The sequence below is a fragment of the Streptomyces sp. NPDC056734 genome, from assembly GCF_042790455.1.
Lineage (GTDB): Bacteria > Actinomycetota > Actinomycetes > Streptomycetales > Streptomycetaceae > Streptomyces.
In genome coordinates this window covers 265657-313405 of record NZ_JBHTZD010000009.1, presented here as the reverse complement: position 1 = coordinate 313405, position 47749 = coordinate 265657, and the positions used below count along the sequence as shown (strand labels likewise).

General features: G+C 71.5%; 42 protein-coding genes and 1 riboswitch (1 of these 43 cut by a window edge). Of the genes, 33 read left to right on the top strand and 9 right to left on the bottom strand.

Going from position 1 to position 47749, the window contains the following annotated elements:
* Nucleotides 1-1124: sensor histidine kinase (locus ACFRFC_RS16620; protein ID WP_383112625.1), on the top strand; the 1124-nt coding region annotated here is incomplete at its 5' end.
* Nucleotides 1117-1770, top strand: coding sequence for a response regulator (locus ACFRFC_RS16615; RefSeq protein WP_382685452.1), 654 nt, complete (start codon nucleotides 1117-1119; stop codon nucleotides 1768-1770). The genes ACFRFC_RS16620 and ACFRFC_RS16615, both read left to right, overlap by 8 nt.
* Before the next feature lie 58 nt (nucleotides 1771-1828).
* Here ACFRFC_RS16615 and glgX read toward each other — a convergent pair whose 3' ends face one another.
* Nucleotides 1829-4090, bottom strand: coding sequence for a glycogen debranching protein GlgX (gene glgX / locus ACFRFC_RS16610; protein ID WP_382685450.1), 2262 nt, complete (start codon nucleotides 4088-4090; stop codon nucleotides 1829-1831).
* Nucleotides 4091-4244: 154 nt separating this feature from the next.
* Between glgX and ACFRFC_RS16605 the strand changes: the two genes are divergently transcribed.
* The 5 genes from ACFRFC_RS16605 (at nucleotide 4245) to ACFRFC_RS16585 (ending at nucleotide 9358) form a co-directional block, all read left to right on the top strand.
* Nucleotides 4245-5486, top strand: coding sequence for an Ig-like domain-containing protein (locus ACFRFC_RS16605; RefSeq protein ID WP_382685448.1), 1242 nt, complete (start codon nucleotides 4245-4247; stop codon nucleotides 5484-5486).
* A gap of 197 nt (nucleotides 5487-5683) precedes the next feature.
* Nucleotides 5684-6958: an Ig-like domain-containing protein gene (locus ACFRFC_RS16600; RefSeq protein ID WP_382685445.1), complete on the top strand. Its 1275-nt coding sequence runs from the start codon at nucleotides 5684-5686 to the stop codon at nucleotides 6956-6958.
* Nucleotides 6959-7052: 94 nt separating this feature from the next.
* The gene (locus ACFRFC_RS16595) at nucleotides 7053-7820 is read left to right on the top strand and encodes an enoyl-CoA hydratase/isomerase family protein (protein WP_382685442.1); all 768 of its coding nucleotides are present in this window, start codon (nucleotides 7053-7055) and stop codon (nucleotides 7818-7820) included.
* A 271-nt stretch (nucleotides 7821-8091) separates the two neighbouring features.
* Complete coding sequence (locus ACFRFC_RS16590; RefSeq protein ID WP_382685440.1) at nucleotides 8092-8595, top strand: ATP-binding protein; 504 nt, start codon at nucleotides 8092-8094, stop codon at nucleotides 8593-8595.
* Nucleotides 8596-8701: 106 nt separating this feature from the next.
* Complete coding sequence (locus ACFRFC_RS16585; RefSeq protein WP_382685438.1) at nucleotides 8702-9358, top strand: ADP-ribosyltransferase; 657 nt, start codon at nucleotides 8702-8704, stop codon at nucleotides 9356-9358.
* A 4-nt stretch (nucleotides 9359-9362) separates the two neighbouring features.
* Here ACFRFC_RS16585 and ACFRFC_RS16580 read toward each other — a convergent pair whose 3' ends face one another.
* Entirely contained in the window at nucleotides 9363-10010 is a 648-nt protein-coding gene (locus ACFRFC_RS16580; RefSeq protein WP_382685436.1) for a GNAT family N-acetyltransferase, read from the bottom strand.
* 72 nt (nucleotides 10011-10082) lie between these two features.
* Here ACFRFC_RS16580 and ACFRFC_RS16575 point away from each other — a divergent pair, with 72 nt between their 5' ends.
* The 3 genes from ACFRFC_RS16575 (at nucleotide 10083) to ACFRFC_RS16565 (ending at nucleotide 11852) form a co-directional block, all read left to right on the top strand.
* Nucleotides 10083-11057, top strand: coding sequence for a MerR family transcriptional regulator (locus ACFRFC_RS16575; RefSeq protein ID WP_382685435.1), 975 nt, complete (start codon nucleotides 10083-10085; stop codon nucleotides 11055-11057).
* A gap of 46 nt (nucleotides 11058-11103) precedes the next feature.
* Nucleotides 11104-11316, top strand: coding sequence for an EF-hand domain-containing protein (locus ACFRFC_RS16570; protein WP_382685432.1), 213 nt, complete (start codon nucleotides 11104-11106; stop codon nucleotides 11314-11316).
* Nucleotides 11317-11402: 86 nt separating this feature from the next.
* Nucleotides 11403-11852, top strand: a complete 450-nt coding sequence (locus tag ACFRFC_RS16565; protein WP_382685429.1) for a hypothetical protein — start codon at nucleotides 11403-11405, stop codon at nucleotides 11850-11852.
* 6 nt (nucleotides 11853-11858) lie between these two features.
* Here the strand turns inward: ACFRFC_RS16565 and ACFRFC_RS16560 are convergent, their stop codons facing one another.
* From ACFRFC_RS16560 to gcvT, 5 genes are all read right to left on the bottom strand, one after another.
* Nucleotides 11859-12413, bottom strand: a complete 555-nt coding sequence (locus ACFRFC_RS16560) for a glycoside hydrolase family 25 protein (protein WP_382685427.1) — start codon at nucleotides 12411-12413, stop codon at nucleotides 11859-11861.
* 95 nt (nucleotides 12414-12508) lie between these two features.
* Complete coding sequence (locus ACFRFC_RS16555; RefSeq protein WP_382685425.1) at nucleotides 12509-13876, bottom strand: L-serine ammonia-lyase; 1368 nt, start codon at nucleotides 13874-13876, stop codon at nucleotides 12509-12511.
* 56 nt (nucleotides 13877-13932) lie between these two features.
* Nucleotides 13933-15213 (bottom strand): serine hydroxymethyltransferase, encoded by a 1281-nt coding sequence (gene glyA, locus ACFRFC_RS16550; RefSeq protein WP_382685423.1) that lies wholly within the window; start codon nucleotides 15211-15213, stop codon nucleotides 13933-13935.
* Between the two features lie 15 nt (nucleotides 15214-15228).
* Entirely contained in the window at nucleotides 15229-15609 is a 381-nt protein-coding gene (gene gcvH / locus ACFRFC_RS16545) for a glycine cleavage system protein GcvH (RefSeq protein WP_382685421.1), read from the bottom strand.
* Nucleotides 15610-15742: 133 nt separating this feature from the next.
* A complete protein-coding gene (gene gcvT, locus ACFRFC_RS16540; protein WP_382685419.1) occupies nucleotides 15743-16861 on the bottom strand; it encodes a glycine cleavage system aminomethyltransferase GcvT in 1119 nt (372 codons plus the stop codon).
* A 185-nt stretch (nucleotides 16862-17046) separates the two neighbouring features.
* Nucleotides 17047-17139: riboswitch (glycine riboswitch) on the bottom strand.
* Nucleotides 17140-17386: 247 nt separating this feature from the next.
* Here gcvT and ACFRFC_RS16535 point away from each other — a divergent pair.
* From ACFRFC_RS16535 to ACFRFC_RS16485, 11 genes are all read left to right on the top strand, one after another.
* Nucleotides 17387-18055, top strand: coding sequence for an AAA family ATPase (locus ACFRFC_RS16535; RefSeq protein ID WP_382685416.1), 669 nt, complete (start codon nucleotides 17387-17389; stop codon nucleotides 18053-18055).
* Between the two features lie 838 nt (nucleotides 18056-18893).
* Nucleotides 18894-19685, top strand: coding sequence for an enhanced serine sensitivity protein SseB (locus ACFRFC_RS16530; protein ID WP_382685413.1), 792 nt, complete (start codon nucleotides 18894-18896; stop codon nucleotides 19683-19685).
* Between the two features lie 125 nt (nucleotides 19686-19810).
* The gene (locus tag ACFRFC_RS16525; protein ID WP_382685411.1) at nucleotides 19811-20602 is read left to right on the top strand and encodes an enhanced serine sensitivity protein SseB C-terminal domain-containing protein; all 792 of its coding nucleotides are present in this window, start codon (nucleotides 19811-19813) and stop codon (nucleotides 20600-20602) included.
* A 433-nt stretch (nucleotides 20603-21035) separates the two neighbouring features.
* Nucleotides 21036-22034 (top strand): ABC transporter permease, encoded by a 999-nt coding sequence (locus ACFRFC_RS16520; RefSeq protein ID WP_382685409.1) that lies wholly within the window; start codon nucleotides 21036-21038, stop codon nucleotides 22032-22034.
* Between the two features lie 40 nt (nucleotides 22035-22074).
* Nucleotides 22075-23853: an ABC transporter substrate-binding protein gene (locus ACFRFC_RS16515; RefSeq protein ID WP_382685408.1), complete on the top strand. Its 1779-nt coding sequence runs from the start codon at nucleotides 22075-22077 to the stop codon at nucleotides 23851-23853.
* Between the two features lie 69 nt (nucleotides 23854-23922).
* The gene (locus ACFRFC_RS16510) at nucleotides 23923-24930 is read left to right on the top strand and encodes an ABC transporter permease (RefSeq protein WP_382685405.1); all 1008 of its coding nucleotides are present in this window, start codon (nucleotides 23923-23925) and stop codon (nucleotides 24928-24930) included.
* Entirely contained in the window at nucleotides 24927-26090 is a 1164-nt protein-coding gene (locus ACFRFC_RS16505) for an ABC transporter ATP-binding protein (protein WP_382685403.1), read from the top strand. Before ACFRFC_RS16510 ends, ACFRFC_RS16505 begins: the two co-directional genes overlap by 4 nt.
* A 92-nt stretch (nucleotides 26091-26182) precedes the next feature.
* Nucleotides 26183-27397, top strand: coding sequence for an ABC transporter ATP-binding protein (locus tag ACFRFC_RS16500; RefSeq protein WP_382685771.1), 1215 nt, complete (start codon nucleotides 26183-26185; stop codon nucleotides 27395-27397).
* Nucleotides 27398-27460: 63 nt separating this feature from the next.
* The gene (locus ACFRFC_RS16495; RefSeq protein ID WP_382685400.1) at nucleotides 27461-28126 is read left to right on the top strand and encodes a trimeric intracellular cation channel family protein; all 666 of its coding nucleotides are present in this window, start codon (nucleotides 27461-27463) and stop codon (nucleotides 28124-28126) included.
* Between the two features lie 145 nt (nucleotides 28127-28271).
* Nucleotides 28272-29117 carry a thioesterase family protein gene (locus ACFRFC_RS16490; protein WP_382685398.1) on the top strand — a complete coding sequence of 282 codons (846 nt, stop codon included), beginning with the start codon at nucleotides 28272-28274 and terminating at the stop codon, nucleotides 29115-29117.
* Nucleotides 29118-29473: 356 nt separating this feature from the next.
* Nucleotides 29474-30643: a cysteine desulfurase family protein gene (locus ACFRFC_RS16485; RefSeq protein WP_382685396.1), complete on the top strand. Its 1170-nt coding sequence runs from the start codon at nucleotides 29474-29476 to the stop codon at nucleotides 30641-30643.
* Between the two features lie 141 nt (nucleotides 30644-30784).
* On the opposite strand, the gene ACFRFC_RS16480 is transcribed toward ACFRFC_RS16485, so the two are convergent.
* Nucleotides 30785-31498 (bottom strand): N-acetylmuramoyl-L-alanine amidase, encoded by a 714-nt coding sequence (locus ACFRFC_RS16480; RefSeq protein ID WP_382685393.1) that lies wholly within the window; start codon nucleotides 31496-31498, stop codon nucleotides 30785-30787.
* Nucleotides 31499-31558: 60 nt separating this feature from the next.
* On the opposite strand from ACFRFC_RS16480, the gene mnmA reads away from it, so the two are divergent.
* Entirely contained in the window at nucleotides 31559-32689 is a 1131-nt protein-coding gene (gene mnmA, locus ACFRFC_RS16475; protein ID WP_382685391.1) for a tRNA 2-thiouridine(34) synthase MnmA, read from the top strand.
* Between the two features lie 43 nt (nucleotides 32690-32732).
* Here mnmA and ACFRFC_RS16470 read toward each other — a convergent pair whose 3' ends face one another.
* Nucleotides 32733-33065 (bottom strand): DUF427 domain-containing protein, encoded by a 333-nt coding sequence (locus tag ACFRFC_RS16470; RefSeq protein ID WP_382685388.1) that lies wholly within the window; start codon nucleotides 33063-33065, stop codon nucleotides 32733-32735.
* A gap of 51 nt (nucleotides 33066-33116) precedes the next feature.
* On the opposite strand from ACFRFC_RS16470, the gene ACFRFC_RS16465 reads away from it, so the two are divergent.
* The 11 genes from ACFRFC_RS16465 to ACFRFC_RS16415 all read left to right on the top strand — a co-directional run.
* The gene (locus ACFRFC_RS16465; protein WP_382685386.1) at nucleotides 33117-33656 is read left to right on the top strand and encodes a TIGR00730 family Rossman fold protein; all 540 of its coding nucleotides are present in this window, start codon (nucleotides 33117-33119) and stop codon (nucleotides 33654-33656) included.
* Nucleotides 33657-33687: 31 nt separating this feature from the next.
* The gene (locus ACFRFC_RS16460; protein WP_382685383.1) at nucleotides 33688-34377 is read left to right on the top strand and encodes an SDR family oxidoreductase; all 690 of its coding nucleotides are present in this window, start codon (nucleotides 33688-33690) and stop codon (nucleotides 34375-34377) included.
* Nucleotides 34378-34614: 237 nt separating this feature from the next.
* The gene (locus ACFRFC_RS16455; protein ID WP_382685381.1) at nucleotides 34615-35637 is read left to right on the top strand and encodes a methionine synthase; all 1023 of its coding nucleotides are present in this window, start codon (nucleotides 34615-34617) and stop codon (nucleotides 35635-35637) included.
* Nucleotides 35638-35652: 15 nt separating this feature from the next.
* Complete coding sequence (ligA, locus tag ACFRFC_RS16450; protein ID WP_382685379.1) at nucleotides 35653-37863, top strand: NAD-dependent DNA ligase LigA; 2211 nt, start codon at nucleotides 35653-35655, stop codon at nucleotides 37861-37863.
* Nucleotides 37864-38162: 299 nt separating this feature from the next.
* Nucleotides 38163-40379 carry a putative bifunctional diguanylate cyclase/phosphodiesterase gene (locus ACFRFC_RS16445; protein WP_382685376.1) on the top strand — a complete coding sequence of 739 codons (2217 nt, stop codon included), beginning with the start codon at nucleotides 38163-38165 and terminating at the stop codon, nucleotides 40377-40379.
* An 893-nt stretch (nucleotides 40380-41272) separates the two neighbouring features.
* Nucleotides 41273-41569, top strand: coding sequence for an Asp-tRNA(Asn)/Glu-tRNA(Gln) amidotransferase subunit GatC (gene gatC / locus ACFRFC_RS16440; RefSeq protein WP_382685373.1), 297 nt, complete (start codon nucleotides 41273-41275; stop codon nucleotides 41567-41569).
* A gap of 5 nt (nucleotides 41570-41574) precedes the next feature.
* Nucleotides 41575-43077, top strand: a complete 1503-nt coding sequence (gene gatA / locus ACFRFC_RS16435) for an Asp-tRNA(Asn)/Glu-tRNA(Gln) amidotransferase subunit GatA (protein ID WP_382685370.1) — start codon at nucleotides 41575-41577, stop codon at nucleotides 43075-43077.
* Nucleotides 43074-43316 (top strand): hypothetical protein, encoded by a 243-nt coding sequence (locus ACFRFC_RS16430; protein WP_362758508.1) that lies wholly within the window; start codon nucleotides 43074-43076, stop codon nucleotides 43314-43316. Before gatA ends, ACFRFC_RS16430 begins: the two co-directional genes overlap by 4 nt.
* 15 nt (nucleotides 43317-43331) lie before the next feature.
* A complete protein-coding gene (gene gatB / locus ACFRFC_RS16425; RefSeq protein WP_382685367.1) occupies nucleotides 43332-44846 on the top strand; it encodes an Asp-tRNA(Asn)/Glu-tRNA(Gln) amidotransferase subunit GatB in 1515 nt (504 codons plus the stop codon).
* Nucleotides 44847-45065: 219 nt separating this feature from the next.
* Nucleotides 45066-47366, top strand: coding sequence for an MMPL family transporter (locus ACFRFC_RS16420; protein ID WP_382685364.1), 2301 nt, complete (start codon nucleotides 45066-45068; stop codon nucleotides 47364-47366).
* Nucleotides 47344-47749: the 5' portion of a GNAT family N-acetyltransferase gene (locus tag ACFRFC_RS16415; protein ID WP_382685362.1), read on the top strand. It continues 170 nt past the right edge of the window; the window shows 406 of its 576 coding nt (coding positions 1-406); its start codon is at nucleotides 47344-47346; its stop codon lies beyond the right edge, outside the window. The genes ACFRFC_RS16420 and ACFRFC_RS16415 overlap by 23 nt, the downstream gene beginning before the upstream one ends.

Here is a 47749-nt window from a genome sequence, read left to right as displayed (position 1 = left end):
TGGTGCTCACCGCCGTCGTGCTCCAGGAGTCCTTCGACCGGGCCCGGCTGCGCGCCGAGCGGGCCGGGCGGCCGATCGTGCCGTCCCCGCTCGGCGCGGCCTTCTTCCTGGTCCGCTGGGTCGTCATCGCCGCCCTGATCTATCTGAACCCGTGCTTCGGGTTCGCCGCGGCGGCCGGCTTCTTCGACGTCGGCGAGCTGATCAAGGGCCACCGCGCCCAGTGGTGGGGCGTGTTCCTCACCGGCGTCGCCATCTCCGTCTCCCAGGCCGGCGGGCTGCCCCTGCGCGACCTCAGCCATGCCGTGGTGCTCGCCGGACTGATCACCGCCAACACCGCGCTGTACCTGGTGATCGCGCACTTCTCCGCCAAGGACGAGGAACGCGCCCGGGAACGCGCCGCCACCATCGCCGAACTGGAACGCACCAACACCGCCCTCCAGAGCGCCCTGGACGAGAACAAGGCGCTGCACGCCCAGCTGCTGGTACAGGCCCGGGAGGCCGGGGTCGCCGATGAGCGGCGCCGCCTCGCCGCCGAGATCCACGACACCATCGCCCAGGGCCTGACCGGCATCATCGCCCAGCTCCAGGTCGTCGCGGGCACCCCCGACCCGGAGCTCGCCCGGGTCCATCTGGCGCGCGCCGCCGACCTGGCCCGGCACAGCCTCGGCGAGGCCCGCCGCTCGGTGCACAACCTCGCCCCGGTGGCGCTGGACAGCGACGGACTGCCCGAGGCGCTGAAGAAGACGGTCGCCGACTGGGGCGAACGCACCGGGGTGCGGGCCGCTCTCACCGTCACCGGCACCGCCGAGCAGCTGCACGACGAGCTGTCCGCGACCCTGCTGCGGATCGCCCAGGAGGCCCTGTCCAACGCCGCCCGGCACGCGGCGGCCACCCGCGTCGGCGTCACGCTCTCCTTCATGGGCGACGAGGTGGTCCTCGACATCCGCGACGACGGCCGCGGCTTCGACCCGGCCGCGCTGCCCGCCCGTACCCGCACCGGCGGCTTCGGCCTCGACGGCATGCGCGCCCGCGCCGCCCGCATGGCCGGCTCCCTCGCCGTGGAGTCCGAGCCGGGGGGCGGCACGGCCCTGTCGGCTCGCGTACCGTTGGTCCGCCATGAGTAGCCGCGTTGACGCCCCCGAGATCACCCTCCTCGTCGTGGACGACCATCCCGTCGTACGGGACGGGCTGCGCGGCATGTTCGACTCCGCCCCCGGCTTCACCGTCCTCGGCGAGGCCGCCGACGGGGTACGCGCCGTCGAGCAGGCCCTCGCCCTGGACCCGGACGTGATCCTCATGGACCTGCGGATGCCGGGCGGCGGAGGCGTCGCCGCCATCGCCGAGCTGACCCGGCGCGGCGCCCGCGCCAAGATCCTGGTCCTCACCACCTACGACACCGACTCCGACACGCTGCCCGCGATCGAGGCGGGCGCCACCGGCTACCTCCTCAAGGACGCGCCCCGCGACGAGCTGTTCACCGCCGTCCGCGCCGCCGCCCAGGGCCGTACGGTGCTGTCCCCGGCCGTGGCCTCCCGGCTGGTCTGTGCCGTCCGCACCCCCGGGGCCGGGGGCAAGGAGCCGCTGTCCGCCCGTGAGCGCGAGGTGCTCGCCCTGGTCGCCAAGGGCACCCCCAACCGCGAGATCGCCCGCACCCTCTTCATCAGCGAGGCCACGGTCAAGACCCACCTCACCCACCTCTACGCCAAGCTGGGCGTCAAGGACCGCGCGGCAGCGGTGGCCGTCGCCTACGACCGGGGCATCCTCGGCTGACGCGGACCCACGTCACCCCACCCCACATCACCTCACTCCACGCCCGCCCCACCCCACGTCACCCCACCACCCGCAGCAACAGCACCGCCCGCCCCGGCACCGTCACCGCCACCCCCGCCGGACGCACCACCCCGGGCCCCGCACCCTGCCCCTCCTCCTCGTCCTCCTCGTCCTCCACGGACGTATCGACGACCACCTCGTACGCCCGCGCCCACGGCGCCCCCGGCAGCACGAACTCCACCGGCTCCGCCCCGGCGTGCAGCACCGCGAGGAAGCTGTCGTCGACGATCGGCGCCCCGCTCTCGTCCCGGCCCGGTATGTCCCGCCCGGACAGATACATGCCGAGGGTCGCGGCGGGCGCGTACCAGTCGCCCTCGGTCATCTCCGTGCCCCGCGCGGTGAACCAGGCCAGATCCCGCAGCCCGTCCGCCGAATGCGCCCGCCCGGAGAAGAACGCCCGGCGGCGCAGCACCGGATGCCGGTGGCGCAGCGCGATCAGCCGCGCGGTCAGCGCGTACAGCTCCCGCCAGCCCGGCTCCGACAGGAGCCCCCAGTCCAGCCAGCCGACCGCGTTGTCCTGGCAATAGGCGTTGTTGTTGCCGCCCTGGGTGCGCCCCATCTCGTCGCCCGCGACCAGCATCGGCACGCCCGTCGACAGCAGCAGCGTGGTCAGCAGATTGCGCAGCTGGCGGCGGCGCAGCGCGCCCACCTCCGCGTCGTCGCTCTCGCCCTCGGCGCCGCAGTTGAAGGACCGGTTGTCGTCGGTGCCGTCCCGGCCGCCCTCGCCGTTGTCCTCGTTGCGCTTGTGCTCGTACGACACCAGGTCGCGCAGCGTGAAACCGTCGTGCGCGGTGACGAAGTTGACGGAGGCGTAGGGCCGCCGCCCGCCCCACGCGTACAGGTCGCTGGACCCGGAAAGGCGGTAGCCCATCTCCCGGACGTCCGGCAGCGCGTGCCGCCAGAAGTCCCGGACGGTGTCGCGGTAGCGGTCGTTCCACTCGGTCCACAGCGGCGGGAAAGCGCCCACCTGGTAGCCGCCGGAGCCCACGTCCCACGGCTCGGCGATCAGCTTCACCCGGCGCAGCACCGGGTCCTGGGCGATCACCGCGAGGAAGGGGGAGAGCATGTCGACGTCGTGCATCGAGCGGGCGAGTGCCGCCGCGAGGTCGAAGCGGAAGCCGTCGACGCCCATCTCGGTGACCCAGTAGCGCAGCGAGTCGGTGATCAGCCGCAGGACGTGCGGCTGGACGACATGCAGGGTGTTGCCGCAGCCGGTGTAGTCGGTGTAGCGCCGGGCGTCGCTCTGCAACCGGTAGTAGCCGCGGTTGTCGATGCCCTTCAGGGAGAGGGTGGGGCCCAGCTCGCCCCCCTCGGCGGTGTGGTTGTAGACCACGTCCAGGATCACCTCGATCCCGGCCGCGTGCAGCGCCCGGACCATCCGCTTGAACTCGCCGACCTGCTGCCCGGCGGTGCCGGTGGCCGCGTAGCCCGCGTGCGGGGCGAAATAGCCGATGGAGTTGTAGCCCCAGTAGTTCCTCAGGCCCCGGCGCAGCAGATGGTCCTCGTGCGCGAACTGATGCACCGGCAGCAGCTCCACCGCCGTGACGCCCAGATTCACCAGGTGTTCTATCGCGGTGGGGTGGGCGAGTCCGGCGTAGGTCCCGCGCAGTTCCCCAGGGACGCCGGGGTGCAGTTTGGTGAAGCCGCGCACATGCAGTTCGTAGATCACCGAGTCCGCCCACGGCGTCTTCGGCCGCCGGTCGTCCGCCCAGTCGTCGTCATCGTGGACGACGACCCCCTTCGGGACGTACGGCGCCGAGTCCCGTTCGTCGCGGACGGTGTCGGCGGCCTGCTGCTGGGGCCAGTCCCGGACATGCCCGTACACCTCCGGCGGCAGCGCGAAGTCGCCGTCCACCGCGCGGGCGTACGGGTCGAGCAGCAGCTTCGCCGGGTTCCAGCGGGCGCCGGTCCACGGGTCCCAGCGGCCGTGCACCCGGTACCCGTAACGCTGTCCGGGCAGCACGCCCGGTACGAAGCCGTGCCAGATCTCGTGCGTCAGCTCGGTCAGCCGGGCCCGGGTCTCCCGGCCCCGCTCGTCGAACAGACACAGCTCGACGGCCTCCGCCCCGCCCGCCCACAGCGCGAAGTTGGTGCCCGCCACCCCGTCGGCACCGACCCGGAACCGGGCGCCCAGCGGCGTCGGGGCGCCCGGCCGCACCGGCACCTCCGGCGGCCGGGGCCGGACACCGGGTACGGCCGGCCGTTCCCGCGCGGCGGCGTCCTGCTCCGCCACCGCCTCCTGCTCGGCTGCGCTGGACACCTCGGCGCCTCCCGCGGCTCATGGCACGACGCGGTCGGCCGGGGTCCCGGCGTCCCGACCGGGCCTGCCCGTCATGTCGTCCTCCCCCTGTTCTGCCCAGAGCGTGCCTCGCACTCACGTTTCCCCGGGGCGGGCATGGTCGTTGTGCACTTTCGTGAAGCACGCACACGGGCGCGCGCGGCGCGCGGCGGCCGCTCTGGCCGCCCTACTGACCTGGGCCGCACTGCTGGCGGCGGTGGCCGGCTGCACCGCGAGCGGTATCGCGGTGGACGAGATGCTCGGCGGACCACCCGCCCCCAAGGACATCATCCGCATCACCCCCGACGACCACCAGAAGGACGTACGCCCCGGCTCCCCGCTCTTCGTCCGGGTGCCGGACGGCCGGCTGGAGTCGGTACGGGTCGTCAGATCCCAGGACGCGCAGGACAGCGAGGTCCCCGGCCGGTTCTCGGCCGACGGCCGGACCTGGACGGCCGACGACCCCCGGCTCGCGCTGGCCGCGCGGTACACGGTCCACGCGGTGGCCCTGGACGAGGACGGCCGGCGCCTCTCCCGGCACACCGGCTTCACCACCCACGTCCCCGCCGAGCGGTTCCTCGCGTACGTCACCCCCGAGCACCGCGCCACCGTCGGCACCGGCATGATCGTCTCCCTGGACTTCAACCGCGAGATCACCCACCGCGCGGCCGTCGAACGGGCCGTACGGATCACCGCGGACCCGCCGGTCGACATCCGCCCGCACTGGTTCGGCGCCGACCGCCTGGACTTCCGCCCCGAGCGCTACTGGACCCCCGGCACCCGCGTCACCGTCGACCTGCGGCTGCGCGACCTCGAGGGCGCGCCCGGCGTGTACGGGCTCCAGCACAAGACGGTCACCTTCACCGTCGGCCGCAGCCAGGTCTCCCTCGTGGACGCCGCCGCCCACACCATGCAGGTCCGCCGCGACGGCGAACTCCTCGCCACCGTGCCGGTCACCGCGGGCAGCGACAAGGCCCCCACGTACAACGGCAGGATGGTCGTCACCGAGATGTTCGAGGTGACCCGGATGAACGGCGCCAGCGTCGGTTTCAAGAAGGCCGACGGCAAGAGCGAGTACGACATCCCGGACGTGCCGCACGCCATGCGGCTGACCGAGTCCGGCACCTTTCTGCACGGCAACTACTGGAAGGACGGGTCGGTGTTCGGCACCAGCAACATCAGTCACGGCTGTATCGGGCTGCGCGATGTGAAGGGCGGCGGCGGGGACACCCCGGCGGGCTGGTTCTTCGACCGCAGCCTCGTCGGCGATGTGATCGAGGTGGTCGGCAGCAAGGACCGCACGGTGGCCGCCGACAACGGGCTCGGCGGCTGGAACCTGGACTGGAAGCGGTGGACGGCGGGCAGCGCGGTGAAGTGAGCGGCCGGGGCAGGGGCCCCTTGAAGTGGCCCGCCGGGCGGCCGGGGCCGACGGGCCGCCCGGTCGCCGGGAGTTGGGACGGAACGGTGACACACGGGCCCGGTCGCCCCTCCTGACCGGGCGGTTAACATGCGCCATGCGCGCGTGGGACGCGCCGGCTGCGGGCCCGGCGAAGGCCCGGGAGGGGGAGAGAGAACGTGACAGCGGGACCGATATCGGGGGCGTCGGTTGCGACGCGCGGGGCGCGCGGGGCGCGCGCAGGCCGTGGGCGCGGGCGGCTCGGGGCACTGTTCGCGGGGGCCGTCCTGCTGGCGGTGACCGCCTGCGGCGGCGGATCGGAGCCGGATCCGGGACCGGGCACCGACGAGGGCAAGGGCAGCGGCAAGGACTCCACGGCGGCACAGAGCAAGGAGTCGCAGGCGGTCGTCTCGATCGCCCCGAAGGACGGCACCGGGTCGGTGGACACCAGCGGGGACCTCGAAGTCACCGCGGCGAAGGGCAAGCTCACCGAGGTCGTCGTCCAGGACGGCGACGGTACGAAGGTCGACGGGACGATCTCCGCCGACGGCACCGCCTGGACACCGGCCCGGCATCTCGCCGCGTCCACCACCTACCAGGTGCGCGCCACCGCCCAGGACACCGAGGGCCGCGCCGCCACCCAGGAGTCGAGCTTCACCACCCTGACCCCCAAAAACACCTTCCTCGGCACGTTCACCCCCGAGGACGGCTCGACGGTCGGCGTCGGGATGCCGTTCTCGATCCGCTTCGACCGGGGCATCACCAACCCGGCGGACGTCGAGAAGGCCATCGAGATCACCACCGAACCGGCCGTCGACGTCCAGGGCCACTGGTTCGGCGACGACCGCCTCGACTTCCGGCCCGAGACGTACTGGAAGGCCGGCACCGAGGTCACCGTCCGGCTCGGCCTCGACGGCGTCGAGGGCCGCCCAGGCGTCTACGGCGAGCAGGCCAAGACCGTCTCCTTCACCATCGGCCGCGACCAGGTCACCGTGGTCGACGCCGAGAACCTCACCATGAAGGTCATGCGCGACGGCAAGGTCGTCAAGACCCTCCCCATCACCACCGGCGCCCCCGGCTACGAGACCTGGAACGGCAAGATGGTCATCAGCGAGAAGCTGAAGGAGACCCGGATGGACGGCGCCACGGTCGGCTACGAGGGCGAGTACGACATCCCGGACGTGCCCCACGCCATGCGCCTGAGCGACTCCGGCACCTTCATCCACGGCAACTACTGGGCCGGCGACGCCTTCGGCAACCGCAACGCCAGCCACGGCTGCATCGGGCTGCGCGATGTCCAGGGCGCCTGGGACGAGAAGGCGCCGGGCGCCTGGTTCTTCGACAACTCCCTGCTCGGTGACGTGGTCGAGGTGAAGAACTCCGACGACGCCACGATCGCCCCCGACAACGGCCTCAACGGCTGGAACATGTCGTGGGCGGACTGGACGGCGTAGCCCCCCGCCCGGACCGGTGCGACCGGACCCGACCCGGACCCGGTGTGACCGACCGCACCGAGGTCCGGACGTTAGGCGCCGTTAACCTGCTGCCATGACCGTCACTCTCGAAGTCGCCGAAGGCGTCGGCACGCTCCGGCTCGACCGTCCGCCGATGAACGCGCTGGATGTCGCCACCCAGGACCGGCTCAAGGAACTCGCCGAGGAGGTCACCGCCCGCGAGGACGTCCGCGCGGTGGTGATCCACGGCGGCGAGAAGGTGTTCGCGGCCGGAGCGGACATCAAGGAGATGGAGAACATGGACCACACCGCGATGGTCCTGCGCTCCCGCGACCTCCAGGACGCCTTCACGGCCATCGCCCGCATCCCCAAGCCGGTGGTGGCCGCCGTGACCGGGTACGCGCTGGGCGGCGGCTGCGAACTGGCCCTGTGCGCGGACTACCGGATCGCCGCCGACAACGCCAGGCTCGGCCAGCCGGAGATCCTGCTCGGCCTGATCCCCGGCGCGGGCGGCACCCAGCGCCTCGCCCGGCTGATCGGCCCCTCCCGGGCCAAGGACCTGATCTTCACCGGCCGTCAGGTCAAGGCCGCCGAGGCGCTCACCCTCGGCCTGGTGGACCGGGTGGTGCCCGCCGACGAGGTCTACCCGCAGGCGTACGCCTGGGCCGCCAGGCTCGCCAAGGGCCCGGCGCTGGCACTGCGCGCGGCGAAGGAGTCGGTGGACGCGGGGCTGGACAGCGGCATCGAGACCGGGCTCGCGGTGGAGCGCACCTGGTTCGCCGGGCTGTTCGCCACCGAGGACCGCGAGCGGGGCATGCGCAGCTTCGTCGCGGACGGCCCCGGCAAGGCGAAGTTCCTCTGAACACACCCGGCGGGGCTTGCAATTGACACGATGTCTGATTCCGGGTCCCTCGATGGGGCGGTTGTGACAGCCTTGAGACAGCCTTGAACCTGCCGTCGAGGGAGACCGTCTGTTGCCATCTTCCGAGCCGTCTCCGCAGGTCAGAGGGGCTGCCAGCGGGCCCGAACTGCCGCTGGCATATGCTGATCGAAACCATCGGAATGGTTGGTTCCGGGGGGCGTATTCCACCGGAACGGCCCCGCGCGGGCCACTTGGCGGCCATGATGGGTCCATGGCGGGGCTGGACGGCATCGAACAGCCGCGGGGACACGGCCGTGCGACCGCGGCGCGCTGGTCGCCCGCGGTCGAGGACGAACGGGCGCTCAAGGCGCTGGAGTTGTTCGGGAACCCCACGGAGGCGGAGGTCGCCCTCCCCTCCCGCCCCGAGTCCGCCGCCACCGCCCGCCGCCTCGCCCAGGTCGTCGCCCTGCGTGAATGGGGCTGCACCCCCAAACTCACCGAGGACGCGGTCCTGCTGGTCTCCGAACTCGTCGGCAACGCCGTCCGGCACACCGGCGCCCGCGTCTTCGGACTGCGGATGCGCCGCCGCCGGGGCTGGATCCGGGTCGAGGTCCGCGACCCCTCACGCGGGCTGCCCTGTCTGATGCCGGTTCAGGAGCTGGACATCAGCGGCCGGGGCCTGTTCCTCGTCGACAAGCTCGCCGACCGCTGGGGCGTGGATCTGCTGCCCCGCGGCAAGACCACCTGGTTCGAGATGCGGGTCGCCGACCGCTGAAGCAGGCGGGGCCCATCCCCTTTGCGGACCACGGCAGTTGGGCAACACGCCGTCGTACGGGTGACGGTCCCCCCGGCGCCCCGGGCGAGCCGGGATCGTACCGCCCATGATCACTACGAAACTGCGGCGCCGCTGCGTCGCCGCCGTCCTGTCCCTGTCCGCCGTGCTCGCCACCAGCGCCGCGACCACCGCCCCCGCCGACACCACGAAGGCGGCCCCCGCGCGGGCCGTGGCGGCGCGGGCCGTGGCCGCGCCCGCCGTCGCGGGGGTGCCCGCCGAGTGTCCCGTGCAGTTCGAGGACCGGCTGAAGGCCGCCGCGGACCGCCGCGCCGACGTGGACCGGATCACCCCCGAGCCGGTGTGGCGCACCAGCTGCGGCACGCTCTACCGCAGCGACGGCCGCGGCCCGTCGGTCGTCTTCGAACAGGGCTTCCACCCGAAGGACGTCGTGGGCGGCCAGTACGACATCGAGCAGTACGTCCTGGTCAACCAGCCCTCGCCGTACGTGTCCACCACCTACGACCACGACCTCTACAAGAACTGGTGGAAGTCCGGCTACAACTACTACATCGACGCCCCCGGCGGCGTCGACGTGAACAAGACCATCGGCGACACCCACAAGTGGGCCGATCAGGTGGAGGTGGCCTTCCCCGGCGGGATCGACCGGAAGTACATCATCGGGGTGTGCCCGGTGGACAAGGCGACCAAGACCGAGAACATGAGCGGCTGCGAGAGCAACCCGCACTTCGAGCCCTGGCACTGAGCACTCACCCTCCGGCGGTGAACAGGGCCTCCGAGCCCACCGCACGGTAACCGGCCGCCTGGAACGCCCGCAGACTGCGGGCGTTCCCCGCCGAGATCTGCGCCCACACCGGCTCGCCCCCGGCCAGCTGCCGCGCCGCCGTCGCCAGCCGCCGCCCCAGCCCCCGCCGCCGTACCCCCGCCTCCACCTCCACCGCCGCCTCCAGGCGCCCGCCGACCCCGCGGCCCAGCACCAGCAACCCGCCCTCGGGCGCCGTCCACACCCGGAGCGCGTCGCGGCGCAGCAGGGAGCCGACGACCCGCGGATGGGTGGGATCGCCGATCTCCCGCAGCGCGAGGACGGGCTTGCCCGGCAGCGGCCCGGCGACGGTCAGGACGTCGATGGTGTCGGTGCGGCGGCCCGTACGGGCCATGAAGGCGGCCAGGAAGAAGGGGTGCATGGTCGCCGCGAGCGGGTCGGCGGGCGTCGCGGCCAGCGTGTCGTACACCCAGGCGGGGTCCTCGTCCGTGAAGACCACCGAGTGCGCGGTGAAGGCCAGCACCCCGGCGTCGCGCGGGCTGTCCTGGGGCACGACGGTGGTGGTGCCGTCGGGCGGCGGGAAGGCCCCTCTGGCCGCGGCGTCCAGAATGTCCCGCAGCCTCGGCCTCTCCACAGCGCCCGCCTCTCCCGCTCCCCTGCCCGCTCCCTTGAGTCTCCACCCACTGGAAGGCCCACACTCACACACATGATCGACCACGGCACCGGACTTTTCCCCATCGGCACCCTGGCCCGCGCCACCGGACTGTCCGTACGCACCATCCGCTACTGGTCCGACGAGGGCGTCCTGCACCCCGCGGGCCGCTCCCCGGGCGGCTACCGCCTCTACGACGCCGAGTCCGTGGCCCGCCTGGAACTGATCCGCACCCTGCGCGAACTGGGCCTCGGCCTTCAGGACGTACGCCGGGTGCTGGACGGCGAGGCCACGGTCGCGGATGTGGCGGCGGCGCATGTGGTGGCGCTGGACGCGCGGATCAGGGCGCTGAAGGTGACCCGTGCGGTGCTGTCGACCGTGGCGAGGCGCGGAGCGAGCGCGGAGGAGATGACCTTGATGAACAAATTGGCGCGGCTGTCGGCCGCCGAACGGGCGCGGATTCTTGAAGAGTTCGTGGAGGAGATGTTCCACGGCCTGGACACCGCCGACCCGGTGATCCGGGAGCGGATGCGCACCATGGCCGTGGACCTGCCGGACGAGCCGACGCCGGACCAGGTGGACGCGTGGGTGGAGCTGGCGGAACTGCTCCAGGACCCGGAGTTCCGGACGCGGATGCGACAGGCGGCGGAGTTCAACGCGGCCGGGCGGGAGGAACGGGAGGCCCCTGCCGGGGCGTCGATGTGGTTCGCCCGGCGCCTGGTCCAGCTCGGCGCGCAGGCCCGCGCGCGGGGCGTCGCCCCCGAGTCACCGGAGGCGGAGAAGATCTTGCGAGAACTGCTGGGCGTGCAGGACGCGGGCGGCGCTGATGACGCGGACGACTCGGGCGGCTCTTTGGGCGGGGACATCGACTGGACCGCCGTACTGGAACGCCTGGAGGCGATGACCGACGACCGGTTGGCCCGCTACCGGGAGTTGCTGGCCCGGGTGAAGGGTGGTGGGCCCGCCGCCGCGCATCGGGCGGAGTTCGGCTGGGTGGTCGCCGCCGTGCGGCACCGGGCCGACCGATAATCTGACCTTTGCACATACGGCAGAGGTACGACGAAGGGGCGGATCGGTGGCTGACATCGAGGAAGCGCGCAAGGAGTTCGAGCGGATCGACACGAACGGTGACGGCCAGATCACCGCGGCCGAGCTGAAGACCGCTCTGGCGCAGGGGGGCGACTGGAATGTCACCGAGGCGGTCGCCGAGGCGATCATCGCGAGCCGCGACCTCAACGCGGACAAGCTCCTGTCGTTCGACGAGTTCTGGGCGCACCTGAACAAGTGACAAGGATGGGGGGAGGGCGTCCGCACGGACGCCCTCCCCCCTTTTCTCGCTACCGTCCGCGCCGCCCCTGGGGGGAGGATCGGGCCATGACCACCAGCCGGTACTCCTTCGTGGACGAGCACGCGACGATCATCGCGGCACCCCCGGACGCGGTGTGGCGGGCGCTGACCGAAGCGGTGCAGGACGCCTACGGCAGCGGCTTCGCGACCCGCTACGCCCGCCTGATCGGCTGCGACCCGGCGACCGCCACCGGCCCCCGCCCGCCGGCCGAGGGCGCCACCCTTCCGGGCTTCCGCGTGCTGACGGCCGACCCGCCCACCACGCTGGCCCTGGCGGGCACCCACCGCTTCTCCTCCTACACCCTGACCTTCCACCTCACCCCCCTCACCCCGCACCGCTCCCGACTGCGCGCCGAGACCCGGGCGACCTTCCCCGGCACCCGGGGCGGGCTCTACCGCAGCCTGGTCATCGGCACCAGCATCCACGCGTACCTGATGCGCTGGCTGCTGGCGGGGGTGGGGCGGCGGGTGGGGTGAGGCCGGTCAGACGGCGGCCCAGTCCTTGAGGGCGGTCCTGGAGGAGAAATCGCCGACGTTCTTGTCGAGCGGGGTGTCGGTGTACTGGTGGAAGCGCCACTTGGCCTCGATACGGGGCTCGCCCGCCGTCACATAGTCGGCGATCCACAGGCCGTCGCCCGCGTAGGAGGTGGTATCGATGGTCAGCCAGAAATTGCGGTTGCAGTAAAGAATGACCCTGTTGTTCGGGCGCAGTGCCTTCACCTTCTTGATGAAGGTGTCCTTCTCGGTGTTCGAGGCGTGGGTGCCGTCGCCCGTGTTCTCCCAGTCGACGGCGAGGATGTCGCCGGGCTGGTCGGGGGCCTTGGCGACGAAGTGCTCGGCCTGGGCGGTGAGGTTGCCGGGCCACAGGAAGTGGTAGAAGCCGACGACCAGGCCCGCGTCACGGCCGTGTTTGGTCTGGTCGGTGAGTTTGGGGTTGACGTAGGTGCGGCCCTCCGTCGCCTTGACGAAGACGAAGGACAGACCGGCGGTGTCATAGGTCGACGACTGGTAGGAACTGACGTCGATGCCATTGAGCACGGGGGACTCCCTGATGGTTCGTGGGGGGAGAGAAGGGGAGTTGACGTTGTCACAGGGCCCTTGCCCGGGATCGGCGGCGCTGACCCGGGCGCTCGTCAGCACTCGATGATGTTGACCGCGAGCCCCCCGCGCGCCGTCTCCTTGTACTTCACCGACATGTCGGCGCCCGTGTCCTTCATCGTCTTGATGACCTTGTCCAGGGACACCTTGTGGCTGCCGTCGCCGCGCATCGCCATCCGGGCCGCCGTGACCGCCTTCACCGCGGCCATGCCGTTGCGCTCGATGCACGGGATCTGGACCAGGCCGCCGACCGGGTCGCAGGTCAGGCCCAGATTGTGTTCCATGCCGATCTCGGCGGCGTTCTCCACCTGCTCCGGGGAACCGCCCAGCACCTCGGCGAGCGCGCCGGCCGCCATCGAGCACGCGGAGCCCACCTCGCCCTGGCAGCCGACCTCGGCGCCGGAGATCGACGCGTTCTCCTTGAACAGCATGCCGATCGCGCCCGCGGCGAGCAGGAAGCGGACCACGCCGTCCTCGTCGGCGCCCGGCACGAAGTCCAGGTAGTAGTGCAGGACCGCCGGGATGATGCCGGCGGCGCCGTTCGTGGGGGCGGTCACCACCCGGCCGCCGGCCGCGTTCTCCTCGTTCACCGCCATCGCGTACAGCGTGAGCCACTCCATGGCCAGCGCCTTGGCGTCGCCCTCGGAGCGCAGCTTGCGGGCGGTGGTCGCGGCCCGGCGGCGCACCTTCAGGCCACCCGGCAGGATGCCCTCGCGGGACATGCCGCGCGCCACGCACGCCCGCATCACCCGCCAGATGTCGAGGAGGCCCGCGCGGATCTCGTCCTCGGTGCGCCAGGCGCGCTCGTTCTCCAGCATGAGGGCGGAGATCGACAGGCCGGTCTCCCTCGTCAGGCGCAGCAGCTCGTCGCCCGTGCGGAAGGGATACTTCAGGACCGTGTCGTCGAGCTTGATGCGGTCGGCGCCGACCGCGTCCTCGTCGACCACGAAGCCGCCGCCGACCGAGTAGTACGTCTTCGTCAGCAGCTCGGTACCACTCGCGTCGTACGCCCACAGCGTCATGCCGTTGGCGTGGTACGGGAGGGCCTTGCGGCGGTGCAGCTTGAGATCGGCGGCGAGGTCGAAGGCGATCTCGTGCTCGCCGAGCAGTTTCAGCCGTCCGCCGGCCTTGACGGACTCCACCCGTTCGTCGGCCGTCTCCACGTCCACCGTGCGGGGCGAGTCGCCCGCCAGGCCGAGCAGCACCGCCTTGGGGGTGCCGTGGCCGTGGCCGGTCGCGCCGAGGGAGCCGTACAGCTCGCAGCGCACGCGGGCGACGGCGGGCAGCACGTCCTCGTTGCGCAGGCGGCGCGCGAACATGCGCGCGGCGCGCAGCGGGCCGACCGTGTGGGAGCTGGACGGGCCGATGCCGATCGAGAACAGGTCGAACACCGAGATGGCCACGGGAACTCCTCCTGAGGGGGTGGGGGCACACATCGTCGGATGCCCCCACCGGGGAACTACTGGTCGAGAGTGGGATACAGCGGGTGCTTGTCGGCCAGGGCGGTGACCCGGGCCCGGAGCGCCTGAGCGGTGTCCTCCGGGAAGGGGGACGGTGCCGTGAGCGCCCGCGCGATCACGTCCGCGACCTCGGTGAAGTCCTCGGCCGTGAAGCCGCGGGTGGCCAGGGCCGGGGTGCCGATGCGCAGGCCCGAGGTCACCATCGGCGGACGCGGGTCGTTCGGTACGGCGTTGCGGTTGACCGTGATGCCGACCTCGTGGAGCCGGTCCTCGGCCTGCTGCCCGTCCAGCTCGGACGCGCGCAGATCGACCAGGACCAGATGCACGTCCGTGCCGCCGGACGCCACGGCCACCCCGGCCGCGCGGGCGTCGTCCGCGAGCAGCCGCTCGGCGAGGATGCGCGCGCCGTCCACCGTACGCCGCTGGCGCTCCTTGAACTCCTCGCCCGCCGCCACCTTGAACGAGACGGCCTTGGCCGCGATCACATGCTCCAGCGGGCCGCCCTGGAAGCCGGGGAAGACCGCGGAGTTCAGCTTCTTCGCGAACTCCTTGGAACGGGCCAGGATGATCCCGCCGCGCGGACCGCCCAGCGTCTTGTGCGTGGTGGAGGTGACGACATCGGCGTACGGCACCGGGTTGGCGTGCAGCCCCGCCGCGACCAGCCCCGCGAAGTGCGCCATGTCGACCCAGAGGTACGCCCCGCTCTCGTCGGCGATCCGGCGGAACTCGGCGAAGTCCAGCTCGCGCGGGTACGCCGACCAGCCCGCGATGATCACCTTCGGGCGGTGTTCCTTGGCGAGCCGCTCGACCTCGGCCATGTCGACCAGTCCGGCGTCGTCCACGTGGTAGGCGACGACGTCGAACTGCTTGCCGGAGAAGTTCAGCCGCATGCCGTGGGTGAGGTGGCCGCCGTGCGCCAGGTCCAGGCCGAGGATGGTGTCCCCGGGCTGGGCGATGGCGAACAGCGCGGCCTGGTTGGCGGAGGCGCCGGAGTGCGGCTGCACATTGGCGTACTCGGCGCCGAACAGCTCCTTGACCCGGTCGATGGCGAGCTGCTCGGTGACATCGACGTACTCGCAGCCGCCGTAGTAGCGGCGGCCCGGGTAGCCCTCGGCGTACTTGTTGGTCAGGACCGAGCCCTGGGCCTCCATGACCGCGACCGGGGCGAAGTTCTCCGAGGCGATCATCTCCAGCGTGGACTGCTGGCGGCGCAGCTCGGCGTCGACGGCGGCGGCGACCTCGGGGTCGAGCTGATGCAGGGGGGTGTTCAGTGCGGACATCGGGTGTACGACTCCTCAGCCGGCGGAAAAGGCGGTGTACTCGTCGGCGGAGAGCAGTTCGGCGGGCTCGTCCGTGACCTTGACCTTGAACAGCCAGCCGCCCTCGAAGGGGGCCGAGTTCACCAGCGCCGGATCGTCCACCACGTCCTGGTTGAACTCGACGACCTCACCGGTCACCGGCGAGTACAGGTCGGAGACCGACTTGGTGGACTCCAGCTCGCCACAGGTGTCCCCGGCGGTGACCGCGGTACCGGCCTCGGGGAGCTGGGCGTAGACGACATCGCCGAGCGCGTTGGCCGCGAACTCGGTGATGCCGACCGTGGCCACGCCGTTCTCGTCGGCGGCCGACAGCCACTCGTGTTCCTTGCTGTAACGCAGTTCCTTGGGGTTGCTCATGTCCTGAATTCTCCTGTACGCGAGGGAGCGCTGATGAAGGGGGGACGGCTGACACCGCCGGTGACCAGTGGGAACACGCCGGTCACGCCGGTCACGGAGATCACTGGGGACCACCGCGACCGGCGTGGCGCCGCTACTTCCGGCACTTGTGGAACGGCAGCGCCACGACCTCGTACGGCTCGTGGCTGCCGCGGATGTCCACGCCGACCCCCGCCGTGCCGGGCGCGGCGTGCGCGGCGTCGACGTAGGCCATGGCGATCGGCCTGCCCAGGGTGGGGGAGGGGGCGCCGGAGGTGACCTCGCCGACCGTCTCGCCGTCCGCGACCACCGCGTAGCCGGCGCGCGGCACCCGGCGGCCCTCGGCGATCAGCCCGACCAGGACGCGCGGCGGGTCGGCCGCGGCCTTCTCCGCCGCCGCGGCGAGCGCCTCGCGCCCGACGAAATCGCCGTCCTTGTCGAACTTCACGACCCGGCCGAGCCCGGCGTCGAAGGGGGTGAGCGCGGCGCTCAGCTCATGCCCGTACAGCGGCATGCCCGCCTCCAGGCGCAGGGTGTCCCGGCAGGACAGCCCGCACGGCACCAGGCCCGCCGGGGCGCCGGCCTCGGTCAGCGCCTGCCATACGGCGACCGCGTGCCCGGGCTTCACGAACAGCTCGAACCCGTCCTCGCCGGTGTAGCCGGTACGGGCGATCAGCGCCGGGACCCCGGCGACCGTGCCGGGCAGCCCGGCGTAGTACTTCAGGCCGTCGAGATCGGCGTCGGTGAGCGACTTGAGGATGCCGGGGGACTCGGGGCCCTGGACGGCGAGCAGCGCGTAGGCGTCCCGGTCGTCACGGACCTCGGCGTCGAAACCGGCGGCCCGCTCGGTGAGGGCGTCCAGGACGACCTGGGCGTTGGAGGCGTTGGCGACGACCAGATACTCGGCCTCCGCCAGCCGGTAGACGATCAGGTCGTCCAGGATGCCGCCGTCGGCGCGGCAGATCATGGTGTAGCGGGCCCGGCCGGCCCCGACGGCGGCGAGGTTGCCGACCAGCGCGAAGTTCAGCAGCGCGGCGGCCTGCGGGCCGGTGACGGTGATCTCGCCCATGTGGGAGAGGTCGAACAGCCCGGCCCGGGTGCGCACGGCGAGATGCTCGTCACGTTCGGAGCCGTAGCGCAGGGGCATGTCCCAGCCCGCGAAGTCGGTCATCGTCGCGCCGAGCGAGCGATGGAGGGCGTCGAGTGCGGTATGCCGGAGCGCGGCACTGCTCATCGGTCGGTCTCCCAAGGCAAGGGGGAATACAGGGTGGGGTGAGGAAGGTTCTTCTGGTTCTTCCTCATTCCTCCCCATCTGTCATCGGAACCTGAGAGGTTCGCCATGACCGTCGACGAGCGCGTCGGCGATCACGGTTTGCACCTTGGGTGGAGCCACCACGGCGGCTCGCTTTTCAGATGTGCCTCGCCCGCGCGGTACGGGGCCTGAGAGATTCAAGGGAGGGACTTGCTCCTTCGGCGCCCCGGTGACACCGGGGACTCTCCCGCGCGGATTCAAGCGGCCGGTATGCAGTTGGCGCCGTCATCATTGCACGCATCCGGGTGCGACGGCAGGGGGAGGTTTGACGGGCCATGCCCAGTGGGCACGCAGAGTGGGCACGGAGATCGGCGGCGCACGGCGACGGCTCTCTGTGGCAGGGCTGTTGCACGATGCGCACGGAAAGACGAAACACCGCGAATTACCTTCTCTTTACACTCGACGGGGAGGGAATCTCGTGAACCGCCCCAGGGGAGGACGATCACGGTGAACAGGACCACGGCGTACGCGACCACCACGGGCGCCGCGCTGCCCGAGCAGCCGACGGCCCCGGCCCGGGAGGCGTGCGGGCCGCTGCCGTCCCCCGTCCTGCGCGACCTGCGCGACCGGGCCGGCCACAGCCCTCACGCTTTGCTCTTCGGCCCCCGCGACCTGGTCGTGGTCACCGGCCTGCCCGGCAGCGGCAAGTCCACCCTGATGCGGCGCACGGTGAAAACGCTCCGCATCGACTCCCAGGACACCCGCGACCGCTGGGACCAGCGCACCCCGCGCTTCCTGCCCTACACCGCCTACCGCCCCCTCGTCCGCCTCGCCCACTACGCCGGACTGCGCCGCGCCCTGCGCAGCGGCGAGGGCGTCGTCGTGCACGACTGCGGGACCCAGGCGTGGGTGCGCGCCTGGCTGGCCCGCGAGGCCCGCCGCCGCGGCGGCAGCCTGCACATCCTGCTGCTCGACGTCACCCCGGAGCAGGCCCTCCAGGGCCAGCGCGAACGCGGCCGCGGCGTCTCCCGCTACGCCTTCCGCCGCCACCGCGGCGTCGCCTCCCGCCTCCTGCGCCGCATCCAGAAGGGCCACCTCCCCCACGCCTGCGGCTCAGCGGTCCTCCTGGACCGCGACGCGGCGAACACCCTGCGCCGGATCGGGTTCACGGGGTAGGGCGTCCGGGGTGGCGGGGCCCGGCCCTGCCCCCGTCCCAGGACCCGGCAGCTCCGGCGGCGTCAAGTGCCGCCCACCGGGGCCGGGGACGAGCACATCCGGCGGCAGCTGCCGCGCGTTCCCCTCCGGGCCGGAAGGCGCCGCGGCAGGCGCTGCCGCCGCGGCCTCGGGTCCACGGCGGCCTCGGGTCCACGGCGGCCCCGGGTCCACGGCGGCCCCGGGTCACGGCGGCCCCGGGTCACGACGGCCTCGGGTCCACGGCGATCCCGGGTCCATGGCGGCCCAGGGCCACGGCGGCCCGGGTCCACGGCGGTCCGGTACGGGGGGTTCCGCTCCGGGGGGTTCCGCTCCGGGCCCTGGCCCTGCGGCTCCGGCGGCCCGCACCGTCCGACTCGGCCAGGACGACAGACGCCCGACGTCAAGTACCGCCTGCCACGGGCCTGGGCCCCGGACCTCACCCTGGGCCGTGTCCCGGCCCATACCTCGCCCTCGGTCGTGTCCCGGTCCCGGACTTCGCTCTCTGCCGCGCCCCGGCCCCGGACCTTGCCTCCGCCGTGCCCTGGCCCGGACCTCGCTCTGGGGCGTGTACCGGTCCCGGGCGGGCGCCTCTGAGTGTGCCCCGGCTCCGACCTCGCCTTCCGCCGTGCCTCGGCCAGCCCCCCGCCCCCGGTCGTGCCCCGGCCCCGCGCCCGCCCCCCGTTCGCGCCCGTCCAGGCCCCCGCCCCCCGTCGCGCCCCGGCGAGGATCCCCCCGGTCCGGCCCCGCCCCGGCCCCGCAACCGTTAGCCTTTCCACGCACAGATCGCAGTGGTATGTGGTACTCGGCAGGCGGTAGGCAGATGGACTTCCCGGCGGATCTTCCCGCGGACTTTCCGGCACAGGCGCACCCCCATCCGCATGGTGGCTGGCCCGGCAATGAGCTGGAGGAGGTGCTCTCCGCCGCTCTCGGGGTGCCGTCGGCCGGAGGGCGGATCGTCGAGGTGCTCGGCCGCAGCTTCCTGTGGGTGCCGCTGCCCAACGGCGGCGGTCCGCGCAGCGGGCCCCTCGACCTGCCCACCACGGAGATCGACGGCCAGGCGTACGTCCCGGTGTTCAGCTCCGAGGAACAGTTCCGCCAGGTCGTCGGGCACCACATGGCGTACACCATCGCGCCCGCCGTGGAGTTCGCGCGCGGGCTGCCGCCGCAGGCCGGGATCGTGATCAACCCCGGGGGAGTGGTGGGCATCCCGCTGCCGCCGCCCGCCGTCGCGGAGCTGTGCCGGGCGGGGCGCAGTGCGCTGGACGGCCCGGCGAACGGCGGCCGGGTGCGGCTGTTCGAACCCGACTGGCAGGACGACCCGGTGGACTTCCTGGCCGCCGCGTCCGCCGAATTCGCCGCCCTCGGTGTCGTCCTGACGGCCCGCCGCTGCCTCGCCGCCATCGAGACCGCCGACCCGGTGCTGTTCATCGGCGTCGAACTCACCCAGCGCGACGGCGACCTCAGGGCGCTGCCGCTGGCCGCCCTGGAGCGCGCGGTGACCGGCGCGGCGCCCAAGTGGCCGGTCAATCTGGTCCTGTTGGACGTGACCCAGGACCCGGTGGGCGAGTGGATGCGCGAAACCGTCCGCCCGTTCTACACACAGGGCCACTGAACCGGGGCCGCCGGAACCCGCGCCCGCGCAGCCGCATCGACCCCCGATCCGGCAGGCCCACGTAAGCTAGTGTCGCGGTCGAAAAAAGGGCGTTGCAAGCAGGCCACGAAGGGGCGGGGAAGACAGTGAGCGCGAGCGGCACCGCCGCAACCGGCCAGGTCGAGCACGCCCTGCGGCAGGTGACGCCGGGCCGCTACGACAGTTACGAGGCGCTGCTGCACGCCCTGGCGACCCCGGCCGCGGGCCAGATCTGGATGCTGCTCTGGCACGGCCAGGCCGGCTCCCCCGACGCCCAGTACGGGAACATGGAGGTGGAGGGCCACGCGTACGCCCCCTGTGTGACCTCCGCCCAGGAGCTGTCGGCGAGCGGCTGGAACCGTTCGTACGAAGTGGTCGGCGCCCTCGATGTGGCCCGCACCCTCTACCCCGACCACTACGGCCTGTGGCTCAACCCGCACGCACCCGGCGGGGGCGTCGGCATCCCGTGGCTGGATCTGCGCCGGATCGCCACCGGCCTGGACCGCCAGCCCGCCGGACCGCTGCGGCTGGCCGAGCCGGCCGTCGAGGTCCCCCAGTTCTACGCGCTGCTGGCGCAGAACGCCCACCGCACCCCCGCGCTGCGCTCACTGCGCCGCGCCTGGGTGCAGCCGGCGCTCGGAGCGCCGTATCTCGCCATCGGTCTTGAGGTGTACGAGACCTCGCCGACCGCCGTCGACGCGGTGCGCGCGATGATGCAGCAGTCGATCGGCGCCTGCCCGGACGGGCTGCCGGTGTCGACGGTGGCCATGTCGGACGAGTACTGCCCGGTCGCGATGTGGATGCGGGCCAACGCCCGCCCGTTCTACGACCGTGAGGCCCACGCGCCGGCCCAGGCGCCCGGGGTGGGCTACGGGTACCCCGCGCCGGGGGCGTACTGACGCTCGCGGTGGCCTGAACCCCGTCACTCCACACCACCTCAATCCCGGCGAATGTCCTGATTCACCCCCGTCACGCACCCTTGGGGCGCCCCGACGCCCGGTCACGCTACGCGGGTTGACAACCGCCGGGGGCCGAGGGTGAGAATCCGCATGCCGTGGCCGGGTGATCGGATAACGGATTGCCAGGCGCAGTATCACGGTTGCGCATACTTTCCCCGGCAGACCTGGCGGGTGATCGCGAAGACGTTGAAGACTCCCGACCCAGGTACCGGGCTACAGCGCGCGGACAGGTTCGGCGCGGGCAATGTCGACAAGTCGTGTGAACCGCCGGAGCGCGGGCCCCATCCGGGTCCGTACCGGCCGCAAGTGAACCAAATCCGCACACAGCGGCAGGCGTAGGCCGGTCACCACCGGCGAGAGGGGTCAGGTCACTGTGACCGCACCGATCGACATCACGGGTACGGCGGCCGAGGCGCAGCCGGAAGCCGTGCTCTCGGGAGTGGACAAGGCACAGATCGAAGGCCGCTCCCTGGGGCAGATCGCCTGGACGCGTTTCAAGAAGGACAGAGTCGCCGTCGCGGGCGGTGCCATCGTTGTCCTGCTGGTGCTGATCGCGGCGCTGTCCCGCCCCATCCAGGCGCTCTTCGGCCTGGACCCGAACGCCCTGAACCAGGACCTCATCGACCCCAACACCTCCCTGCCGCTGGGCAGTTTCGGCGGGATGAGCCTCGATCACCCGCTCGGTGTCGAGCCCAAGTTCGGGCGGGACATCGCCACCCGGATCCTGGAGGGCTCCTGGGTCTCCCTGGTCGTCGCCTTCGGCGCCACCATCCTGTCCAACACCCTCGGCACGGTCCTCGGCGTGGTCGCCGGCTACTACGGCGGCCGGGTCGACACGATCATCAGCCGGCTGATGGACACCTTCCTCGCCTTCCCGCTGCTGCTGTTCGCCATCGCCATCTCGGCGAACCTCCAGGGCGGCGCGTTCGGCCTGGAAGGGCTGCCGCTGCACATCGGCGTACTGATCTTTGTGATCGGCTTCTTCAACTGGCCCTATCTGGGGCGTATCGTCCGCGGCCAGACCCTCGCCCTGCGCGAGCGCGAGTTCGTCGACGCGTCCCGGGGCATGGGCGCCCGGGGGCCGTACATCCTCTTCCGGGAACTGCTCCCGAACCTGGTCGGCCCGATCATCGTCTACTCGACGCTGCTCATCCCGACCAACATCCTCTTCGAGGCCAGCCTGAGCTTCCTCGGTGTCGGTATCCAGCCCCCGCAGGCGTCGTGGGGCGGCATGCTCAACCAGGCGGTCAGCTACTACCAGGTCGATCCCCAGTACATGATCGTGCCCGGTCTCGCCATCTTCATCACCGTCCTGGCGTTCAACCTGCTCGGCGACGGTCTCCGTGACGCTCTCGACCCACGCAGCCGCTGATCCGCGGCCTCACCGGGAGCGCAGCCAAGTTTTTCCGACAATGGAGGGGAAGCAGACCATCATGAGAAGGTCAGCACTGGCCGCGGTCGCGGCCATAGGCTCCGTGAGCCTGGTGCTCGCGGGATGCAGCAAGGCCGACGACGGCGGTGGCGACGACGGCAGCAACACGCCGGCCGCCGGCGCCGACGCCGCGACCAAGGACGTCGTCAACGCCTCCACGCAGCAGGGCGGAACGGTCACCTACGAGTACGCGGACGTGCCGGACTCGTTCGACCCCGGCAACACGTACTACGCGTACATGTACAACTTCAGCCGGCTCTACGCCCGCCCGCTGATGACCTTCCAGCCGGGCGCCGGCGAGAAGGGCAACGAGCTGGTCCCGGACCTGGCCGAGAGCCCCGGTGTGCCCAGCGACGGCGGCAAGACCTGGACGTACAAGCTGCGCTCGGGCCTGGAGTACGAGGACGGCACGGCGATCACGTCCGAGGACGTCAAGTACGCCGTCGAGCGCTCCAACTTCGCCCGTGACGTGCTCTCCCTCGGCCCCAACTACTTCCAGCAGTTCCTGGAGGGCGGCGAGGACTACAAGGGCCCCTACAAGGACACCAGCGCCGAGGGGCTCGCGTCGATCGAGACGCCGGACGACACCACCATCGTCTTCCATCTCAACCGCGCCTTCCAGGAGTTCGACTACCTGGTGGCCACCCCGCAGACGGCTCCGGTGCCGCAGGCCAAGGACACCGGCATCGACTACGTCAAGGACATCGTGTCCTCCGGCTCGTACAAGTTCGAGACCTATGAGGAGGGCAAGCAGGTCACCCTGGTCCGTAACGAGAACTGGGACGCGGCGACCGACCCGCTGCGCAAGCAGTACCCGGACAAGATCGTCGTGAATCTGAAGGTCAACCCGGAGACCATCGACCAGGACGTCATGGCCGGCGAGGCCATCGACCTCGGCGGGACCGGCGTCCAGGCCGCCACCCAGGCGAAGATCGTCAATGACGAGGACCTCAAGGCCAGCACCGACAACACCTACGGTGGCCGGCTGGTCTACATGGCGATCAACACCGAGCTGGCCCCGTTCGACAACGTCGCCTGCCGCAAGGCCGTCGAGTACGCCATCGACAAGGTCTCGGTGCAGACCGCCAACGGCGGCCCGATCCGCGGTGACATCGCCACCACCGTCCTGCCGCCCGACATCCCCGGCTACGCCGAGTCGGACATCTACGCCACCACGGACAGCAAGGGCGATGTCGACAAGGCCAAGGAGCAGCTGACGGCCTGCGGCGAGGAGACCATCACCACCAACATCACCGCGCGCAGCGACCGTCCGCAGGAGATCGACGCGGCGACCGCGATCATCGACTCGCTGAAGAAGGTCGGCATCGACGCCACCCTCAAGCAGTACCCGTCGGGCAAGTACTTCACCGACTACGCGGGTGTGCCGGAGTTCGACAAGGAGCAGAACGTCGGCCTGATGATGATGCAGTGGGGTGCCGACTGGCCGTCCGGCTACGGCTTCCTCCAGCAGATCCTGCACGGTGACGCGATCGGCGCGTCCGGCAACACCAACCTCTCGCAGCTCGACAACGCGGACGTGAACGCGCTGCTGGAGGAGTCGATCGCGACCGAGGACCCGACCGCGCGCACCGACATGTACGCGCAGATCGACCAGAAGACGATGGAAGAGGCGGCACTCGTCCCGCTGACCTACTTCAAGGTTCTGCTGTTCCGCCCGGCGAACTTCACCAACCTGGTGTCCTCGGCGGCCTTCAGCGGTCAGTACGACTACCTCAACATCGGCACGACCAAGAAGTAGCCCCGGAAGGCAGGTGAAGGCATTGGTGCCCGCGGGCCTCGCGGCCCGCGGGCACCGGCGCCGGTCCCCGTGATCTCGTACATCCTCCGCCGGACGATCGCCGCGGTGATCCTGCTGCTGGTCGTCACCGCGGTCACCTTCGGCATCTTCTTTCTGCTGCCGCGGATGGCCGGCCAGACCGTCGACCAGCTGGCCCAGCAGTACATCGGGAAGAACCCGACGCCCGAGGACATCGCCGCGGTCAAGCGCAATCTCGGACTGGACCAGCCCGTCTACGTCCAGTTCTGGCACTTCATCAAGGGGATTGTGGTGGGCGCCACCTACGACCTCGGCCCCACCACGGCGCGCTGTGAGGCGCCGTGCTTCGGCTACTCCTTCAAGACGCATGTCGAGGTCTGGCCGCAGCTCACCTCCCGCCTGCCCGTGACGATCTCACTGGCGGCCGGTGCCGCGGTGCTGTGGCTGCTGTCCGGGGTGACGGCGGGTGTGGTCTCCGCCCTCAAGCCGGGCTCGTTCCTCGACCGCACCTTCATGGGTATCGCCCTGGCCGGGGTGTCGCTGCCCATGTTCTTCACCGGCAACCTGGCCCTGCTGCTGTTCACCTTCGAGTTCCCGATCTTCGGACGCACCTATGTGCCGTTCACCGAGAACCCCTCCCAATGGGCCAACACCCTCTTCCCCGCCTGGTGCTCCCTCGCCCTGCTCTACTCGGCCATCTACGCGCGGCTCACCCGCTCGGGGATGCTGGAGACCATGAACGAGGATTTCATCCGCACGGCACGAGCGAAGGGCCTGCGCGAACGCAAGGTCGTGCTGCGGCACGGGCTGCGCGCCGCGCTCACCCCGATCATCACCGTGTTCGGCATGGACGTCGGCCTGCTGCTCGGCGGCGCGCTGATCACCGAGACGGTGTTCTCGCTGCACGGCATCGGTGAGTACGCCGTCCAGTCGATCCAGGACAACGACCTGCCCCCGATCCTCGGCGTCACCCTGTTCGCCGCCTTCTTCGTCGTGATCGCAAATCTCCTGGTGGACCTGCTGTACGCCGCCGCCGACCCGCGGGTGAGGCTCTCGTGACCGAACTGTCCAAGACCGGCGCCACGACGGGTGCCGAGGCCGGTGCCAAGACCGGTGCCAAGACCAGTGGCGCGACCGGCGCCGCGACCGGGGAGACCGTCCCCGCCGACACCTCCGCGAGCACCTCCCGGGCCTTCCTGGAGGTCCGCGATCTCAAGGTGCACTTCCCCACTCACGACGGTGTGGTCAAGTCCGTCGACGGGCTCAGCTTCACCCTGGAGAAGGGCAGGACCCTCTCCATCGTGGGCGAGTCCGGCTCCGGCAAGTCCGTCACCTCGCTGGCGATCATGGGACTGCACCGGCTCGGCGCCCGCGGCAAGAACGTCCGGATGTCCGGCGAGATCTGGCTCGACGGCAAGGAACTCGTCGCCGCCGACCCCGACGAGGTCCGCCGGCTGCGCGGCCGCGAGATGGCGATGATCTTCCAGGATCCGCTCTCCGCGATGCACCCCTACTACACGGTCGGCAGCCAGATCGTGGAGGCGTACCGCGTCCACCACGCCGTCAGCAAGAAGATCGCCCGCAAGCGGGCCGTCGAGATGCTCGACCGGGTCGGCATCCCCGAGCCCGCCAAGCGCGTCGACGGCTACCCGCACGAGTTCTCCGGTGGCATGCGCCAGCGCGCGATGATCGCGATGGCGCTGGTCAACAACCCCGAACTGCTCATCGCCGACGAGCCCACCACCGCCCTCGACGTCACCGTCCAGGCGCAGATCCTCGACCTCATCCGCGACCTCCAGAAGGAGTTCGGCTCCGCGGTCGTCCTGATCACCCATGACCTGGGGGTGGTCGCCGAGATCGCCGATGACGTCCTGGTGATGTACGGCGGCCGGTGCGTGGAGCGCGGCGGCGTCCAGGAGATCTTCGAACGCCCCCAGCACCCGTACACCTGGGGTCTGCTGGGCTCGATGCCCCGCATCGACCGGGAGACCTCCGACCGGCTCGTCCCGGTCAAGGGCCAGCCGCCGAGCCTGATCAACGTCCCCTCGGGCTGCGCCTTCCACCCCCGCTGCCCGTACGCGGACGTGCCCAAGGGCGAGGTCACCCGTACCGTGCGCCCCGAATTGCAGCAGGTCGGCGGCGGACACTGGTCCGCCTGCCACCTCTCGACCGAGGACCGTACGCGGATCTGGACCGAAGAGATTGCGCCGAAGCTGTGAGTGACACGACGAACGAACCGACGGGCGTCACGGATGCGAACTCCGTCGTGGACGCGGCGGAGGTCACCGGGGACGCCCTGACCGAGCCGGGCGTGGGGTCCAGGATCCCGCGTCAGGCCGAGCCGTCCGGTGGGCGCGAGGTGATCCTCAGGGTCGAGGGCCTCCAGAAGCACTTCCCGATCCACAAGGGGCTGCTCCGGCGGCAGGTCGGGGCCGTCAAGGCGGTCGACGGCCTCGACTTCGAGGTGCGCCGGGGCGAGACCCTCGGCGTGGTCGGCGAGTCCGGCTGCGGCAAGTCGACCATGGGCCGGGTCATCACCCGGCTCCAGGACCCGACCGGCGGCCGGATCGAGTTCGAGGGCACGGACATCACCTCCCTGAACCCGGCCGGGATGCGCCCGCTGCGCCGCGACATCCAGATGATCTTCCAGGACCCGTACGGCTCCCTCAACCCGCGGCACACCATCGGCGGGATCGTCTCGGCGCCGTTCCGGCTCCAGGGCGTGGAGCCCGAGGGCGGGGTCAAGAAGGAGGTCCAGCGGCTCCTGGAACTGGTCGGCCTGAGCCCCGAGCACTACAACCGCTACCCGCACGAATTCTCCGGCGGCCAGCGCCAGCGCATCGGCATCGCCCGCGCGCTCGCCCTCAAGCCGAAGCTGGTCGTCGCGGACGAGCCGGTCTCCGCGCTGGACGTGTCCATCCAGGCGCAGGTAGTGAACCTGATGGCCGACCTCCAGGCGGAACTCGGCCTGACCTATGTGATCATCGCGCACGACCTCTCGGTCGTCCGGCATGTCTCGGACCGGATCGCGGTGATGTACCTCGGCAAGATCGTCGAGCTGGCCGACCGGGTCTCGCTCTACCAGGCGCCGATGCACCCGTACACCAAGGCCCTGATGTCGGCGGTGCCGGTCCCGGACCCGTCCCGACGCGGTGTCAGGAGCGAACGCATCCTGCTGCGCGGCGACGTCCCCTCGCCGATCTCGCCGCCGAGCGGCTGCCGTTTCCACACCCGGTGCTGGAAGGCGACGGAGATCTGCACGGCCAAGGAACCGCCGCTCATCGAGTTGCGCCCCGGTCAGCAGGTGGCCTGCCACCACCCGGAGAACTTCGCGGACCAGGCCCCGCAGGACACGGTCCTGCTGACCGCCGCGAAGAGGGCGGCGGAGCTGGTGGCGGACGAGGTACTGGCGGAGTCGGCGGGGACGAGTACGGCGGCTACGGGGGCGGCGGACGCGGGGGGTTCCGAGGATTCGGCGACGGCCACCCCGAAGTCCCCAGCATCCTCGGCGTCCGACGAGAAGTAGGCCACACCCGGCCCCTGCCTTGTTTCGCAAGGTGGGGGTCGAGTGGTGGGTAAGAATGGAAGGGTGCTCGAACCGTTCTACAGCCCTTCCGTCCAGCACACGCTCGACCTGATCGGCATCTTCGTCTTCGCGATCTCCGGCGCCCTGCTGGCGGTCCGCAAGAACTTCGACATCTTCGGCATCGTCGTCCTCGCCGAGGTCACCGCGCTCGGCGGCGGCCTGTTCCGGGACCTGGTGATCGGCGCGGTGCCGCCGACCGCCTTCACGGACGTGGGCTACTTCGTCACCCCGATGTTCGCCGCCCTGCTGGTGATCTTCCTCCACCCCCAGGTGGAGCGCATCCAGACCGGCGTGAACGTGTTCGACGCGGCGGGCCTCGGCCTGTTCTGCGTGACGGGCACGATCAAGGCGTACGAGTACGGACTCGGCCTGCACGCGGCGGCGGCCCTCGGCCTCGCGACCGCCGTCGGCGGCGGTGTCCTGCGGGACGTCCTGGCGAACGAGGTCCCCTCACTGCTGCGCTGGGACCGCGATCTGTACGCCGTCCCCGCGATCGTCGGCGCCCTGCTGGTGGTGGCCTGTATCCACTACGCCGTCCTGACCCCGCTGACCAGCGGACTCGCGGCGCTGACGGCGTTCGTGCTGCGGCTGCTGGCGATGCGCTACCACTGGCGGGCGCCACGGGCGTGGAACCGCCGGTCGACCGTGCGGGAGGGGGAGGGGGCGTGAGTGTGGGGTGTGGTCTTTGACGTAGAGCGGGCTGGGCCTGGCGAGGGCGTGGCGAGGGTCTGGCGAGCGCGTGGCGAGGGCCATGCGGCAATGGCCCGGCGGTCAAAGCTACCGCTTAGTATGCGACTGTTGTACGGTTACCGGCATGGCACAGGCATCCCGGGCGACCATCGGCGACAGCGAGTTCGACCGCGACACGGCGGTGACCAGGCGTTCCGAGGGCGTCTACGACCTCGACCTCTCCGCCGGCTGGACGATCAGCAACGCCGTCAACGGCGGCTATCTGCTGGCCGCCCTGGGCCGTGCCCTCGCGGACGCCCTGCCGCACCCCGACCCGTTCACCGTCTCCGCGCACTATCTGACGGCCTCGCAGCCGGGCCCCGCCGTGATCCGCACGGAGCTGATCCGCTCCGGCCGCACCCTCTCCACCGGCCAGGCGTCCCTCTTCCAGTACGACGACCAGGGCCGCGAGATCGAACGGATCCGGGCCCTGGCCTCCTACGGCGACCTCGACGGACTCCCGGACGACGTCCGTACGTCGGCGAAGCCGCCCGTGATCCCGCCGGTCGAGCAGTGCTTCGGCCCCCAGGACGCGCCCTCGCCGCTGCCGGGCAAGGCGGCGATCACCGACCGCCTGATGATCAAGCTGGACCCGTCGACGCTGGGGTGGGTGCTGGGGCAGCCGTCCGGCAAGGGGGAGATGCGCGCCTGGTTCGGTCTGGCCGACGGCCGGGCCCCTGACCCGCTGTCCCTGCTGCTGGCGGTGGACGCCCTCCCGCCGACCGCCTTCGAACTGGGCATCAAGGGCTGGGTCCCCACGGTCGAGCTGACCGTCCACGTCCGCTGCCGCCCCGCCCCCGGCCCGCTGCGGGTGTCCCTCACCACCCGCAATCTGGCCGGCGGCTTCCTGGAGGAGGACGCCGAGGTCTGGGACAGCGCGGACCGGCTGGTGGCACAGTCGCGGCAGCTGGCGCGGGTACGGACGGGCTGAATCACGGGGCTCACCCTCGGTGATCGGGCTCACCCTCGGTGATGCCGGCCGGCCGCGAGCGGATCGCCTCGCGCACCGGGCGTACCTCGCCGTGCTGTCAGCGCGCGGCGGAAACGTATGTGAGCCGGTTGTTCGGCGACGTGACAGGCGATCAGATCGACCGTCCCGAGGATGCGTTCCTCGCCGTCGCGGGCCTGTGCCACCGCCACCCGGCTGCTGGGCCTGCCGGACGCCGAGGGGGTGACTCATGCCGTGCGGTCGACAACTGTTCTCCGGAATCGCCCGGGGGTGTGGCGGGCGGGACCCGTCGGCCCCCTCGTCGTGGGCCCGCCCCCGCGCCGTAGAATCGGCACACCATGGCTTATCTCGACCACGCCGCGACCACTCCGATGCTCCCGGAGGCGGCAGAGGCACTCACCGCCCAGCTGGGCATCACGGGCAATGCCTCTTCCCTCCACGCGTCCGGCCGCGCGGCCCGGCGTACGGTCGAGGAATCCCGGGAGGCCCTCGCGGAGGCGCTCGGCGCCCGCCCCAGCGAGGTCGTCCTCACCTCGGGCGGCACCGAGGCCGACAATCTCGCCGTGAAGGGCCTGTACTGGGCCCGCCGCGACGCCGACCCGGCCCGCACCCGGGTCCTCGCCAGCCCCGTCGAGCATCACGCCGTCCTCGACGCCGTGCACTGGCTCGGCGAACACGAGGGAGCGACCGTCGAATACCTCCCGGTCGACGCCTACGGGCGGGTGCACCCGGGCGCGCTGCGTGAGGCCATCGCCCGCAACCCGGACGATGTCGCCCTCGCCACGGTCATGTGGGCCAACAACGAGATCGGCACGGTGCTGCCGGTCCGGGAACTCGCCGACGTGGCCGCCGAGTTCGGCATCCCGCTGCACTCCGACGCCGTGCAGGCGTTCGGGCAGGTCCCCGTCGACTTCGCCGGGTCCGGACTCGCCGCGATGACCGTCTCCGGGCACAAGATCGGCGGGCCGTACGGCATCGGCGCGCTGCTGCTCGGCCGGGAGTACACCCCCGTACCCGTGCTGCACGGCGGTGGCCAGGAGCGGCATGTGCGCTCCGGCACGCTCGATGTGCCCGCGGTCGCCTCCTTCGCCGTCGCCGGGCGGCTGGCCACCGGGCATCGGGAGTGGTTCGCCCGCGAGATCGGCGCGCTGCGGGACCAGTTGGTCGACGCGGTGCGCACCGCTGTGCCCGACGCGATCCTCGGGGGGGATCCGGCGCCGGGGGGGCGGCTGCCGGCCAACGCGCATTTCACCTTTCCGGGGTGTGAGGGGGACTCGTTGCTCCTGCTGCTGGACGCTCAGGGGATCCAGTGCTCCACCGGGTCCGCCTGTACGGCGGGGGTGGCGCAGCCCAGCCATGTGCTGCTGGCCACGGGGGTGGATGCGGAGCTGGCTCGGGGGACGCTGCGGTTCTCTCTCGGGCATACGTCCACGGGGGCGGATGTGGAGGCTGTGGCGAAGGCGATCGGGCCGGCGGTGGAGCGGGCTCGGGCGGCGGGGCTGAGTTGAGGTAGTGGGGGCAGGTGGGGGGTGGGTGGTGCCGGTGGTGGGGTCTCTGCCGCGCCGTTGTGGCTGGTCGCGCAGTTCCCCGCGCCCCTAAGGGGGTGGCGCGCAAAGCGTTTCCCGGTGCGGCCCGCCGACGATCGGTGCTCAGGGCGTCTGCGCAGGTGTCGGTGTCAGTGTCGCTGTGACGGCGTTTCTCACCAGGGTCAGGTAGTGGTCCCAGTCCCAGTGGGGGCCCGGGTCCGTGTGGTCCGTGCCCGGGACCTCCACGTGGCCGATGATGTGCTCGCGGTCGACGGGTATGTCGTAGCGGCGGCATATACCGGCGGTCAGGAGCGCGGACGCCTCGTACATCGCGTCCGTGAGGTCCTCCGGGCGGTCCACGAAGCCCTCGTGCTCGATGCCGACACTGCGTTCGTTGTAGTCCCGGTTGCCCGCGTGGTAGGCCACGTCCAGCTCGCGGATCATCTGGGTGATCTCGCCCTCCTGGCTCACGATGTAGTGCGCCGCCGCGCCGTGCCCCGGGTCCTGGAAGACCTGCACCGCGCTCGCGTAGCTGCCCTGGGTGACATGGACGATCACCATGTCCACCGCGTAGTCACCGGGGCGGTCCGCGCGCCGCCAGTTCGCCGGGGACGCCGCCACCCAGCGTGCCCCCTGGAAGTCCACCGCCCCCTCCACCCGAGGCTTGTCCACCCCAGGCACCTGCCACCACAGGCGCGACAACTGGTCGTGCGCCACCCACGCCCCCGCGCCGACCGCCACCGCCGCACCGCCGATGATCAGTGACCGCCGGCCGATCCCCCCGCCGGAGCCGGGAGCCCTTGTCTCCTCCGCGCGCTCCTCCATGTGCTCCCTCATGTGATCGAGAACGGATACTCGCGGGCCCTGGTTCCCGCGCCCCCTTACCCTTGAGGGGTTATGACTGACACCTCGCTGCGCTCCCGTCCCCTTCGCGTCCTCGCCGCCATGTCCGGCGGTGTCGATTCCGCCGTCGCCGCCGCCCGTGCCGCCGAAGCGGGGCACGACGTGACCGGCGTCCATCTCGCGCTCTCCGCGAACCCGCAGTCCTTCCGCACGGGCGCGCGGGGCTGCTGCACCATCGAGGACTCCCGGGACGCCCGCCGCGCGGCGGACGTCATCGGCATCCCGTTCTACGTGTGGGACCTCGCCGACCGCTTCCGTGAGGACGTGGTCGAGGACTTCATCGCCGAGTACGAGGCGGGCCGTACGCCCAATCCGTGCCTGCGCTGCAATGAGAAGATCAAGTTCGCGGCGCTGCTCGACAAGGCCCTCGCCCTCGGCTTCGACGCGGTGTGCACCGGCCACTACGCCCAGGTGATCGTCAACGCCGACGGCAGCCGCGAACTGCACCGCGCCTCGGACCTGGCCAAGGACCAGTCGTACGTCCTCGGGGTGCTGGACGACCGGCAGCTCGCGCACGCGCTGTTCCCGCTCGGCGACACCGTCACCACCAAGGACGAGATCCGCGCGGAGGCCGAGCGGCGCGGCCTCGCCGTCGCCAAGAAGCCCGACTCGCACGACATCTGCTTCATCGCCGACGGCGACACCCAGGGCTTCCTCGCCGGCCGCCTCGGCAAGGCCGAGGGTGACATCGTGGACGAGTCCGGCAACCGCCTCGGCACCCACGAGGGCGCCTACGGCTTCACCATCGGCCAGCGCAAGGGCCTGCGCCTGGGCACCCCGGCCCCCGACGGCAAGCCGCGCTACGTCCTGGACATCTCCCCGGTCGACAACACCGTCACGGTCGGCCCGGCCGCCGCCCTCGACGTCACCGGCCTCACCGCCGTCCGCCCCCGCTGGTGCGGCGCGCCCCCCGCCGGCCCCGGCACCTACACGGCCCAGCTCCGCGCCCACGGCGGCGAGACCGAGGTCCGCGCGGAGGTCGTGGACGGCGAGGAGCTGCGGGTCCGCTTCGCCGAGCCCGTGCGCGGGGTGGCCCCCGGCCAGGCGATCGTGCTGTACGACGGCACGCGCGTGGTGGGCTCGGCGACGATCGCGGCCACCACGCGCGCGACGGCGGCGGTCTGATCTACGGGTCTGGGCTACGGGGTCTGGTCTGCGGGGGTCTGGTCTACGGGGTCTGATCCAGCTCGACCCGGTAGAAGCACAGGTGGTCCTTGATCCGCGCCACGTCGGTCTTGGGCTCGGGGTACGACCACACCAGATCGGGAGCGTCCGGCAGCGACCAGTAGGACGCCGTGCCCTTGAAGGGGCAGTAGCTGTGGGTGTCGGAGGATGTGAGCAGGTCGAGGCGTACGTCCTCGGCCGGGATGTAGTAGCGCGGGGGACAGCCGGTCTCGTTCAGTACGAGGGCCCGGTCGGTCTCGGCGAGCACCTGGTCGCCGTGCACCGCCCGTACCCGCTGGTCGCTGGGCTCGATGGTGATCGTGTGTCCGTCGGTCATACCGGGGAAAGCGCGTGACGGGCCCCGGTTCTTCCCCCGTACGGTGTGCGCATGAACATCTGTGTCTTCCTCTCCGCCGCCGACCTCGCCGACCGCTACACCCGCCCCGCGCGCCAGTTCGCGGAACTGATGGGCAAGGGCGGGCACACGCTGGTGTGGGGCGGTTCGGACACCGGCCTGATGAAGGTCGTCGCCGACGGGGTTCAGGAGACCGGCGGGCGCCTGGTGGGGGTCTCGGTGGAGTTCCTGGCGGCCAGGGCGCGGGCCGGCGCGGACGAGATGGTGATCGCGCGGGACCTCGCCGAGCGCAAGAAGCTGCTCCTGGACAAGGCGGACGCGGTGGTGGTCATGGTCGGCGGCACCGGCACCCTCGACGAGGCCACCGAGATCCTGGAGCTGAAGAAGCACCGGCACACCGACAAGCCGGTCGTCCTGCTCAACACCGCCGGTTTCTACGACGGGCTGAAGGAGCAGTTCCGGCGCATGGAGGACGAAGGATTCCTGCCGGTTCCCCTGACGGAGCTGGTGTTCTTCGCCCAGGAGCCGGTGGGGGCGCTGGCGTACCTGGAGGAGAGCCAGGGGGTCGTCTGACACCCCCTCGCCGTGATGCGAGCATGGCGGCATGGCTACACATGTGATCACCGGGGCCGGTTCCGGTATCGGCGCGGCCGTCGCCCGGCGGCTGCACGCGCGCGGGGACGCTGTCGTGCTGCACGCGCGCGACGCGGCTCGCGCCAAGCAGCTCGCGGCGGCGTTCCCGGGCGCCCGGACCCTGGTCGGTGACCTCGCCGAGCCCTCTCGGCTCAGTTGGGCGTTCTCCCACCAGTCGCTGCCCGACCGGGTGGACTCCCTTCTGCACATCGCCGGAGTGATCGACCTCGGAGCGGTCGGTGACCTCACGCCGAAGACCTGGCGCCACCAGCTCGACGTCAACCTCGTCGCGCCCGCCGAGCTGACCCGCCTCTTCCTGCCCCAGCTGCGGGCCGCCCGCGGCCATGTCCTCTTCGTCAACTCCGGCGCGGGGCTGCGGGCCGCCGCCGACTGGTCCGCGTACGCCGCCTCCAAGCACGGCCTGAAGGCCCTCGCCGACTCCCTGCGCCACGAGGAGCACGGGAACGGGGTGCGGGTCACCTCGGTGTACCCCGGCCGCACGGCGACGCCCATGCAGGCCCGCACCCATCAGCAGGAGGGCAGGGAGTACGACCCCACCGCCTGGATCGACCCCGAGTCGGTCGCGACGACGATAGTGACGGCACTGGACCTGCCGAGGGACGCGGAGATGAACGACGTGACGATCCGGCCGGGGCGGTGAGGGGGGTGTTTCGGGGGTGTGACTTCTTGTCCGGCCGAGACGGGGGGTGGTGGGCTGGTCGCGCGGTTCGCCGCGCCCTTGGGGGGACTTCTTGTCCGACCGAGACGGGTGGGTGGGCATAGGTCCGGGGGTCTGGGGGCGGAGCCCCCAGGGGGGTGCCCGGGACGCGGGGGAGTCGGATCGGGCCGGTGAGAGCGGGGGGCGGTCGCTGCCCGGAGGGTTACGTACGCTTCGGGGGTGAGCGACAACACTCCCCGCTACGGCGGAGCAACCGGCGTCGGTTCGATGCCCGGCGGTGACGCCCGAGAGGCCGCCAAGACCGTCACCGGTACCTTCGAGGACTTCCCGTACCTTCCCGAGCTGCCCGCCCGAGGCCCCGGCGCGGACATGATCGGCCGCACCGCAGGACTCCTGGTCGAGCTGTACGCGCGCGTGGAGCCCAGCGGCTGGCGCCTCGGTGACCGGCCCGGACGGGACACCAGGCGGGCCCGCTCCTGGCTCGGCGAGGACCTGGACGCGCTGGAGGAGTGCACGCAGGACCACCGGGGCCCGCTCAAGGTCCAGGCGGTCGGCCCCTGGACCCTCGCCGCCGCACTGGAGCTGCGCAACGGCGAGGCGGTCCTCTCCGACCCCGGCGCCTGCCGCGACCTCGCCGCCTCCCTCACCGAGGGCCTGCGGCTGCATCTGGCGGAGATCCAGCGCCGTATCCCCGGCGCCCGGCTGGTGCTCCAGCTCGACGAGCCGTCGCTCACCCCGGTGCTGCGCGGGCACGTGCGGTCCGCCAGCGGCTACCGGACCCACCGGTCGGTCGACCGGCAGGTCGTGGAGGCCACCTTGCGCGACGTGATCGGGGCGCACCCCGACGGCCATGATCGCCCGGCCGGCTCGGTCGTCGTCCACTCCTGCGCGCCGGACGTCCCCTTCGCGCTGCTGCGCCGGGCCGGGGTGACGGGCGTCTCCTTCGACTTCTCGCTGCTCACCGAGCGTGACGACGAGGTGATCGGTGAGGCCGTGGAGGCCGGGACCCGGCTGTTCACGGGTGTCGTGCCGGGCACGGACGGCCCATTGTCAGACCCTGCCGGTAGCGTCATGGGTGTCAGGACGCTGTGGCGCAGGCTGGGGCTGCATCCGGGGCTGCTCGCGGATGCCGTCACGGTCACGCCGACGTGCGGTCTCGCGGGCGCTTCCCCCGAGTACGCGCGCAAGGCCCTCGCCCACTGCGTCCAGGCGGCGAGATCCCTCGCGGACAACCCAGAGTAACGGGAGGACCAAACGGTGGCCGGCGACAAGCAAGCGGAGACGACGGCGGTGCCCGCCGAGGCACGCGATCAGCACGCCCAGCTCTCGGAGCAGGTCGAGGAGCACCGCTTCCGGTACTACGTGAACGACGCCCCCGTCGTCAGCGACGCGGAGTTCGACCGACTCCTGAAGACCCTGGAGGCGCTGGAGGAGCGGTACCCGGAGCTGCGTACGCCCGACTCCCCGACCCAGCAGGTCGCGGGGTCCTACGAGACGGAGTTCACGACCGTCGAGCACCGCGAGCGGATGCTGTCGCTCGACAACACCTTCAACGACGAGGAGCTGGCCGCCTGGGCGGACCGCATCGCGCGCGAGCTGGGCGAGCAGGAGTACCACTTCCTGTGCGAGCTGAAGGTCGACGGCCTCGCGGTCAATCTCACCTACGAGCACGGCAGGCTCACCCGCGCGGCGACCCGCGGCGACGGCCGCGAGGGCGAGGACATCACCCCCAACGTCCGTACGATCGCCGACATCCCGGACCGGCTGCACGGCGAGCGGGTTCCCGACCTCGTGGAGATCCGCGGTGAGGTCTACTTTCCGATGGACGGGTTCGCGGCGCTCAACGCCCGTCTGGTGGAGGCCGGTGACAAGCCGTTCGCCAACCCGCGCAACGCGGCGGCCGGTTCGCTGCGCCAGAAGGACCCGCGCGTCACCGCGACCCGCCCGCTGCACATGGTGGTGCACGGCATCGGCGCCCTCGCGGGCTTCGACGGCCTCAGCCGGCTCTCGGAGGCGTACGCCCTGCTCAAGACCTGGGGCCTGCCCACCTCCCCGCACAACAGGGCGGTCGACGACCTCGACGCCGTACGGGCGTTCATCTCCCACTACGGCGAGAACCGCCACTCGGTGGAGCATGAGATCGACGGTGTGGTCGTCAAGCTGGACGAGATCCGGCTCCAGGGGCGGCTCGGCTCCACGGCCCGCGCGCCGCGCTGGGCGATCGCGTACAAGTACGCGCCGGAGGAGGTCAACACCAAGCTGCTCAACATCCGGGTGGGTGTCGGCCGTACCGGCCGGGTCACGCCGTACGCGCAGGTGGAGCCGGTGACGGTGGCCGGTTCCGAGGTCGAGTTCGCCACCCTGCACAACCAGGAGGTGGTCAAGGCCAAGGGGGTGCTCATCGGGGACACGGTGGTGCTGCGCAAGGCCGGTGATGTGATCCCGGAGATCCTCGGCCCGGTGGCCGATCTGCGCGACGGCAGCGAGCGCGAGTTCGTGATGCCCGCCGAGTGCCCCGAGTGCGCTACGCCGCTGCGGCCGATGAAGGAGGGCGACATCGACCTGCGCTGTCCGAACGCGCGAGGGTGCCCGGCACAGTTGCGGGAGCGGCTGTTCTACCTCGCGGGCCGCAAGTCACTGGACATCGAGCACTTCGGCTATGTCGCGGCCGCCGCCCTCACCAAGCCGCTGGAGCCGGCGGATCCGCCGCTGGCCGACGAGGGCGATCTGTTCGACCTGACCGTGGAGCAGCTGCTGCCCATCAAGGCGTATGTCCTGGACCAGGACAGCGGGCTGCCCAAGCGGGACCCGAAGACCGGCGAGGAGAAGATCGCCACGGTCTTCGCCAACCAGCAGGGCGAGGCGAAGAAGAACGCGCTCGCGATGCTGGAGAACATCGCCGCCGCCAAGGAGCGTCCCCTGGCCCGGCTCCTGACCGGGCTGTCGATCCGTCATGTCGGCCCGGTGGCCGCCGCGGCTCTCGCACGTGAGTTCGGCTCGATCGAGAGAATCGAGCTGGCGAGTGAGAAGGAGCTGGCGGACACCAATGGTGTGGGCGAGATCATCGCCGCCTCGCTCAAGGAGTGGTTCGCCGAGGACTGGCACCGGGAGATCCTGCGCAAGTGGAAGGCCGCGGGGGTCCGGATGGAGGAGGAGCGCTCCGCCGAGGACGAGGGCCCGCGTCCGCTGGAGGGGCTCACGGTGGTGGTGACCGGCACCCTGGAGCACCACACAAGGGACGGCGCCAAGGAGGAACTCCAGCGGCGTGGAGCAAAGGTGACCGGTTCGGTTTCGAAGAAGACGGCATTCGTCGTCGTAGGGGACAATCCGGGGTCGAAGTACGACAAGGCGATGCAGCTGAAGGTGCCGGTGCTGGACGAGGACGGGTTCGCCATCCTGCTCGAACAAGGGCCCGAGGCCGCGTCGGAAGCCGCGCTTCCGGTCGAGGAGGCGCCGAGCGACGGCTGAGGGACGGGCGGAGACGGGCGCGCCGAGGCCACGAAAGAGCGGTCGAAGGCCACCCGTTCGGCGCATATCAGATGCATAAGGGCGGCCGGGGCGCATTCGGGCAACCGTCGACGACCGCTGCCCGAGGAAGCCTTCCGCGGCCTACTGTTGAGATGTGCGCCTGCCGTGCCCAGCCGCGGTCGGGGCAGTCCCCGTGCTGTTCAGGAGCCGGGGAAAGAGCTTTTCGACGCGGTGCCGTGGGTGGATGTCGGGCATCGGGCCGCGTGGCGTGGGCACCGCCGGCCGTGAGAGGGACGGGAATGGAACCGACCGAGAGCGCCGCCCGGGAGTCATGGCTGCGCCGACTGGCCGGCGTCTGGCGAGGGGGCCTGACGGCGCTGTCCCGCACCGGCGCACCGGGACGGGAGGGGGCGCGAACTCCGGCTGGTGCGCCGCCGGTCACCGTGCCGCTGCCCGCCCTGCACAGCGCCACCCTGGCCGACGGCCACGGCGACGGTGAACGGCACCAGTCCTGGCCCGCGTTGCCCGCCGCGGTCGTCGGCGCGGCGGCCTTCGCCCTCGGCGCCGGTTTCTACCGGGCCTTCACCACCCACCAGGCGCTGTTCCCGTCCGGCGCGGTCGGCTGGTCGCTGGCCGTGCTGACCGGGATCGTCGTCGGCCATCTGGTGCTGCTCGGCCGCGCCCGCTGGAGCGGCGGCACCGGCTCCGGCGCCGCCCTCACCCTCGCCGTACTGCTGCTGTACGGCTGGCTGCCCGCCGGCCTGGTCAGCCTCACCGTGGTCGTGCTCGTCGGCATAGCCCGGCACCACCGCTGGCGCCAGGGCGTGCTCAACGGCGCGGTCGACATCCTCGGCATCGGCGCCGCCGCCCTGCTGCGGTCCTTCTTCGGCCCGGTGCCCTCGGTGGAGCGGCCCTGGCTGCCCGAGACCTGGACCCTCTACACCGCCACCGACGTGATCCTGGTCGCGCTCGCCTATCTCGCCGTCACCCGCGCCCTGCTGTGGTACCTGCACACCCCGCGGGCCGGCAAACTGCCCACCGTCGCCCGCACCACCCTGATCAGACACGGCCTGGTGGCCCTCGCGCTGCTCGGGATCGCGCCGCTGATCTGTGTCATCGCCATCGCCAAGCCGATCCTGCTGCCGCTGTTCGCGATGCCCCTCATCGCCCTCGACTCCACGCTGTGGATGGCCCGCGCCCGCGCCGAGGAGCAACTGCGCGACCCGCTCACCGGGCTGCCCAATCGGCAGTGGCTGCTGGAGCGGATCTGGACCGCGCTGGACGACGCCGAACGCATCGGCGCCCGCGCCGCCCTGATGCTGATCGACCTCGACCGGTTCCGTTCGGTCAATGACACGCTCGGGCATCTCGCCGGGGACCGGCTGCTGCTCCAGACCGCCGACCGGGTGCGCAAGGCGCTGCCGCGCGGGGCGGAGGTCGCGCGGCTCGGCGGTGACGAGTTCGCCGTCCTGCTGCCGGTCGCCGACTCGACGACGTCCGCGACCCGGATCGCCCGTTCCATCGTCGCCGAACTCAGCTCCCCGCTCGACCTCGACGGACTCACCCTGGTCCTGGAGGCCAGCGCCGGGGTCGCCGTCTTCCCCGATCACGCGCTCGACGCCGAGGGGCTGCTGCGGCGCGCGGATGTCGCGATGTACCAGGCGAAGCGGGACCGTACGGGCGTGGAGGTCTACGAGTCCAAGCGGGACTCCAACACCCCGGACCGGCTCGGGCTGCTGGCCGATCTGCGGCGCGCGCTGGACGCCCACGAGGTGCGGCTCCACTACCAGCCCAAGGTGCGCTTCGACGGCGAGGTCGCGGGGCTGGAGGCGCTCGTGCGGTGGGTGCATCCGGAGCGCGGGAAGGTGCCGCCGGACGAGTTCATCGCCATCGCGGAGTCCTCGGGGCTGATGCCGCAGCTGACGGAGTACGTGCTGGACACCGCGCTCGCGCAGGTCGCGCGGTGGCGGGCGCAGGGGCTGTTCGTGCCGGTCGCGGTGAATGTCTCGCCGCGCGATGTGCACACGCCGGGCTTCGCCGGGTCCGTCGCCGCGCGCCTCGCCCGGCACGGGGTGCCCGCGGGGGCGCTCCAGCTGGAGATCACCGAGCATGTGCTCCTGGAGGATCCGCAGCGGGCCGCGGACACCCTCGCCGGGCTGACCGGGCACGGGGTGAAGATGTCGCTGGACGATTTCGGTACGGGGTACTCGTCGCTGGTGCATCTGCGGCGGCTGCCGGTGAGCGAGCTGAAGATCGACCGGTCGTTCGTGGCGCGGCTCGCGGTGGACACCGAGGACGCGGAGATCGTGCGGTGCACGGTGGATCTCGCGCATTCGCTGGGGCTGCTGGTCGTCGCGGAGGGGGTGGAGGACGACGAGACGTGGGAGCGGCTGCGGGATCTCGGGTGTGATGCGGTGCAGGGGTGGCTCGTCGCTGCGGCGATGCCGCCGGAGGAGATGACGGCGTGGTTGCGGGCTCGGGGGGCCCAGCGGGAGCCTGCGGCGCTTCCGGAGTGATTTTCCCACCCCGCCCGCCCGTTTCCACCCAGATCACCGGTGACCGTCGCCCGTGGGGCCCACCCGCCGTCGGCGGCCACCCGTCAGCGGGCCGCTTCGCGTCCGCCCCCGGCGGGCCCCCGGCCCGGCCGTGGGCGCCCGCCCCGGCTGGCCCTTCGGCGCCGGCTATAGACGGCCGCCCTGGTCGGTCCTTCGGCGTCGTTGTGGATGTCCGCCCTGGTCGGTCCTTCGGGGCCGGACATGGATGTCCGCCCCGGTCGGCCTTCGGCCTCGTCCGCAGGCCCGACCTGGGCGACCTGGCCCGGCTGCCCAGCACACGCCCCCTGCCGGGGCGGCCTCGCTCGGCTGCCTAGCACACGCCCCCTGCCGGGGCGGCCTCGCTCGGCTGCCTAGCAGAGGCCCTCAGCCGCGCGGCTCCGCCCGGCCGCCCAGCACCGGCCCCCCCGCCGAACGATTCCGCCCGGCTGCCCGCCGCAGGTCGGTTCGTGTTTGCCCCGGTACCTGTTCAGGTCCCGAGTCCGCGCCCTGGCGGTCCCTCGGCCCCGCCTCGGGCACCCCGCCCGCCCCGGCGCCCGCCCCACCCGGGCGATTCGCGTCCGCCCCGGCGGCTCCCGGCACCGGGCCGGTTCGCGCCCGCCCGGTGCCCCCGCGGCCCACGCCGACAGCAGTCCCCACCCCCACCACAGGAAGCCCCGGACCCTGCACCCCCACCTCCAGGCACCCCCACCCCACATACCTCAACCTCACCCCCAACCCCCTCCACACGCCCCCACCCCACGCACCCCAACCCCCTACACGCACCCCCCATCCCCCAACCGTTTAACAGCCCCCCACCCCCTCCCCCTAGGATTGAGGCCAAACCGCACACATTCACTCACCCTGAGGATCGCTGCATGCCTGGCATCACGCGCGAGGAGGTCGCCCACCTCGCACGGCTGGCGCGTCTGGAGCTGAAGGGCGAAGAGCTAGACCACTTCGCCGGTCAGCTGGACGACATCATCGGCGCGGTCGCCCGCGTCAGTGAGGTCGCCGACCAAGACGTACCGCCGACCTCCCATCCGCTGCCGCTGACCAACGTCATGCGGCCGGACGAGGTCCGTCCCTCGCTCACCCCCGCGCAGGCGCTCTCCGGCGCCCCGGCCCAGGAGCAGCAGCGTTTCAAGGTGCCGCAGATCCTGGGAGAGGAGTGACCGCCATGACGGACCAGAACAGCATCATCAGGCTCACCGCGGCCGGCATCGCCGCGAAGATCGCCTCCGGCGAGCTGACCGCCGTCGAGGTCACCGAGGCCCATCTGGCCCGGATCGAGGCCGTCGACGAGAAGGTGCACGCCTTCCTGCACGTCGACCGCGAGGGCGCCCTCGCCCAGGCCCGTGCAGTCGACGAGAAGCGGGCGCGCGGCGAGCGGCTCGGCCCGCTCGCCGGGGTTCCGCTCGCGCTCAAGGACATCTTCACCACGGAGGGGATTCCCACCACCGTCGGGTCGAAGATCCTGGAAGGGTGGATCCCGCCCTACGACGCCACCGTCACCCGGCGGCTCAAGGCCGCCGACGTGGTCATTCTCGGCAAGACCAACATGGACGAGTTCGCCATGGGGTCGAGCACCGAGAACAGCGCCTACGGGCCGACCGGCAATCCCTGGGATCTGACGAAGATTCCCGGCGGTTCCGGAGGCGGGTCCTCCGCCGCGCTCGCCGCCTACCAGGCCCCCCTCGCCATCGGCACCGACACCGGCGGCTCCATCCGCCAGCCGGCCGCCGTCACCGGCACGGTCGGCGTCAAGCCCACCTACGGGGCGGTGTCCCGGTACGGCATGGTCGCCTTCTCCTCGTCCCTGGACCAGGGCGGCCCCTGCGCCCGTACGGTGCTCGACGCGGCGCTGCTGCACGAGGTGATCGCCGGGCACGACCCGCTGGACTCCACCTCCATCGACGCCCCCGTCCCCCCCGTGGTCGAGGCCGCCCGCAACGGCAGCGTCGCCGGGATGCGCGTCGGCGTCGTCAAGCAGTTCCGGGGAGAGGGCTACCAGGCCGGGGTCATCCAGCGGTTCGACGAGTCGGTCGAGCTGCTCAAGGGGCTCGGCGCCGAGATCGTAGAACTGGACTGTCCGTCCTTCGACCTCGCCCTCTCCGCGTACTACCTGATCGCGCCCTCCGAGTGCTCCTCCAACCTCGCCCGCTTCGACGGCCTGCGCTACGGCCGCCGTACGGGCGACGACGGCACCCACTCGGCGGAGGAGGTCACCTCGCTCACCCGCGAGGCCGGCTTCGGCCCCGAGGTCAAGCGCCGGATCATGCTCGGCACCTACGCGCTGTCCAGCGGCTACTACGACGCCTACTACGGCAGCGCCCAGAAGGTCCGTACGCTGATCACCCGCGACTTCGAGAAGGCGTTCGAGCAGGTCGACGTGATCGTCTCGCCGACCACCCCGACCACCGCCTTCGCGATCGGTGAGCGCGCCGACGACCCGATGGCGATGTATCTCGCCGATCTGTGCACCATCCCCACCAACCTGGCGGGCAACGCGGCCATGTCGCTGCCCTGCGGACTCGCCCCCGAGGACAACCTCCCGGTGGGTCTCCAGATCATCGCCCCGGCGACCAAGGACGACCGGCTGTACAAGGTCGGCGCCGCCGTCGAGGCCGCGTTCGTGGAAAAGTGGGGGCATCCACTGCTGGAGGAGGCACCGTCGCTGTGAGCAACGCACTGTCGAAGGCCAAGGGCTTCAAGAAGTCCAAGTCCGGTACGTACCTGTCCATGGCCACCACCGCGTTCGGCGCGGTCGGTGTCGCCAAGCAGATCAAGAAGGCCCGCGCCGAGCATGACAACCTACGGCTGATCGACGCCACCGTGTCCGCCGTCGCGATCGTCACCGGCCTCGCCATCCTCTACCGCGAGCTGAAGCGGCTGGGCGACGACGATGTCCTGCTGGGCTGAGAGGGAAGTTTCACCGTGACCACCACGACCGACCTGGAGTCGTACGAGGACGCGCTGGCGTCCTACGACCCCGTCATGGGCCTTGAGGTCCATGTCGAACTCGGCACCAAGACCAAGATGTTCTGCGGGTGTTCGACCACCCTCGGTGCCGACCCCAACGCACAGACCTGCCCCACCTGCCTCGGCCTGCCCGGCGCGCTCCCCGTCGTCAACGCGATCGGCGTCGAGTCCGCCATCAGGATCGGCCTCGCGCTGAACTGCGAGATCGCCGAGTGGTGCCGCTTCGCCCGGAAGAACTACTTCTATCCGGACATGCCGAAGAACTTCCAGACCTCCCAGTACGACGAGCCGATCGCCTTCAACGGCTACCTCGACGTACAGCTGGAGGACGGCGAGACCTTCCGCGTGGACATCGAGCGCGCCCACATGGAGGAGGACACCGGCAAGTCGACCCACGTCGGCGGCGCCACCGGCCGTATCCACGGCGCCTCGCACTCCCTCCTCGACTACAACCGCGCGGGCATCCCGCTCATCGAGATCGTCACCAAGCCGATCGTCGGGGCCGGCGAGCGCGCCCCCGAGGTCGCTCGGGCCTACGTCCGTGAGCTGCGCGAACTCATCCGCGCGCTCGGCGTCTCCGAGGCCCGCATGGAGATGGGCCAGATGCGCTGCGACGTCAACCTGTCGCTGATGCCCAAGGACGCCGAGAAGTTCGGCACCCGCTCGGAGACCAAGAACGTCAACTCGCTGCGGTCCGTCGAGCGCGCGGCCCGTTTCGAGATCCAGCGCCACGCGGCCGTACTGAACTCCGGCGGCACCATCGTCCAGGAGACCCGGCACTTCCACGAGGACACCGGCTCCACCACCTCCGGCCGCATCAAGGAGGAGGCCGAGGACTACCGGTACTTCCCCGAGCCCGACCTGGTCCCGGTGGCCCCCTCGCGCGCGTGGGTCGAGGAGATCCGCGCGAGCCTGCCCGAACTGCCGCTGGTGCGCCGCAACCGGCTGCGCGAGGACTGGGGCGTCTCCGCCACCGACATGCAGGCGATCCTCAACGCGGGCGCGCTGGAGCTGATCGTCGCCACCATCGAGGCCGGCGCCGACTCCGCGTCCGCCCGCAAGTGGTGGATGGGCGAACTGGCCCGCAGCGCCAACGAGTCCGGTACGTCCCTGGAGGAGCTGGCCATCACCCCGGCCCAGGTCGCCCGGCTGAGCGCCCTGGTCGACGACGGCTCCCTCAATGACAAGCTGGCCCGCCAGGTCATCGAGGGCGTCCTCGCGGGCGAGGGCACCCCGGACGAGGTGGTCGACCAGCGCGGCCTGAAGGTCGTCTCCGACGAGGGCGCCCTGGGCACCGCCGTGGACGACGCGATCGCCGGCAACCCGGCCATCGCCGACAAGATCCGCGGCGGCAAGGTGGCCGCCGCCGGTGCCCTGGTCGGCGCCGTCATGAAGGCCACCCGCGGCCAGGCCGACGCGGCCCGCGTCAAGGAACTGATCCTTCAGCGGCTCGGGGTCGGCGAGAGCTGAGGACGGGACAAGCGCCGAGGGGCCGCACCCAGCCAGGTGCGGCCCCTTCCTCGTGAGTAATCCCCTTCCTTGTGAGTAAACCCACGAACAGGGCAAACGATCATTTCTCCCTGCGAGAGTGGACGGTGATTGCTCATCCGTTCTTTGCGGGCCGTTCAGCACCTGGACGACTGTTCCCGGTCAAAGATCCGTAGACATCCCCCCACTGGGAGCAGTTACGTGGCAGCCCTCGCACGCTGGTGTGTACGGCACCGCCTCGTCGCCGTGCTGCTGTGGCTCCTGGCCTTCGGCGCCATGACCGCGGCAGCCGCCGTCACCGGCTCCTCGTACTCGAACGACTACGAGGTCCCGGGCACCGAGTCCGGCCGCGCCACCCAGCTCCTGCAACAGGGGTTCCCCGACCTCGGCGGCGAGGACGCCACCGTCGTCTGGCACACCGCCTCCGGCAGCGTCCGCGCCGCCGACGTCCAGCAGACCATGACCCGCGCCCTGGACCACCTCGCCGAGGTGCCGTCCGTCGCCGCCGTCAGCGGGCCCTACGACGACCAGGGCGCCGACCGGATCAGCGCCGACGGCCGTACGGCCTACGCCACCATCACCTTCGAGGGCCCGGCCGCCGACCTCGGCGAGGCGCCCGTGCGGGCCGTGCTGGACACCGCGTCGGCGGCGGCGACCGACGGACTCCAGGTGGAGGTCGGCGGCACCGCGATCGGCGGGACCCCGACGTCCGGCGGGCATCTCGCGGAGATCGTCGGGGTCGCCGTCGCCGCCGTGGTGCTGTTCCTCGCCTTCGGCTCGCTCGCCGCCTCGCTGCTGCCCATCGCCACCGCCCTGGTCAGCGTCGGCACCGCGTACGCCGGGATCGTGCTGCTCGGGCACGCCATGACCGTCGCCGACTTCGCCCCCATGCTCGGCATGCTGATCGGGCTCGGCGTCGGCATCGACTACGCCCTGTTCATCGTCACCCGGCACCGGCGCGGACTGAAACGCGGGCTGAGCGTCACCGAGGCCGCGACCAACGCCGTCGCGACCACCGGACGGGCCGTGGTGTTCGCGGGTGCGACGGTCTGTATCGCGCTGCTCGGCATGCTGATCCTGCGGCTGAGCTTCCTCAACGGCGTCGCCGTCGCCGCCTCGCTGACCGTGCTGCTCACCGTCGCCGCCTGCGTCACCCTGCTGCCCGCCCTGCTGTCGCTGACCGGCATGCGGGCACTCAGCCGCCGTGAGCGGCGCCGGCTGATCGAGTACGGGCCCGAGCCCGAGGTGGCCGCCGGGTTCGCCGCCCGCTGGTCGGCGTTCGTGGAACGGCACCCCAGAAAACTCGGCGCCATCGCCCTGGTCGTGCTCACCCTCTTCGCGCTGCCCACCCTCGCACTGCGCCTCGGCACCTCCGACCAGGGCAACAACCCCGAGTCGACGACCACCCGGCAGGCGTACGACCTGCTCGCCGACGGCTTCGGACCCGGCGTCAACGGCCCGCTCACCATCGTCAGCCAGGTCCATGGCGCCGGCGACAAGCTCGCCCTGGACAACCTCGACCGCACCCTGCGCGACACCGAGGGCGTCGCCGCCGCCTCCCCGGTGGTGTTCAGCTCCGGCGGCGACACCGCGTATCTGACCGTCGTACCGGACTCCGCCCCGCAGTCCGGCCGCACCAGCGACCTCGTGGACCGGCTGCGCGCCGAGGTGCTGCCCCGGGCCGAGACCGGCAACTCGCTCGACCTGCATGTCGGCGGGGTCACGGCGGGCTACGACGACTTCGCGGATGTGATCATCGGCAAACTGCCGCTGTTCGTGGGGGTCGTCGTCGGGCTCGGCTGTCTGCTGCTCCTGCTGGCCTTCCGCTCGGTCGGCATCCCGCTCAAGGCCGCCGCGATGAACGTGGCCGCCGTCGCCGCCGCCTTCGGCGTGGTCGTCGCCATCTTCCAGTGGGGCTGGGGGAGCGAACTGCTCGGGCTCGGCAGCGCCGGGCCCATCGAGCCCTTCCTCCCCGTGATCATGGTCTCGGTCCTCTTCGGGCTGTCCATGGACTACCAGGTGTTCCTGGTCAGCCGGATGTACGAGGAGTGGCTGGAGACCGGCGACAACCGGCGCGCGGTACGGATCGGGCTCGCCGAGACCGGCCGGGTGATCAACTCGGCGGCGGTCATCATGATCTCCATCTTCCTCGCCTTCGTGCTCAGCGGTGACCGGGTGATCGCCATGTTCGGCATCGCGCTGGCCGCCGCGGTCGCCCTCGACGCCTTCGTGATCCGTACGCTCCTGGTGCCCGCCCTGATGCATCTGCTCGGCGGCGCCAACTGGTGGCTGCCGCGCGCCCTGGACCGCCGGCTGCCCCGGATCAGCATCGAGCCGCCCGAGTGCCGCGCCGCCCATGAGAGGCTCTCGGCAGTCCCCGAACACGCCACAGCACAAGTCACGGCACACCGCACAGCACAAGTCCCCGAACAGGTCACAGCACCGGTCGCCGAACGATTCGAGAAGGAGCGGGAGCGGGATGTACGCGATATCGCTGGGTGACGACGGAGCCGAACTGCGTCCCCTGGAGACCTGGCACGCGCCGGAGTTCCTCGCCCATCTGGACCGCGGCCGGGACTTCATCACCCAGTACATCCCCTTCGGCGCCAAGGCCACCGACGTGGACTCCGCGCGCGAGATCCTCAAGCGGTACGCCGATCTGCGCGGCGCCGACAGCGGGTCCCTGCACGGGCTGTGGCTGGACGGCAAGCTCGTGGGCGGGGTGCTCTTCAGGATCTTCGACACCACGACCGGTGTCTGTGAGATCGGCTGCTGGCTGGAGCCCGCCGGCACCGGGCACGGGCTCGTCACGCGCGCGTCCCGGGTGCTCATCGACTGGGCGGTCGACGAACGCGGCATGCACCGCGTGGAATGGCACGCCGCCA

Coding starts and splice junctions, on each gene's coding strand:
- ACFRFC_RS16615 (WP_382685452.1), top strand. CDS start 1,117: ATGAGTAGCCGCGTTGACGCCCCCGAGATCACCCTCCTCGTCGTGGAC.
- ACFRFC_RS16595 (WP_382685442.1), top strand. CDS start 7,053: ATGACCGTCACTCTCGAAGTCGCCGAAGGCGTCGGCACGCTCCGGCTC.
- ACFRFC_RS16590 (WP_382685440.1), top strand. CDS start 8,092: ATGGCGGGGCTGGACGGCATCGAACAGCCGCGGGGACACGGCCGTGCG.
- ACFRFC_RS16585 (WP_382685438.1), top strand. CDS start 8,702: ATGATCACTACGAAACTGCGGCGCCGCTGCGTCGCCGCCGTCCTGTCC.
- ACFRFC_RS16575 (WP_382685435.1), top strand. CDS start 10,083: ATGATCGACCACGGCACCGGACTTTTCCCCATCGGCACCCTGGCCCGC.
- ACFRFC_RS16565 (WP_382685429.1), top strand. CDS start 11,403: ATGACCACCAGCCGGTACTCCTTCGTGGACGAGCACGCGACGATCATC.
- glyA (WP_382685423.1), bottom strand. CDS start 15,213: ATGTCCGCACTGAACACCCCCCTGCATCAGCTCGACCCCGAGGTCGCC.
- gcvH (WP_382685421.1), bottom strand. CDS start 15,609: ATGAGCAACCCCAAGGAACTGCGTTACAGCAAGGAACACGAGTGGCTG.
- gcvT (WP_382685419.1), bottom strand. CDS start 16,861: ATGAGCAGTGCCGCGCTCCGGCATACCGCACTCGACGCCCTCCATCGC.
- ACFRFC_RS16530 (WP_382685413.1), top strand. CDS start 18,894: ATGGACTTCCCGGCGGATCTTCCCGCGGACTTTCCGGCACAGGCGCAC.
- ACFRFC_RS16515 (WP_382685408.1), top strand. CDS start 22,075: ATGGAGGGGAAGCAGACCATCATGAGAAGGTCAGCACTGGCCGCGGTC.
- ACFRFC_RS16490 (WP_382685398.1), top strand. CDS start 28,272: ATGGCACAGGCATCCCGGGCGACCATCGGCGACAGCGAGTTCGACCGC.
- ACFRFC_RS16485 (WP_382685396.1), top strand. CDS start 29,474: ATGGCTTATCTCGACCACGCCGCGACCACTCCGATGCTCCCGGAGGCG.
- ACFRFC_RS16480 (WP_382685393.1), bottom strand. CDS start 31,498: ATGAGGGAGCACATGGAGGAGCGCGCGGAGGAGACAAGGGCTCCCGGC.
- mnmA (WP_382685391.1), top strand. CDS start 31,559: ATGACTGACACCTCGCTGCGCTCCCGTCCCCTTCGCGTCCTCGCCGCC.
- ACFRFC_RS16470 (WP_382685388.1), bottom strand. CDS start 33,065: ATGACCGACGGACACACGATCACCATCGAGCCCAGCGACCAGCGGGTA.
- ACFRFC_RS16465 (WP_382685386.1), top strand. CDS start 33,117: ATGAACATCTGTGTCTTCCTCTCCGCCGCCGACCTCGCCGACCGCTAC.
- ACFRFC_RS16460 (WP_382685383.1), top strand. CDS start 33,688: ATGGCTACACATGTGATCACCGGGGCCGGTTCCGGTATCGGCGCGGCC.
- ACFRFC_RS16445 (WP_382685376.1), top strand. CDS start 38,163: ATGGAACCGACCGAGAGCGCCGCCCGGGAGTCATGGCTGCGCCGACTG.
- gatC (WP_382685373.1), top strand. CDS start 41,273: ATGCCTGGCATCACGCGCGAGGAGGTCGCCCACCTCGCACGGCTGGCG.
- gatA (WP_382685370.1), top strand. CDS start 41,575: ATGACGGACCAGAACAGCATCATCAGGCTCACCGCGGCCGGCATCGCC.